At 34.1% G+C, this 57671-nt stretch carries 59 protein-coding genes, 1 tRNA gene and 1 pseudogene (2 of these 61 cut by a window edge); 43 read left to right on the top strand and 18 right to left on the bottom strand.

Translation table 11 applies throughout. The annotated features are described in order from the left end of the window. On the top strand, nucleotides 1-406 hold the 3' end of the coding sequence (locus tag ACTJFD_RS00555) for a M42 family metallopeptidase (RefSeq protein WP_442259091.1). Its footprint begins 680 nt before the window's first position; the window shows 406 of its 1086 coding nt (coding positions 681-1086); its start codon lies off the left edge, out of view; it ends in the stop codon at nucleotides 404-406. A 105-nt stretch (nucleotides 407-511) separates the two neighbouring features. Here ACTJFD_RS00555 and ACTJFD_RS00550 read toward each other — a convergent pair whose 3' ends face one another. Then, nucleotides 512-2023, bottom strand: coding sequence for a thiol-activated cytolysin family protein (locus ACTJFD_RS00550; RefSeq protein ID WP_442259090.1), 1512 nt, complete (start codon nucleotides 2021-2023; stop codon nucleotides 512-514). 517 nt (nucleotides 2024-2540) lie between these two features. Here ACTJFD_RS00550 and ACTJFD_RS00545 point away from each other — a divergent pair. Then, nucleotides 2541-3548, top strand: a complete 1008-nt coding sequence (locus tag ACTJFD_RS00545; RefSeq protein WP_442259089.1) for a lipoate--protein ligase — start codon at nucleotides 2541-2543, stop codon at nucleotides 3546-3548. 97 nt (nucleotides 3549-3645) lie between these two features. On the opposite strand, the gene ACTJFD_RS00540 is transcribed toward ACTJFD_RS00545, so the two are convergent. Further along, nucleotides 3646-4215 (bottom strand): ATP-dependent Clp protease proteolytic subunit, encoded by a 570-nt coding sequence (locus tag ACTJFD_RS00540; RefSeq protein ID WP_442259088.1) that lies wholly within the window; start codon nucleotides 4213-4215, stop codon nucleotides 3646-3648. A 63-nt stretch (nucleotides 4216-4278) separates the two neighbouring features. Then, a complete protein-coding gene (gene trpS, locus ACTJFD_RS00535) occupies nucleotides 4279-5298 on the bottom strand; it encodes a tryptophan--tRNA ligase (protein WP_442259087.1) in 1020 nt (339 codons plus the stop codon). 350 nt (nucleotides 5299-5648) lie between these two features. Here trpS and spxA point away from each other — a divergent pair, with 350 nt between their 5' ends. From spxA to ACTJFD_RS00520, 3 genes are all read left to right on the top strand, one after another. Further along, nucleotides 5649-6047: a transcriptional regulator SpxA gene (gene spxA, locus ACTJFD_RS00530; RefSeq protein WP_442259086.1), complete on the top strand. Its 399-nt coding sequence runs from the start codon at nucleotides 5649-5651 to the stop codon at nucleotides 6045-6047. Nucleotides 6048-6210: 163 nt separating this feature from the next. Then, a complete protein-coding gene (locus ACTJFD_RS00525; protein ID WP_442259085.1) occupies nucleotides 6211-6870 on the top strand; it encodes an adaptor protein MecA in 660 nt (219 codons plus the stop codon). 99 nt (nucleotides 6871-6969) lie between these two features. Further along, entirely contained in the window at nucleotides 6970-7485 is a 516-nt protein-coding gene (locus ACTJFD_RS00520) for a GtrA family protein (protein WP_442259084.1), read from the top strand. Nucleotides 7486-7564: 79 nt separating this feature from the next. Here ACTJFD_RS00520 and nrdF read toward each other — a convergent pair whose 3' ends face one another. From nrdF to nrdH, 4 genes are read right to left on the bottom strand one after another with little or no spacing between them, the layout of a single operon-like run. Continuing rightward, a complete protein-coding gene (nrdF, locus tag ACTJFD_RS00515) occupies nucleotides 7565-8527 on the bottom strand; it encodes a class 1b ribonucleoside-diphosphate reductase subunit beta (protein ID WP_442259083.1) in 963 nt (320 codons plus the stop codon). 18 nt (nucleotides 8528-8545) lie between these two features. Continuing rightward, nucleotides 8546-10705, bottom strand: coding sequence for a class 1b ribonucleoside-diphosphate reductase subunit alpha (gene nrdE, locus ACTJFD_RS00510; protein WP_442259082.1), 2160 nt, complete (start codon nucleotides 10703-10705; stop codon nucleotides 8546-8548). Continuing rightward, nucleotides 10695-11063, bottom strand: coding sequence for a class Ib ribonucleoside-diphosphate reductase assembly flavoprotein NrdI (gene nrdI / locus ACTJFD_RS00505; RefSeq protein ID WP_442259081.1), 369 nt, complete (start codon nucleotides 11061-11063; stop codon nucleotides 10695-10697). Before nrdI ends, nrdE begins: the two co-directional genes overlap by 11 nt. Before the next feature lie 2 nt (nucleotides 11064-11065). Then, nucleotides 11066-11299 (bottom strand): glutaredoxin-like protein NrdH, encoded by a 234-nt coding sequence (gene nrdH, locus ACTJFD_RS00500; RefSeq protein ID WP_442259080.1) that lies wholly within the window; start codon nucleotides 11297-11299, stop codon nucleotides 11066-11068. Nucleotides 11300-11652: 353 nt separating this feature from the next. Here nrdH and ACTJFD_RS00495 point away from each other — a divergent pair, with 353 nt between their 5' ends. The 10 genes from ACTJFD_RS00495 to ACTJFD_RS00450 all read left to right on the top strand — a co-directional run bounded on the left by ACTJFD_RS00495 (nucleotide 11653) and on the right by ACTJFD_RS00450 (nucleotide 22202). Then, nucleotides 11653-12132, top strand: a complete 480-nt coding sequence (locus tag ACTJFD_RS00495) for a FeoA family protein (RefSeq protein WP_442259079.1) — start codon at nucleotides 11653-11655, stop codon at nucleotides 12130-12132. After that, a complete protein-coding gene (gene feoB, locus ACTJFD_RS00490; protein ID WP_442259078.1) occupies nucleotides 12129-14282 on the top strand; it encodes a ferrous iron transport protein B in 2154 nt (717 codons plus the stop codon). The genes ACTJFD_RS00495 and feoB overlap by 4 nt, the downstream gene beginning before the upstream one ends. A gap of 16 nt (nucleotides 14283-14298) precedes the next feature. Then, nucleotides 14299-14460 carry a hypothetical protein gene (locus tag ACTJFD_RS00485; protein WP_442259077.1) on the top strand — a complete coding sequence of 54 codons (162 nt, stop codon included), beginning with the start codon at nucleotides 14299-14301 and terminating at the stop codon, nucleotides 14458-14460. 1069 nt (nucleotides 14461-15529) lie between these two features. Further along, complete coding sequence (locus ACTJFD_RS00480; RefSeq protein WP_442259076.1) at nucleotides 15530-16078, top strand: hypothetical protein; 549 nt, start codon at nucleotides 15530-15532, stop codon at nucleotides 16076-16078. Between the two features lie 52 nt (nucleotides 16079-16130). Beyond that, nucleotides 16131-16203 (top strand) — tRNA-Lys (locus tag ACTJFD_RS00475). A 490-nt stretch (nucleotides 16204-16693) separates the two neighbouring features. Next, nucleotides 16694-17398 (top strand): response regulator YycF, encoded by a 705-nt coding sequence (gene yycF, locus ACTJFD_RS00470; RefSeq protein WP_442259075.1) that lies wholly within the window; start codon nucleotides 16694-16696, stop codon nucleotides 17396-17398. 14 nt (nucleotides 17399-17412) lie between these two features. Next, nucleotides 17413-19236: a cell wall metabolism sensor histidine kinase WalK gene (gene walK, locus ACTJFD_RS00465; protein WP_442259074.1), complete on the top strand. Its 1824-nt coding sequence runs from the start codon at nucleotides 17413-17415 to the stop codon at nucleotides 19234-19236. After that, entirely contained in the window at nucleotides 19233-20513 is a 1281-nt protein-coding gene (locus tag ACTJFD_RS00460) for a YycH family regulatory protein (protein ID WP_442259073.1), read from the top strand. The genes walK and ACTJFD_RS00460 overlap by 4 nt, the downstream gene beginning before the upstream one ends. Further along, the gene (locus ACTJFD_RS00455) at nucleotides 20513-21349 is read left to right on the top strand and encodes a two-component system regulatory protein YycI (protein ID WP_442259072.1); all 837 of its coding nucleotides are present in this window, start codon (nucleotides 20513-20515) and stop codon (nucleotides 21347-21349) included. The genes ACTJFD_RS00460 and ACTJFD_RS00455 overlap by 1 nt, the downstream gene beginning before the upstream one ends. Nucleotides 21350-21398: 49 nt before the next feature. Beyond that, a complete protein-coding gene (locus ACTJFD_RS00450) occupies nucleotides 21399-22202 on the top strand; it encodes an MBL fold metallo-hydrolase (protein WP_442259071.1) in 804 nt (267 codons plus the stop codon). Between the two features lie 53 nt (nucleotides 22203-22255). Here ACTJFD_RS00450 and ACTJFD_RS00445 read toward each other — a convergent pair whose 3' ends face one another. Beyond that, a complete protein-coding gene (locus ACTJFD_RS00445) occupies nucleotides 22256-23593 on the bottom strand; it encodes a S1C family serine protease (protein WP_442259364.1) in 1338 nt (445 codons plus the stop codon). A gap of 347 nt (nucleotides 23594-23940) precedes the next feature. Between ACTJFD_RS00445 and rlmH the strand changes: the two genes are divergently transcribed. Together rlmH and ACTJFD_RS00435 are read left to right on the top strand one after the other, a co-directional pair. Next, the gene (gene rlmH / locus ACTJFD_RS00440; protein WP_442259070.1) at nucleotides 23941-24420 is read left to right on the top strand and encodes a 23S rRNA (pseudouridine(1915)-N(3))-methyltransferase RlmH; all 480 of its coding nucleotides are present in this window, start codon (nucleotides 23941-23943) and stop codon (nucleotides 24418-24420) included. A gap of 151 nt (nucleotides 24421-24571) precedes the next feature. After that, nucleotides 24572-25180, top strand: a complete 609-nt coding sequence (locus tag ACTJFD_RS00435) for a hypothetical protein (RefSeq protein ID WP_442259069.1) — start codon at nucleotides 24572-24574, stop codon at nucleotides 25178-25180. On the opposite strand, the gene ACTJFD_RS00430 is transcribed toward ACTJFD_RS00435, so the two are convergent. Both ACTJFD_RS00430 and ACTJFD_RS00425 read right to left on the bottom strand, forming a co-directional pair. Continuing rightward, the gene (locus ACTJFD_RS00430; RefSeq protein WP_442259068.1) at nucleotides 25139-25273 is read right to left on the bottom strand and encodes a transposase; all 135 of its coding nucleotides are present in this window, start codon (nucleotides 25271-25273) and stop codon (nucleotides 25139-25141) included. The genes ACTJFD_RS00435 and ACTJFD_RS00430 overlap by 42 nt on opposite strands. A 162-nt stretch (nucleotides 25274-25435) precedes the next feature. Then, on the bottom strand, nucleotides 25436-25939 hold the full coding sequence (locus ACTJFD_RS00425) for a transposase family protein (RefSeq protein WP_442259067.1): 504 nt from the start codon (nucleotides 25937-25939) through the stop codon (nucleotides 25436-25438). 193 nt (nucleotides 25940-26132) lie between these two features. On the opposite strand from ACTJFD_RS00425, the gene ACTJFD_RS00420 reads away from it, so the two are divergent. The 6 genes from ACTJFD_RS00420 to ACTJFD_RS00395 all read left to right on the top strand — a co-directional run bounded on the left by ACTJFD_RS00420 (nucleotide 26133) and on the right by ACTJFD_RS00395 (nucleotide 31139). Further along, nucleotides 26133-26873: a lantibiotic protection ABC transporter ATP-binding protein gene (locus tag ACTJFD_RS00420; protein WP_442259066.1), complete on the top strand. Its 741-nt coding sequence runs from the start codon at nucleotides 26133-26135 to the stop codon at nucleotides 26871-26873. Further along, nucleotides 26857-27618, top strand: coding sequence for a lantibiotic immunity ABC transporter MutE/EpiE family permease subunit (locus ACTJFD_RS00415; protein ID WP_442259065.1), 762 nt, complete (start codon nucleotides 26857-26859; stop codon nucleotides 27616-27618). The genes ACTJFD_RS00420 and ACTJFD_RS00415 overlap by 17 nt, the downstream gene beginning before the upstream one ends. Further along, nucleotides 27615-28367: a hypothetical protein gene (locus ACTJFD_RS00410; RefSeq protein WP_442259064.1), complete on the top strand. Its 753-nt coding sequence runs from the start codon at nucleotides 27615-27617 to the stop codon at nucleotides 28365-28367. The genes ACTJFD_RS00415 and ACTJFD_RS00410 overlap by 4 nt, the downstream gene beginning before the upstream one ends. A 1-nt stretch (nucleotide 28368) precedes the next feature. Continuing rightward, entirely contained in the window at nucleotides 28369-29052 is a 684-nt protein-coding gene (locus ACTJFD_RS00405; RefSeq protein WP_442259063.1) for a response regulator transcription factor, read from the top strand. Then, nucleotides 29022-30386 carry a sensor histidine kinase gene (locus tag ACTJFD_RS00400; RefSeq protein ID WP_442259062.1) on the top strand — a complete coding sequence of 455 codons (1365 nt, stop codon included), beginning with the start codon at nucleotides 29022-29024 and terminating at the stop codon, nucleotides 30384-30386. The genes ACTJFD_RS00405 and ACTJFD_RS00400 overlap by 31 nt, the downstream gene beginning before the upstream one ends. 81 nt (nucleotides 30387-30467) lie before the next feature. Then, on the top strand, nucleotides 30468-31139 hold the full coding sequence (locus ACTJFD_RS00395; RefSeq protein WP_442259061.1) for a B3/B4 domain-containing protein: 672 nt from the start codon (nucleotides 30468-30470) through the stop codon (nucleotides 31137-31139). Nucleotides 31140-31189: 50 nt separating this feature from the next. Here the strand turns inward: ACTJFD_RS00395 and ACTJFD_RS00390 are convergent, their stop codons facing one another. The 4 genes from ACTJFD_RS00390 to lacA form a co-directional block, all read right to left on the bottom strand. After that, a complete protein-coding gene (locus ACTJFD_RS00390) occupies nucleotides 31190-32056 on the bottom strand; it encodes an aldo/keto reductase (RefSeq protein ID WP_442259060.1) in 867 nt (288 codons plus the stop codon). 180 nt (nucleotides 32057-32236) lie between these two features. After that, nucleotides 32237-33205: a tagatose-bisphosphate aldolase gene (gene lacD / locus ACTJFD_RS00385; protein ID WP_442259059.1), complete on the bottom strand. Its 969-nt coding sequence runs from the start codon at nucleotides 33203-33205 to the stop codon at nucleotides 32237-32239. A gap of 28 nt (nucleotides 33206-33233) precedes the next feature. Beyond that, on the bottom strand, nucleotides 33234-33749 hold the full coding sequence (lacB, locus tag ACTJFD_RS00380; RefSeq protein WP_442259058.1) for a galactose-6-phosphate isomerase subunit LacB: 516 nt from the start codon (nucleotides 33747-33749) through the stop codon (nucleotides 33234-33236). Between the two features lie 30 nt (nucleotides 33750-33779). Continuing rightward, a complete protein-coding gene (gene lacA / locus ACTJFD_RS00375) occupies nucleotides 33780-34208 on the bottom strand; it encodes a galactose-6-phosphate isomerase subunit LacA (protein ID WP_442259057.1) in 429 nt (142 codons plus the stop codon). 210 nt (nucleotides 34209-34418) lie between these two features. Here lacA and ACTJFD_RS00370 point away from each other — a divergent pair, with 210 nt between their 5' ends. The 13 genes and pseudogenes from ACTJFD_RS00370 to ACTJFD_RS00310 all read left to right on the top strand — a co-directional run bounded on the left by ACTJFD_RS00370 (nucleotide 34419) and on the right by ACTJFD_RS00310 (nucleotide 48785). After that, on the top strand, nucleotides 34419-34904 hold the full coding sequence (locus tag ACTJFD_RS00370) for a PTS sugar transporter subunit IIA (protein WP_442259056.1): 486 nt from the start codon (nucleotides 34419-34421) through the stop codon (nucleotides 34902-34904). After that, the gene (locus ACTJFD_RS00365; RefSeq protein WP_442259055.1) at nucleotides 34905-35204 is read left to right on the top strand and encodes a PTS sugar transporter subunit IIB; all 300 of its coding nucleotides are present in this window, start codon (nucleotides 34905-34907) and stop codon (nucleotides 35202-35204) included. Between the two features lie 35 nt (nucleotides 35205-35239). Then, nucleotides 35240-36643, top strand: a complete 1404-nt coding sequence (locus ACTJFD_RS00360) for a PTS galactitol transporter subunit IIC (RefSeq protein ID WP_442259054.1) — start codon at nucleotides 35240-35242, stop codon at nucleotides 36641-36643. A 125-nt stretch (nucleotides 36644-36768) separates the two neighbouring features. Then, a complete protein-coding gene (locus ACTJFD_RS00355) occupies nucleotides 36769-37533 on the top strand; it encodes a DeoR/GlpR family DNA-binding transcription regulator (protein WP_442259053.1) in 765 nt (254 codons plus the stop codon). 93 nt (nucleotides 37534-37626) lie between these two features. After that, nucleotides 37627-38178, top strand: a complete 552-nt coding sequence (locus ACTJFD_RS00350; protein ID WP_442259052.1) for a hypothetical protein — start codon at nucleotides 37627-37629, stop codon at nucleotides 38176-38178. A 350-nt stretch (nucleotides 38179-38528) separates the two neighbouring features. After that, nucleotides 38529-40391 (top strand): BglG family transcription antiterminator, encoded by a 1863-nt coding sequence (locus ACTJFD_RS00345; RefSeq protein ID WP_442259051.1) that lies wholly within the window; start codon nucleotides 38529-38531, stop codon nucleotides 40389-40391. A gap of 12 nt (nucleotides 40392-40403) precedes the next feature. Then, nucleotides 40404-42317, top strand: coding sequence for a PTS fructose transporter subunit IIABC (locus tag ACTJFD_RS00340; protein ID WP_442259050.1), 1914 nt, complete (start codon nucleotides 40404-40406; stop codon nucleotides 42315-42317). After that, nucleotides 42301-43146: a class II fructose-bisphosphate aldolase gene (locus tag ACTJFD_RS00335; protein ID WP_442259049.1), complete on the top strand. Its 846-nt coding sequence runs from the start codon at nucleotides 42301-42303 to the stop codon at nucleotides 43144-43146. Before ACTJFD_RS00340 ends, ACTJFD_RS00335 begins: the two co-directional genes overlap by 17 nt. Before the next feature lie 36 nt (nucleotides 43147-43182). Beyond that, nucleotides 43183-44344 (top strand): annotated as a pseudogene (locus ACTJFD_RS00330) (iron-containing alcohol dehydrogenase). A gap of 200 nt (nucleotides 44345-44544) precedes the next feature. Further along, nucleotides 44545-45870: a family 4 glycosyl hydrolase gene (locus ACTJFD_RS00325; RefSeq protein WP_442259048.1), complete on the top strand. Its 1326-nt coding sequence runs from the start codon at nucleotides 44545-44547 to the stop codon at nucleotides 45868-45870. A gap of 16 nt (nucleotides 45871-45886) precedes the next feature. Then, a complete protein-coding gene (locus ACTJFD_RS00320; RefSeq protein WP_442259047.1) occupies nucleotides 45887-47443 on the top strand; it encodes a PTS transporter subunit EIIC in 1557 nt (518 codons plus the stop codon). 19 nt (nucleotides 47444-47462) lie between these two features. Further along, complete coding sequence (locus ACTJFD_RS00315) at nucleotides 47463-48266, top strand: MurR/RpiR family transcriptional regulator (RefSeq protein ID WP_442259046.1); 804 nt, start codon at nucleotides 47463-47465, stop codon at nucleotides 48264-48266. Nucleotides 48267-48296: 30 nt separating this feature from the next. Next, nucleotides 48297-48785 carry a PTS sugar transporter subunit IIA gene (locus ACTJFD_RS00310; RefSeq protein WP_442259045.1) on the top strand — a complete coding sequence of 163 codons (489 nt, stop codon included), beginning with the start codon at nucleotides 48297-48299 and terminating at the stop codon, nucleotides 48783-48785. A 62-nt stretch (nucleotides 48786-48847) separates the two neighbouring features. On the opposite strand, the gene ACTJFD_RS00305 is transcribed toward ACTJFD_RS00310, so the two are convergent. The 3 genes from ACTJFD_RS00305 to ACTJFD_RS00295 are packed head-to-tail and all read right to left on the bottom strand — an operon-like array spanning nucleotide 48848 to nucleotide 50674. After that, the gene (locus ACTJFD_RS00305; RefSeq protein WP_442259044.1) at nucleotides 48848-49459 is read right to left on the bottom strand and encodes an ABC-2 transporter permease; all 612 of its coding nucleotides are present in this window, start codon (nucleotides 49457-49459) and stop codon (nucleotides 48848-48850) included. Further along, on the bottom strand, nucleotides 49459-50319 hold the full coding sequence (locus tag ACTJFD_RS00300) for an ABC transporter ATP-binding protein (protein ID WP_442259043.1): 861 nt from the start codon (nucleotides 50317-50319) through the stop codon (nucleotides 49459-49461). The genes ACTJFD_RS00305 and ACTJFD_RS00300 overlap by 1 nt, the downstream gene beginning before the upstream one ends. Next, entirely contained in the window at nucleotides 50300-50674 is a 375-nt protein-coding gene (locus tag ACTJFD_RS00295; RefSeq protein WP_442259042.1) for a GntR family transcriptional regulator, read from the bottom strand. Before ACTJFD_RS00295 ends, ACTJFD_RS00300 begins: the two co-directional genes overlap by 20 nt. 289 nt (nucleotides 50675-50963) lie before the next feature. Between ACTJFD_RS00295 and truA the strand changes: the two genes are divergently transcribed. The 7 genes from truA to ACTJFD_RS00260 all read left to right on the top strand — a co-directional run bounded on the left by truA (nucleotide 50964) and on the right by ACTJFD_RS00260 (nucleotide 57465). Next, nucleotides 50964-51704 (top strand): tRNA pseudouridine(38-40) synthase TruA, encoded by a 741-nt coding sequence (truA, locus tag ACTJFD_RS00290; protein ID WP_442259041.1) that lies wholly within the window; start codon nucleotides 50964-50966, stop codon nucleotides 51702-51704. A gap of 28 nt (nucleotides 51705-51732) precedes the next feature. Beyond that, the gene (locus tag ACTJFD_RS00285) at nucleotides 51733-52110 is read left to right on the top strand and encodes a RidA family protein (RefSeq protein WP_442259040.1); all 378 of its coding nucleotides are present in this window, start codon (nucleotides 51733-51735) and stop codon (nucleotides 52108-52110) included. A 93-nt stretch (nucleotides 52111-52203) separates the two neighbouring features. Then, nucleotides 52204-52887, top strand: coding sequence for a metal-dependent hydrolase (locus ACTJFD_RS00280; RefSeq protein ID WP_442259039.1), 684 nt, complete (start codon nucleotides 52204-52206; stop codon nucleotides 52885-52887). A 123-nt stretch (nucleotides 52888-53010) separates the two neighbouring features. Further along, the gene (locus tag ACTJFD_RS00275) at nucleotides 53011-53931 is read left to right on the top strand and encodes an RluA family pseudouridine synthase (protein WP_442259038.1); all 921 of its coding nucleotides are present in this window, start codon (nucleotides 53011-53013) and stop codon (nucleotides 53929-53931) included. Between the two features lie 138 nt (nucleotides 53932-54069). Further along, nucleotides 54070-54777, top strand: coding sequence for a 23S rRNA pseudouridine(2604) synthase RluF (gene rluF, locus ACTJFD_RS00270; RefSeq protein ID WP_442259037.1), 708 nt, complete (start codon nucleotides 54070-54072; stop codon nucleotides 54775-54777). Between the two features lie 6 nt (nucleotides 54778-54783). Beyond that, nucleotides 54784-55398 (top strand): hypothetical protein, encoded by a 615-nt coding sequence (locus tag ACTJFD_RS00265; RefSeq protein ID WP_442259036.1) that lies wholly within the window; start codon nucleotides 54784-54786, stop codon nucleotides 55396-55398. A 426-nt stretch (nucleotides 55399-55824) separates the two neighbouring features. Continuing rightward, on the top strand, nucleotides 55825-57465 hold the full coding sequence (locus ACTJFD_RS00260) for a hypothetical protein (RefSeq protein WP_442259035.1): 1641 nt from the start codon (nucleotides 55825-55827) through the stop codon (nucleotides 57463-57465). Nucleotides 57466-57515: 50 nt separating this feature from the next. Here the strand turns inward: ACTJFD_RS00260 and ACTJFD_RS00255 are convergent, their stop codons facing one another. Continuing rightward, nucleotides 57516-57671, bottom strand: partial view of an NADPH-dependent FMN reductase gene (locus ACTJFD_RS00255; protein ID WP_442259034.1) — the 3' portion only. Its footprint extends 366 nt past the window's final position; only the last 156 of its 522 coding nucleotides appear in the window; the start codon falls outside the window, past its right edge; the stop codon is at nucleotides 57516-57518.

Raw genomic sequence — 57671 nt, 5'->3', positions numbered from 1 at the left:
AGTGAATCCGGATATTGCGTTTGCTTTGGATACAGGTACGGCAGGAGATACACCAGGTATGACAGCTAAGGAAGCTGATTCAGAACTGGGGAAAGGTCCTCAAATTATAATTTTTGATGCTTCAATGATCCCGCATCGTAAACTACGAGATTTTGTGATTGGAGTAGCAGAAGAATTAGAGATTCCGTTTCAATATACAGTCATTACTGGTGGTGGGACAGATGCTGGAATGCAGCATGTGACACGTGACGGGGTACCCGCGTTAGCCATTACCGTAGCGACTCGCTATTTACATTCACATACTTCAATCATTCATGAAGATGATTATTTAAACACTGTGAAATTAGTAACGGAAGTAGTGAAACGTCTAGATGCTGAAACGGTAGCTAAATTGAAAAATTATTAAACTAAAAAAAAGATTTTCTGTTTTTTGTTATAGAAAATAAAAAGAGGTTCCAAAATAAGAATTTTATTTTGGAACCTTTTTATTATGTGTCTATCCGTTTAGAGGTCAAGATACATCATCTGAAACTTTAGGGTAAAGTGTCGTTCCCCAATTACTAATGGTTCGATGGGGGACTAAAGGAAGATCTGATTTATCATAAATAGTTCGCCACCACTCCCAAGCAAGACCGGTACATTCTTCAACCTTCACTCTGATATTAGTAGCATTTCCTTTTAAAGGAATAGTAGTATTGAAGTGAGCGGTTAAATTCCAACCGTTTTTATCCCACTCTCGTGGTGTTAGGATTTGATTTCCTGTTTGGTCATGGCTAAGTTCATCCCAGTAAATAAAGTAGCGATTAACATAAGCACCAGAATGATCTAAACTTATTGCACCTTGATTGTAGGTTGTTGATTTGGTTTCAATATAGTCAGTTTGGTTTTGAACCGTTGCAAGTGAACCATCTTTTAGAAAAGAAGTAGTATAAGAGATGGGAACACCGGGGTTAGCTTGATTATATAAACAACCTTCTTGTATAATTGATTTTAAATCAGAAATATTTCCACTTACTATTTTAGAAGCAGTATCAGCGCTACCACCAAGCATGAAAGCGGTAAAAGAAGTATCTTTTAATATGTTGGTATATTCAGTATTTTGAGACAAATCGGCTCCTTTAATTAATGCATTAAAGGCGTTTTGAACCTCAGTACTATTATTAGATGTTTCAAGTTTAATATACATTGAACGACCGTATGCAACGTTAGACACATAGACCGGAGGGGTTTCATTGTTTATTCCTCGGTTTTTTAATTGTTTAACTGTAACACTTTTATCAAAGACGTCACCAGCCGTTTCTGGGTCATCCATTGAGATGGTATAATAAATTTGTTTGAAATTGATGATTTGAACTTGTTTCTCACCTGATGTTACTGAAGAGAAATCAATGTTAAGCGGAACGGCAATTTTATCAAAAGCTAAGCCGAATTTTGCTTTTAATTGATCCATACTATAAGCAGTACTTGTACTATATTGAATTTTAGCAGGAATATTTGGATAACTGGTTGAATAATTTTTATTCCATTTATCTAATAATTGATTTGTTGCTGAACGAACGGAGCTATTAGTAGGTGCATCAACTGTTAAGTAACTATCATTGTTAGTGATTCCAGGTAAATCAACACTTAAGGTTAAAGGATTACGTTTGACAGAAAGAATACTAGGATTATTGTTAAGTAGCCCGCTATCCGCTTTTAATAAAGCGCCTGGATAAATACGGTTGCTATTACTATTGATAATAGCAATGTCTGCTGTTGAATTATTTAATTGTTTTTTTTCACGCGTCAAAACAACAAAATTCCCTTTTTTTAAGTTAGATTCTGTTGGGGGGACATTTTCGACCGTTTCTCCCTGATGCGTTAAAATGTCATTATTATTATAGTCTAATGATGATATATATTGATTCGTTTTTTTACTATGATTTTTTTCTGTTTCTGCTGTGACAAGGTGAGGACTAAATAAAATTAAAAAGATTAATAATAGTATACAATTTTTTATTTTTGTTGTTTTTTTATTTCTCATGTTGTTTTTTAACTAACTAAAATTATTTGTTTCTCCTTGCTTTTTATTATCATCATGATGTAATTTAATCATACTTTTTATATTGTATGTAATCAATAGTATTTCGTTATAAAAATAATTTAAATAAAAAAACATCTCGTTTCTTTAATTAAGTATTGCTTGACTTTCAAGATGAAGTGTTATTTCTAGTGATGTGATATTTTTTTGTTGCCATTAGAGCTGAAAAATAATAGAGTCTTTTTTTTATCTTTAAGGAGATAGTGAGGATAAAAAAATTAAAGGGAGATTTGACTTTAGTAAATAGAGATTGAAAAGAGTGAACGAATTTTAAAAGAACAAAAATGTTTGCATATTTGTTTTTTATCAAGTGTTTATCTAAAATTAAAAGAATAAAGTGTTGTTTTGATTGTTAAAAGTTCGAATAAGAAGTAAAGTAGTATTATTATAAAACATTGAGCTAGATACTTTTAATGAATGTTTGTTTCTATTAAAAATTATTTTATAGGAGTGGAATTATATGATTTTCGTATCAAATGAAGAAATAACAGATCCAAGAGTAAATTTGGCGATTGAGACCTATCTTGTTCAGGAAATGCCGATTGATGAGCCCATTTTATTATTTTATATTAATGAACCGTCGATTATTATTGGGCGGAATCAAAACACGATTGAAGAAATTAATAAAGAATATGTTGAAGAAAATGGCATTCATGTCGTTCGCCGCTTAAGTGGTGGAGGTGCGGTTTATCATGATGAAGGAAATTTGAATTTTAGTTTTATCATGCCAGATGATGGTCAATCCTTTAGAAATTTTGCGAAGTTAACGCAACCCATCATTGATGCACTTCATGAAATGGGTGTAGAAGGTGCACAATTAAAAGGGCGTAATGACTTAGTGATTGATGATAAAAAATTCTCTGGAAATGCTATGTATGCAACTAATGGACGAATGTTTGCTCACGGGACATTAATGTTTGATAGTGATATTAATGAAGTTGTAAATGCATTGAAAGTGCGAAAAGATAAAATTGAATCCAAAGGGATTAAGTCGATTCGTTCTCGTGTCACTAATATCAAACCTTATTTAGCAGATGATCATCAAAACATGTCAACTCTCGATTTTAGGAAAGAAATTTTATTAAAAATATTTGAAGTTGCTACTGAGACAGAGGTTAATACTTATCAATTAAATGATGATGATTGGAAAAAAATAAATGCTATCTCAGATAAATTATATCGTAATTGGGATTGGAACTACGGACGATCTCCGGAATTTGATTTAGTTCGTCGTCATCGTTTTCCGATTGGTTCAATTGAAGCAAAAATGAATGTTTCGAATGGAACGATTCAAGAAATTAAAATTTTTGGTGATTTTTTTGGACTAGGAGAAATCACAGATGTTGAAGAAATGTTAACAGGGGTTAAATATGATAAGGAGTCACTTGAAAAAGCGGTAGAAAAAATAAATATAAAAAAATATTTTGGTAATATTGAAGCAGAAGATTTAGTTAATTTAATCTATTAAGAAAAAGCACCTTGCTGTCTTTAAAATTGAAGCGTCCTTAAAAAAGTTAGATTTTTTAGGGGGCGTTTCAAGTGACAGCAAGGTGCTTTTTTAGTTTTTATTTTATTTTACTAGATGAATCGATAATGCTATGAACAATCCCATAATCTTTAGCTTCAGTAGCGGATAACCAGAAATTACGGTCTGTATCTTCAGCAACTTTTTCGTAAGTTTGACCTGTTGCTTTAGCAATTAAACGATTGATACGTTCGCGCATTTTGACAATTTCGTTGGCCTCAATCTGAATTTCGGTACTTTGACCTTGAACCCCGCCAGCAGGTTGGTGAATCATAAAGCGGGTATTCGGTAAAGAATAACGGTGTTTTTTGTCAGCAGCAAGGAAGATAGTAATTCCAGCGCTGGCAACCCAACCCGTTCCGACCACTTTAACGGTTGGTTTTACAAATTTAATCATATCGTGGATAGTATCACCCGCTTCGACATGCCCTCCTTGACTATTAATAAAAATAGTAATGGGTTCATCACTTAATGATGAAAGCAAAAGGAGTTGACTACTGACTTCTTTTGCTAAATCTTGGTCAATGCCACCGTAAATTAAGATAGTACGACTATCAATCATTTTTTGAGTTAGTAAGCTATTAAGATCTTGTTTTTGTGTATCTGCCAAGAAAATTCCTCCTTTAGTATCTATGTATAGGTATATTTTAACACAAAGTAACGCTTAAAACGATTATTTACGTCTTGGTTTACGTCCTAGACCGACAGCATTACGCATGCGTTGTAAGGTTTTATTTGCAACTTTTTTAGCTTTTTCAGCCCCTTCGTCAAGAATCGTTTGTAATTCTTCAGAAACTAGGAGCTCATTGTAACGTTCTTGGATAGGTTCAAGTACGGAAACAACAACTTCGGCTAATTCATTTTTAAAATCAGCATAACCAGAATCTTGATGTTTTTCAACAATTGAGGGAATACTATCACCTGACATCGCTGAATAGATGACAAGTAAATTAGAAATACCAGGTTTATTTGCAGGGTCATATTCGATTTTACCGCTTGAATCAGTGACGGCAGAGCGGATTTTTTTTCGGATGACGTTTGGTTCATCTAGCATTGAAATAAAACCTTTAGAATTACCATCAGACTTACTCATTTTTTTGGTTGGTTCTTGCAGACTCATCACGCGTCCACCGGCATCTTTTTGAGGAATTTTAACTTCAGGTAAAGTTAGTATAGATTGTGAAACTGTACCATAACGAGTGTTAAAACGCTCGACAAAATCACGTGTTAATTCTAAATGTTGCTTTTGGTCTTCACCAACAGGAACTAGATGACTATTATATAAAATAATATCAGCAACCATTAGTGGCGGATAAGTGAGGAGTCCTGCGTTAACTCCTTCCATTCCAAGTTTTTGTGATTTATCTTTGAATTGAGTCATTCTTTGTAATTCGCCAAGAGGAGTATTACATTGAACAATCCAAGCCGCTTCGGCATGAGCAGGGACTTCTGATTGAATAAAGATCGTTGCTCGCTCAGGATCTAATCCAACAGCAAGGTATAAACTTGCTAATTGTAATGTTTGTTGACGTAATTTTAAGCGATCTTGAGGAACTGTGATGGCATGTTCATCAACGATACAGAAAAAGCATTGGTAATTCTCTTGAAGTGTAATGAACTGTTTCATAGCGCCGATATAGTTGCCGATTGTTGGGATACCGCTAGGTTGAATACCTGAAAAAATAGTTTGCATAATTATTTCCACCTTTTATGAATTAACTTAATGTCTCTATTATACAAGAAAAATCGTGGAAACAAAACAAATAAAAAAAGACACTGGTTATAACAAGACTAGTACAATAAAACTAGCTGTTACAATCATTAAGAATTCTTTTATTTTTTTAAAAATAAAGCAAACATACTTTACAAGTACGACTAAAGTCTGATATCATAACGTTTATAAAAGTAGGTTTTTTGAAAAAGCGAATATCTTTTTTTAGATATCGCTAGATATTATTCTATTGTTATAGTATAATTATTATAACGTAGTTAACAGTATAGACGGCTGTAAATCTACAAATGTTATGGAGAGGGAGTGACTGTATGTTGAAACTATATACTTCACCAAGTTGCACGTCTTGTAGGAAAGCACGAGCCTGGTTGCAAGAGCACCAAATTCCCTTTGTTGAACGAAATATTTTTTCAGAGCCACTAACGCAAGATGAATTGAAAGAAATTTTAAGGATGACTGAAAATGGAACGGAAGAGATTATCTCAACGCGTTCAAAAGTATTTCAAAAATTAGATGTAGATCTAGATGAGTTATCACTTCCTAAACTATTAGAGTTAGTGCAACAAAATCCTGGATTATTACGTCGACCGATTATGATTGATGATAAACGTTTACAAGTCGGTTTTAACGAAGATGAAATTCGTCGTTTCCTACCCCGTGAAGTTCGTGCAATTGAGTTAAAACAAGCACAATTAATGGCAGGGATTTAATTTAATTTTGGTTGAAAATGAAGAGTCAGCATGGTAGTCTGTAGCTATACATGCTGTTTTTTTATTTAATTTTATAGAGAAACAAGCAGTTTTGCTTTACTTTTTAGTAGTTTCCGATACAATGATGCTAGGATCAATTTTAATAGAAATGAGGTGTGACGATATGGAAATGGAACGAATTAATGAAAATACAATCCGTGTATCGATTAAAAATTCTGATTTAACAGAACGAGGAATTACATTCTTAGATTTGTTAGGAAATCAAAAACAAATTGAAAGTTTCTTCTATAGTATCTTAGAAGAAGTAGATGAGCAGTTCCAAGAAACTGATTCAGTTACTTTTCAGGTTCTGCCTAATCGTGACGGCCTAGAACTATTTATCAGTAAGAACGTCCCAATGGATGGCGATGAAGAAACATTTGGTGAGTTAATGAGTGGAGATCAAGCAGAAGATTTTGCCGATTTTATCTCCCAACAAATGACAAAAGATACATCTGAACATTCGAATAAGACTCAAAATGAACCAGTAAAAAAAGAAATCTATTCAATCGCTTTTAGGTTGCCTGATTTTGAAGAGCTGATAACTTTAGCCAATCACGTTCAGTTGAGTGGAGCAGAAACTGCGCTTTATCAGTATCGTGAACAACTTTATTTATTGGTTAATTTTTCAACAAGTAAGATAAGTGATCAGCGTTTGACTGCTAGCATTGCACATCTCTATGAGTTTTCATATCAAACGCCAATTACTTCTGATATATTGGAAGAACATGGTCAAGCAATTATGGAAAGTGATGCTCTTGCGCAATTGCGTGAATTCTTTTAATTGGGAAAATAGTCTATGGCAAGCAACAAAACAGTAAGTTAAGTTGAGGTTGGGTATACAATTACCCAACCTTTCTTTTTATCGAGTAGAGGTGTTTTTATGTTAAAACAAAAAGTAATTTTGAAGTACATTGTTTTTGGTTTTTTGGCAACACTTGTCTATTTTGCGACTCGTTTTAGTTTACGAATCGTAACATCGAGTGTCCTCTTACCAGTAATTGGTGGACAATTGCTTGCTTTAATCTTTTCATTTTTGTGTAATAAATATTTTGTCTTCAAGCATATTAAAATAGGATGGATGAAAAGCGTTCGTCAGTTTTTCGATTTTTTCTTAAGTCGTTTACTTGTTTTTTTGTTGGACTTGGGTATTGCGTATGTATTCGTTGACCGTTATGCACAATTTTGGATGGCGATTTTTAAACTGAATGAAATTAACTATCAAACACGTTTTTTTAGTTATCCGATTTTACAACGCTACATCGGGAGTCCTCGTTTGTTGAATGAATTTATATTTACCATTTTTTCACAAATATTATGCGGGATTATTAATTATGTTGTCTCTAAACGCGTTGTCTTTAAAATAAAAAAACAACCAGATATGTTATCTAGTTTCTAGTTCAAATAAGGAGAGGAACTGAATAATGAAAACCCCTCACAAAACAAAAATATTTTTGTTTTGTGAGGGGTTTTTGTCTTTAATTATCTAGGCCGATACGGTAGTCATCATCTTTCATTGCTTCGACCGTTCCTAAAAGGTAACCATTTCCAACTTGTGAAAAGAAATCATGATTGCTAGTTCCTGTTGATAAACCATTCATAACGATGGGGTTAACATCATTAGCGGTATCAGGAAAGAGTGGGTCCATTCCTAAATTCATCAAAGCTTTGTTAGCATTATAGCGTAAAAAAGTTTTAACTTCTTCAGTCCAACCTAATTTATCGTATAAAATTTCAGTGTATTCTTCTTCATTTTCGTAAAGAGTGAAAAGTAAATCGTACATCCAGTCTTTTATTTCTTGTTGTTTATCTTGTTCTAGTTCGTTATAGCCGAGTTGGAATTTATAACCGATATAAGTTCCGTGAACAGATTCATCACGAATAATAAGTTTAATGATTTCGGCAACGTTAGCTAATTTGTTGTTACCAAGGTAATATAAAGGAGCAAAAAAACCAGAATAGAATAGAAAAGTTTCAGCATAAACGCTGGCGACTTTCTTTTGTAATGGCGAACCATTAAGGTAAATATCGTTAATGATTTTTGCTTTTTTTTGTAAATTTTCATTTGTATTCGTCCATTCAAAAATGTCATCAATTTCAGATTTCGTATGGAGAGTACTGAAAATTGAAGAATAACTTTTAGCGTGAACCGATTCCATGAATTGAATGTTATTTAACACTGCTTCTTCATGTTGTGTACGGACATCAGGACGCAAAGCCTCAATGGCACTTTCTGATTGAATGGTATCTAAAAGAGTCAGTCCACCAAAAACCAAACCAATATTTTCTTTTTGTTCAGGTGAAAGAGTACGCCAGTCATCCAAATCATTAGATAGCGGAATTCGTGTATCTAACCAAAATTGTTCTGTTAATTTTTCCCAAGTTGATTTATCAATGATATCTTCAACGGCATTCCAGTTTATTGCTTCATAATAACGCATGTTTGTATCGGTCCTTTCTTAAATAACGCAACTTTCACATTGGTTACTTCCAATTTCTTCAGCATCGTCGGTGAAGGTTCTGACGTAATAGATAGATTTAACGCCTTTATGGAACGCATAGTGGCGTAAAATATTTAAATCACGTGTGGTCTGTTTGTTTGTTTCTTTCCATTCGTAAAGACCTTCAGGAATATCAGAACGCATAAAGAGCGTCAAGCTCATTCCTTGATCGATATGTTGTTGGGCTGTCGCATAAACATCAATTACCTTACGCATATCCATGTCATACGCTGAAACATAATAAGGCAAACTTTCATTTGTTAAATGAGGAGCGGGATAATAAATTTTCCCGATTTTTTTCTCTTGGCGTTCTTCAATTAAACGAGTGATAGGATGTAGACTAGCACTGGTGTCATTAATATAAGAAATGGAACCATTTGGTGCAACTGCTAAACGATTTTGATGATATAAACCATCTTTTTGAATATTTGATTTAAGTTCTTTCCAGTCATCTGCGGTTGGAATAAAGACACCTTCGAAAAGCTCTTGCACCTTTTTGGATAGTGGAGCAATCGGCGTATTAATGTAACGATTAAAGTAAGTTCCAGTTGCATAAGTTGATTTTTCGAAATTAACAAATGTTTCTTGACGTTCTTTTGCGATGGCGTGACTTTCAACAAGTGTCCAATAGTTTAAAAGCATGAAGTAAACATTTGTAAAGTCTAAAGAATCTTCAGAACCATACATCATTTGATTTTTTGCAAAATATGTATGGAGTCCCATGGCACCTAAACCAATAGTATGACTTAAATGATTGCCGTTTTTAATAGAAGGAACAACTTCAATATTTGAAGCATCAGTCACTGAGGTTAATGCTCGAGTCATGGTGCGGACCGATTGACCAAAGTCAGGACTGGCCATTAAATTGACAATATTTGTTGAGCCTAGGTTACAAGAAATATCTGTTCCTAGTTCATCATATTCTTGGCGATCATTAATTAGTGATGGTTGTTGAACTTGCAAAATTTCAGAACAAAGATTACTCATAATGATTTTACCATCAATTGGATTTTCACGATTTGCAGTGTCAATGTTAATAATGTAAGGATAACCTGATTCTTGTTGTAATTTACTAATCTCATTTTCTAAATAGCGTGCGCTAATTTTTTGTTTGCGAATGTTGGGATTAGCGACTAGTTCATCATATTTTTCAGTAATATCAATATAAGAAAAAGGAACACCATATTCACGTTCAATACTATAAGGACTAAATAAATACATGTCTTCATTTTTACGTGTTAACTCATAAAATTTATCAGGTACGATTAAACCTAAAGATAATGTTTTTACTCGAACTTTTTCATCTGCATTTTCTTTTTTTGTTGATAAAAATTGTTCAATATCAGGATGGAACACATTTAAGTAAACAACACCAGCACCCTGGCGTTGACCTAATTGATTACTGTAACTAAAACTATCTTCAAAAAGTTTCATGACAGGTACAACACCACTTGCTGCTCCCTCAAAACCTTTAATAGGAGCACCTGCTTCACGTAGATTGGATAAAGTAATCCCAACCCCACCACCAATTCTAGAGAGTTGTAAAGCGCTATTCACAGAACGACCAATACTATTCATATCATCGGTCACTTGAACTAGAAAACAAGAAACCAGCTCTCCACGACGTTTTCGTCCAGCGTTTAAGAAAGAAGGAGTTGCCGGTTGATAGCGTTGATAAATCATTTCCTCTGCTAAAGAAAGGGCAAGCGCTTCGTCACCATTGGCAAAATAAAGAGCATTAAAAGCTACTCGATCTTCATAACGTTCTAGATACTGAGTACCGTCATTTGTTTTTAACGCATACTGCGAATAAAACTTATAGGCAGCCATGAAAGATTTGAACGTAAATTTTTGTTCTTCCAAGTAAACGTAAAGTTTCTCGATAAAATCTTCTGAATACGCTCTAATAAATTCTTCCTCGAGATAAAAGTGCTCGATTAAGTAGTTTATTTTAGCCATTGCTGTTGGAAAAGTCATTGTATTAGGTTCAACGTTTTCTTTAAAGAAAGCCTCCAAAGCTTCTTTATCTTTAAATAGAGGGATTTGTTCATCAACCGGACGATTTATTTCATTATTTAACTCAAAATAAGTAATATCTTCTAATTCTTTAAGACTCAAATTGATTCACTACTTTCTTAAAATTTTTAACATCTTCATCAGTGCCGCTAAACTCAAATTCAAAAATTAAGGGGATATGATAGTCACGAGCAATATCCTTAGCTGTAAAAATAAAAAGGTCGGCAAAGTTGCGATTACCGCCTCCTGCGACACCAAGTATTTGTTTTTGATTTGTTTTGTACTCAATAAAATCGTTCACTACTTCAGTGACTTCAGCATCATAAGTAGGAACGACTAATATAAAAGGTTCATTCAATTCATAAAAAGGATTATTTGCATCGATTTCGTAAGTTGGAAAATCCAGCTTTTTAATAAATCTACGAGTTTGACCTGTCAATGAAAAATAAACAAGTTTCATAGCTAAACCGCCAAGGCTCTTAATTGATCAGGACGGAAACCAACAATCGTGACACGTTCGTCTGCAGTAGTGATGACAGGCACACTTCTAAAACCTTGTTCTTTTAGTTGGTCAATATAGTGTGGTTCAGTATCAATATTGATTTCTTGGAAATTAACGCCTTTGTCAGCTAGAAATTTTTTAGTCATTTTGCACTGAGGACAGTTATCTTTGGTATATAAGGTAATTAAATTCATGTCAATCCACTCCAATTTCTAATGTGTTCAAAGTTTGTAAGAATCACTCTTTCAAACTAAATATTATAAATATTAGTATATCGTGATTTAGAAAAAAGTCAATGATAAAACACTATATATGGTGTTAAAGTTTTGGTGACACACAATGTTTTGTGATGAAAGCCCTATTAAGGTTAATCTCATCTGTTTTCAAAAACTTTCAAAATGGTGAAAAAGAAAGTGGAAAAATTCACAAATGGCATTGACTTAAAATAAAATAACTCGTAAAATATAAGTAACAATTGAGAATGGTTATCAATATCAATCGGGAGTCAATGTGAATAAATGAATTAGAGGATAGAGGAGATTTTTAAATGCAATCGCTATTATCGTGTGAAGTCAATCAAGTCTATGAATTTGTAGGGTTTCATGGTGCTTTAGAAGAAGAACGTCATCTCCGTCACTTAGGATTAATCGAAGGAACAACGCTTCATATTGTATCAAGACTAGGGCAACAGTCACTCATTATTTTATTTGGTGAAACGAGACTAGGATTGGATGCACAAGTTGCGAGCCAAATGTTAGTAGTAAAAAAAGGAAACGTTGGTTTGTCGCAAACGACAACTTTAGCGTTGTTACCTGTCGGCGCAACGACCAGAGTCGTTAAAGTATTAGGACAAGGCCCGATTAAACGTCGTCTTATGGATATGGGATTAACGAAAGGGACTCCAATAACATTACAAAAGCTTGCACCACTTGGGGATCCTTTAGAAGTGACCCTGCGAAATTATGAATTAACGTTACGAAAAGCTGAGGCTGAATTAATTCTAGTTGAGAAAGAGGCAAATGAATGAAAAATGAAAGAAAGTCAGTTGCTCTAGTTGGAAATCCTAATAGTGGGAAAACAAGCTTGTTTAATGAATTAACAGGTAAAAATCAATCGGTTGGTAATTGGCCCGGTGTCACTGTTGAACGTAAAACAGGGGCTTTAAAAGGTCACCCGACCATCATGATTCAAGACTTACCGGGAATTTATTCTTTGTCGCCTTACTCGCCAGAAGAGAGGGTAGCGCGCGACTATCTTTTAAATGAACAACCAGAAATGATTTTAAATATCTTGGATGCTAGTAATTTGGAACGGAATTTATATTTAACAACGCAACTTTTAGAATTAGGAATTCCTGTTGTTGTGGTATTAAATATGATGGATGTTGTCAAGAAGCAAGGGACGACCATTAATTTAGAAAAATTATCTTATAAATTGGGGGTTCCGGTTTTAGCCTTAAGCGTGGTTAAAAATCTAGGTATTGAAGAAATAAAACACCATTTAGCTGAGCATCTTACCAAAGCTTGTCCTCCTGTTCACCCGATTTATGATGACCGTTTAGAAGTAGCACTGTATGATATTTCAAAAATATTAGAAGGAAGTGTGGAGCCACAAGAAAAACGCTTTTTTACGATTAAATACTTTGAATCAGATGAACTTGTTTTGAAAAAAATGGCGTTATCGGAGACTAAAAATGCTGAAATTAAAGAGATTAGCCGATTAACGGAACAAATATTAGATGATGATGTGGTGAGTTTGATTGTGAATGAACGCTACCGTTGGATTGATGAAGTGGTTCAGTTAAGTGTTTTTAAATCAACGGAACATCGCTTAAGTATGAGTGATAAAATAGATAAGATTGTTACGAATAAATGGTTGTCTTTACCTATTTTTGCTTTTGTGATGTGGTTAGTTTACTTTTTAGCGATTCAAACTATCGGTGCTATCGGGACTGATTGGGTTAATGATGTTTTGTTTGGTGAAATTATTCCTAAAATCGTAGGAAATGGGTTGACAGTTTGGAAAATTGCCCCTTGGTTACAGTCTCTTATTTTAGACGGTATTTTAGCAGGAGTAGGTGCTGTTCTCGGTTTTGTCCCACAGCTTATGGTTTTATTTTTATGTTTATCTTTTTTAGAAGATTGTGGTTACATGAGTCGAATTGCTTTCGTGATGGATCGTTTGTTCCGCCGTTTTGGCTTATCAGGAAAATCTTTTATTCCGATGTTAGTTGCGACTGGTTGTGGTGTACCAGGAATTATGGCAAGTCGCACGATTGAAAATGAAAAAGACCGTCGAATGACAATTATGACAACAACGTTTATGCCTTGTTCCGCGAAATTACCCATCATCGGTTTAGTGTCGGGCGCTTTCTTTCCGCATAGCACTTGGGTTGCCCCATCTGCTTATTTTATTGGCATTGGAACGATTGTTCTATCAGGTATTCTATTGAAAAAGACACAACTATTCAGTGGAGAAACGTCACCTTTTATTATGGAGCTTCCGGCATATCATTTACCACGATTGAAAAATAGTGTCCGCCAAACGTTAAGTCGTTCTGCTTCATTTGTTAAAAAAGCAGGGACGATTATATTTGCTTGTTCGGTTGTTATTTGGTTTTTATCTTCATTTAACTACCGTCTAGAATTAGTAACGGCCGATGTTAGTATCTTAGCTAGATTGGGCCAAGCATTATCTTTTATTTTTGCTCCATTGGGTTGGGGGGATTGGCGTCCCACCGTGGCGACGATTACTGGACTGATTGCTAAAGAGAATGTTGTCGGCACATTTGGTATTTTGTATGGTCATCTTTCAGAGGTTTCAGAGAACGGCCAAGAAGTGTGGTTACAATTAAGTGGAAGCTTAACTGCTGTCGCAGGTTATTCGTTTTTAGTATTTAATTTATTATGTGCCCCTTGTTTTGCAGCTATTGGAGCCATTCGTCGAGAAATGAATGATTGGAAATGGACAACGTTAGCCATTGGTTATCAATGTTTGACAGCATATGTCGTTAGTTTTATTGTCTATCAGCTAGGGAGTGTCTTGGTTGGAGATCATTCATTTGGTGTCCTGGCGTTATTAGCCATTATTTTTATCATTATCATTGGTTATAGTGTCACAAGAGTAGTGAAACCAAATAGGAAAGTAATACCTATTTCAGGTATCGAAGTCCTTTAGAAAAGGAGAAGTAAACATGGGAACTTTAATTTTAAGTATGGTCATCTTTTTTTTCGTTGGGTGGGTCATCTATGAATATGGTGTTAAAAAAAAATCTGCTTGTGATTGTTCGTCCGTCACTTGTCCTGTGAAACAAAAACAAGAACCTAAAAAATTAAAAAATCAAAATAATCATTAATATAAATAAAAAAGACTATTTAATAGTAAAAAACGGATTACTTATCCGCTATCATTTGTTAATAGATTGTATAGCGCTGTCTTGTCGTATAAACAGACGGAAGCTAATGATCAGGTGAACTAAAAAAAGGTAGACTGTAAATAGGGGAAGGCGATGAGCCTTTTAAATAATCTATAGAGTGTATAGATTTGAGAGGGTTTAGTGAGAGAAGCTAAACTCTCTTTTTTATTATATAAAATCACTTACACATTGTTTTGTCTTTTAATCGGACGAAAGAGGATGTTGTATTCGATTAAAACCCTCTATACTATTAATTAGGGGAAGGGCGATGGCTCTTTAAATAATACAATATGATTTAACCACAAAGGCTTTAGTCAGGGGACTAAGGCCTTTCTTCTTTTTATAGGTATCACTTGTTTTGTTAAATGTCGTTTAAACAGACAAAAATAGACGGTTTATTTTATAGAAACTCTCTATACTGTTAATTAGGGGAAGGGCGACGGCTCTTTAAATAATTATACGATTATGATTAGAGGAAGCAGGCTCACCGTAAAGGGAGTCTGTTTTTTTGTAAATAATTTCTTATAAGATATTTTTATTTTCTTAAAAGATGGATAGAGGAATGTATTTTCTTATGGATGCCTAGCACTTATTCTGCGTTTTGGTCTATATGTGCACTTTAGATGGTCGGTATTGTTGTTAATCTGATTTTATAACGAAAGTTGGTATAGTTAACTATCTACTGGGAAGTAATAAAAGATTAATAAGATAAAACATAAAACTAGTTATGTGATATATGGAAAGGAAGGAGGAGTAAACCACTATTAATAGCTTTTAGATAAAAAAGAGGCCTTGTACTTTGAAGAACAAGGTCTTTTATTTTTTTTAAAAGACAAAATTTAAAAAATGGTTAAGAAATAGTTAGAATAATGGTCTAGTTGATTAATAATAACCATATTACTTTTAAAAAAAGTGATTTTGTCGGATAATAAGACACAAGAGTATGAGGGGAGTAAAAATAAACACTTTATACTTTGGAAGAGATAAAAGATGGGGAAGGTGATTGTTGATGTCAAAGATAAAAGAAAACGAAGAAATATTAGAAGTATTGGAAGAAGTCAATCAATGGATTGAGCAATTTCAGAAAACGTTAGGATTTTACCAACTGCCAATGACAAGCCGACAGTCAGCGAAAAGGATTATTTATAAATTTTCAGAACAAATGTTGTATGAACATAATCAAGTAACAGAAGATTGGGAGTATGATGCTTTTTATGATACGGTTATTTGTTTATTACCATTATCAATTATTGCGAATATCGATGTTTTTGAACAAGTTGAGTTAGTTTTAGATAAGTATTTTACTTTTTTAATCTATGAAAAAAACTTAGAACATCTCATTTGTTTAAAAGAATCATTACCTTGTGTTTGCCATTTAATGATGAATGAAGTTTATTTTGTCGCAGAGCAAGAAGAAATGGAAGAGTTAGCACAATTAGCGGACGAGCTAGGTTTGGATTTATCTCATTCGAGAGACATAGAAGTTTTTGATGTCATTGTTGATGAAGCAAAAATAAAAGCAGAAAGCAAAAAAAGTTTTTTAAGAATGATAAAATAAAAATAAAAAACAATTGAAATAAAAAAAAGATGGTGTTATAATTATTTAGTCAGGGTTGTTAGCTCAGTTGGTAGAGCAACGGACTCTTAATCCGTGGGTCGAGGGTTCGAACCCCCCACAGCCCATCTGACTAAATAGTAAGGAATGTTTAAACGTTGGTACATCAATGATGTATGAGTGTTTAAGCATTTTTTTATTTTGTTGAAACTATTCTTGAGCAGAGTTCATTATTTAAAAAAAGACAAACAAAAAAAGTAGAGGGGAACTCTACTTTCTTAGTCGGCACAAGAGAAATTTATAAGGGAAGGGGAAAACTAGTCTTGTGCCTTAATGATTAGCCGAATAAATTAATTTAAATTAATTTATACCTATAGCTTAAAACAAACTAGATAAAATAACAATAGCATTTTATTAAAAATTTTAAACTTTATTAAAGTTTAAGAGACAAACCTTTTAGATACAGTCTTTTCGGATTTCCTATTTTTTACATATAGATACGAAAAAAAGGCTTTTTTGCATTTTTTAGTAGAATCAAACAAAAATTTTTTAAAGAGTCGAGAATCATGTATAATGAAACTGAAGGTAAAAAAATTGTTTAATCCAGGAGGATGACAAATGAAAAAAATATTAGTAGTTGACGATGAGAAACCAATTTCAGATATTGTTAAATTTAATTTGACTAAAGAAGGATACGAGATTTTTACAGCATTTGATGGTGAAGAAGCTGTTGAGCGAGTAGTCGAGATAGAACCAGATCTAATACTGTTAGATTTGATGTTACCTAAAAAAGATGGACTTGAAGTCTGTCGTGAAGTTAGAAAAAATTATGAAATGCCAATTATTATGGTGACAGCAAAAGATTCAGAAATCGATAAAGTTTTAGGTTTAGAATTGGGTGCGGATGATTATGTGACGAAACCATTTTCTAATCGAGAGTTAGTCGCACGTGTGAAAGCCAATCTTCGTCGTCAAGGTAACGCGTCTAATCGGATTGAGGAAGCAGAAAGTAATGAGTTACAGATAGGCGCATTGATTATCCATCCCGATTCTTACACTGTTTCCAAGCGTGGGGAATCAATTGAATTAACCCATCGAGAATTCGAATTATTGCATTATTTAGCTAAACATTTAGGTCAGGTCATGACACGTGAACACTTATTACAAACGGTTTGGGGTTATGATTATTTTGGTGATGTTCGGACAGTAGATGTGACGGTCCGACGTTTACGTGAAAAAATAGAAGACAGTCCTAGTCATCCAACTTGGTTGGTTACACGACGTGGAGTGGGGTATTACTTAAGAAATCCAGAACAAGATTAGGAGTATCAGGCTTTATGAATAAAAAAATTCGTTTTTTCTCCTCTGTTCATTTTAAAATTGCATTAGTTTTCGTATTGCTCTTAATGATTTCGATTGAAATCATTGGAGCGATTTTTATTCGTGAATTAGAATCAACAACGATTCGGAGTTTCGAAGAAAATGTAACCTCACAAGTCGAAACGTTAGCGACAAATATTAGTGGTGAGCTAAGTAAGTATCACGAAGATTCGAAAGAAGGTAATTTAAAGCGAACGTTATCTGAATTTGCCAAGAGTGACATTTTAGAAGCTCGCTTAATTGATGATAAAGGGATTGTGATTGCGACAAGTGATCCTAATTTACAGGGAGATATAGGTAAGAAAAATGATTTTGAACTCTTTAATACGTTAAATCAAAGGCGTGAAGAACAAAGAGACCCAGTGACTGGGCGACGAGTGTATATTAATATCCAACAAGCTTTTTCTCCGACAGGGGATTCGGTCATTGGTTTTCTCTATGTTAAAAGTGATATAGAAAGTAAATATCAAGAAGTCAATGACATCGCGGTTATTTTTTTGACGGCTTCGATGATAGCTTTGACGGTTTCACTAATTATTGCATTATTTGTTTCGCGAACCATTACCAAACCAATTGGAGAGATGCGTCAACAAGCGGTACGTATTGCCAATGGTGACTATTCTCGTAAAGTCGAGGTCTATGGAAAAGATGAATTAGGTCAACTGGGAGAAACAATTAATGAAGTCTCTGCACGAACGGAAGAAGCTCAGGAAACGATGGAAGCTGAACGCCGTCGGTTAGACAGTGTACTTTCCCATATGACTGATGGCGTCATCGGGACGGATCGACGTGGGAATATTATTTTAATCAATGAGACGGCCTTAGATTTATTAGACACTCAAACTGAAACGGTCTTAGGTAAGTCAATCTTAGATTTATTATGTTTAAATGATGACTACTCTTTTCGGAGTTTATTAGAACAACAAGAAGGTATTTTAATCGATTTGACTGAAGAGTATGATGCTGCTTTAATTTTAAGGGCGGAATTTTCAATGATTCGTCGTGAGAGTGGGTTTATTAGTGGTTTGGTGTGTGTGTTACACGATGTCACAGAAAAAGAGCGAGATGAAGAAGAACGTCGTCAGTTTGTTTCAAATGTCTCTCACGAATTAAGAACGCCCTTAACCAGTTTGCGCAGTTATTTAGAGGCGTTAGCAGATGGCGCTTGGAAAGACCCAGAAGTTGCTCCTGAATTTTTGAAAGTCACGCAAGAAGAAACCAATCGGATGATTCGAATGATTAACGATTTACTCCAATTGTCACGGATGGATTCTAATAAGGTCGAATTGAAAAAAGAATTAGTTAATTTAAATGAACTTTTTGATTATGTGTTAAATCGTTTTGATATGGTGGTTAAAGATAGTGATAAAAATTATACGATTAAGCGAGAATATACCCGTCGTACGATTTGGGTAGAAATAGATACTGATCGTATGGTACAAGTGTTAGATAATATTTTAAATAATGCGATTAAGTATTCTCCTTCTGGTGGAACGATAACTTGTCGTTTATTGGAAACACATAAAAATGTTATTTTGAGTATTACCGATGAGGGACTGGGTATACCGAAACAAAATCTAGGTCGTGTCTTTGATCGTTTTTATCGAGTGGACCGTGCCCGTTCGCGAGCAATGGGAGGGTCTGGTTTGGGTTTGGCGATTTCAAAAGAATCAATCCAAGCACATGGAGGTAGTATTTGGGTAGAGAGTGAGGAAGGAAAAGGCTCGACATTCTTTATCACACTACCTTACGAACCGTATGAGGAGGACTTGTGGGAATGAATCAATTCGTAGAAAAATTAGTAAAAATTAGTTTGATCACGATGATTTTATTAAGTTTATTTTTGTCATGGAAAATTTGGACAAAACCAACAAGTCGTTCTGCGGATGAAACACCTAAAAAAACCACTGAAGTTGTCCAAAAAAAAGAAATGAAAGATGTCTATGCGCCAACCAAACTGTTTTATCATAAAGATAAAGAGGAAATACTCTACACTAATCGTGAATCCATCATTTCATCTGTTCAAAAAAAAATAGATAAAATGGAATATAAGAATGCCCATCTTTTATCAAGAAAAGCTAAAACGGATTTTCTTGAGAACGAAGAATATATTGATATGACACTCCCTTATGAATTGCCTTTGTCTTTTTATCTGACTATCAACAATATAAAAACAGATGATTTACCAGAACAAGTTAAACCTCTTTCCATTAATCGTGTGATACTTTCTTTTTCACATAATAAAATATATTTTAGTAATCGAACGCAAACTGATATTTTAGAGTTAGATGCACTCGACAATTTATCTTCGGTTAAAGAAATTGTGACGCAATCAGACATTGACTATTTTAAAGTCACACATCATCCTGAGAATGTTACAAATGTTTATTACATGGAAGAAGAAACAGAGTTACAAATTTATAGCTATATTGTTGCGACACAGTCTTTTACTACTTTCTCACGTTCTTTCTTTAATCAGTCCAATGATTTGTTTTCTAATGAAGGAACGGATAATAATGTTAATTTATCAAATAGTGAAGGTGAATCACTTGTGGTTCAATCTAAAACGGGAGAAGTTAATTATTATGGAAAATTGAAGGCTAAGAAGGAAAATATTTATGAAGAAAGTTTTCAATATATTGAAAACTTAGGAAATGCCTTAGGAACGTTACGTTTCTTTAATGAAATCGATAGTGATATTGTCTATCGAAACTATGTTGAAGGATTTCCTGTCTTTGGTGATCACAGTAAAGGGCAAGTTAGTATTACTATTCGTAATAGCCAAAATGTACAGTTGAAAACGAATCAAGAATCAATCCAGATTCCAATTCCTTCCAACGAAACAAAAATTTTACCCCCTACTCAAAAAGTTTTGGATGAACTTACAGTCTTAGGCATGGATAATACCGAAGTTCAAGATATTCAAATTGGTTATGAGTGGCAAGCCAATGTGGAGACGAAACAAGTCGTGGATTTAATTCCTCGCTGGTATTTGAAATATAAAGAAAAATGGATTTCTTTTGAAGATTTGAAAGATCAGTTAGGAGGGATAAACTAATGGATTTTAGAAGAGTAGAAGGAATCTTTTTAGTGGTTTTCCTTTTTCTGAACATCTTTCTTTATTATATTTACCAAGAGGGAAAAACAGAACAAGAGACAGCGATTTCAGGTACGATTTCTGATCATCTTGAGATGCGTTTGGATGCTGATGAGATTAAACATCCAGAAAAATTTTCAAATGACAAAAAAGAAGGTTATTATTTGTCAGGGCAAGAAGTTAATTTGAAAGAGCAAGCCTCAGCTAAATTGGAAAATCAAGAATGGTACCTGGAAAATTATGTGTTATACAGTAAATTTATGAATAATGCACCTAGTCGAGAGACACTCGTTTTAGATAGCTTTAAGAGTATTGAAAACTTTGTAAAAAAAGAGGAAAATGTCATCAATGGTGAGGATTATCGTTTAAATAAAAATCGAAGTCGGGCAAATAAGGAATATGTTTTTAATCAAGTGTGGGAGGATATCCCGTTTTTAGATGAAACGTCTACATTAACTTTAAAGGCAAAGAAAAATTCAATCAATGAACCGATTATCGAAAGTTTAGAGCAAACCATGTTAGCTGATGATATTGAACCATTGCGTGAAAAACAGCCGTTGATTTCTGAGCGTGAAGCAGTGATTAGTTTATATACGAATAACCGTTTGCCTACCAAATCTGAAATTTATTGGGTTGAATTAGGGTATTCTCGTATTTTTACGGTCCGTGGACGAAGTGTTTTTATCCCGACATGGTTTATAAAAGTCGATATTAATAAAAATAATTCTCAATTGGAACGAGTTAATGCTTTTACTGGCGCAATCATTACTTCGAATGTTTCAGAGGTTAAAAATTAACCGAGTGGTGGTCGACCTCAAAGTGGCAATTTAGGAAGGAAGAGTTGGATTGACTGAAAATCAATTTAAAATTAGTATTTTAGCAAGTGGAAGTTCTGGAAATGCTACTTATATTGAAACCAATAAGCAACGGATACTCGTAGATGCTGGTTTAAGTGGAAAAAAAATAACGGGATTACTGGCACAAATTGATCGTAAACCGGAAGATTTAGATGCCATTTTAGTTACACACGAACACCGAGATCATATCCATGGTGTTGGTGTTTTAGCTAGGAAGTATCATTTGGATGTCTATGCGAATGAAGAAACTTGGCGGGCGATGGACCATGCGTTAGGTAAACTAGAAGTTCATCAAAAGCATCTCTTTAATATGGGAGAAACAATGACCTTAGGCGATGTTGATATTGAAAGCTTTGGTGTTTCTCATGATGCGGCGGCCCCGCAGTTTTATCAATTTCATAAGGATAATAAAGCTTTTGCGATGTTGACAGATACTGGTTATTGTAGTGATCGAATTCGTGGCATTATTAAAAATGCAGATGCTTATCTTTTAGAAAGCAATCATGACATAAATATGTTGCGTGTTGGAAGTTATCCTTGGAGTACCAAGCAACGGATACTAGGCGATAGAGGGCATTTATCCAATGTCGATGGTGCTCTAGCAGCGACTGAGATGATTGGCGAGAAGACGAAACGTATTTATTTGGGTCATTTAAGTCGTGAAAATAATTTAAAAGAGCTAGCCAGTTTGACGATGACACAAACATTATTGCAAAATGATGTCGAAGTCGGCCGTCAGTTACTTGTTTGTGATACAGATCCAGAAGAAGCGTGTCCTTTGTATTCTTTATAAAATAAAAAAACAGTCGTTGAAAACTTAATTTCAACGACTGTTTTTTTGGTTTCTTAAGGTTGAGAATTTTGTGCTTCGTTTAGTTGTTTTTCTAACTTGCTTGTATCTTGATCTAATTTAACAGTGGTTGTTTGTTTTTTACCATTATAGTAATATTCAATCTTCATTGTATCGCCCACTTTTTTGTTATAAAGATGTGTTTGAACATCAGTTACCGTTGTTACCGGCTCACCATCAATCGCGGTCATGACAGCGAATTTTTTCAGTCCAGCTTTTTCAGCAGGGGAACCTTTTTCAACGGAACCAATCACGACACCTCCAGTTATTTTGTCAGGGTCAATTTTTAAAACACTGCTTTGTTCTTCTAAACTCACATTGGTTAAGTCAATCATTGTTACACCAAGCATTGGTCGGATGACCTTACCATCTTTTTCAAGTTGATTAATAATCGAAACAACATCATTACTAGGAATAGCAAAGCCCATTCCTTCGGTTGAAATCCCTGTGCCTGTTGCCGCAATTTTACTTGAGTTAATCCCAATTACTTGTCCAGCAAGGTTGACTAAAGCCCCTCCAGAGTTCCCAGGGTTGATGGCTGCATCGGTTTGGATAGCATTGATATTGATAGTTTGTCCATCTTCTGTTTTATTACTAATCATTCGATCTTTAGCAGAAACAATTCCTTGCGAAACGGAGTTAGCAAAAGTTGACCCTAATGGAGATCCCATCGCTAAAGCGGGTTCGCCTACTTTGACATCGTTTGAATTAGCAAATTCAGCGACTGTTGTGACGTGTTTAGAATCGATTTCTAAGACAGCTAAGTCACTATAGGCATCTGTTCCAATGATTTTTGCAGAAACACTCTCACCGTCATTTAACATGATTTTAACGGCATCAGCACCTTGAACCACGTGGTTATTGGTTACAACATATGCTTTATTACCTTCTTTGCGATAAATGACCCCGCTACCTTCTCCTGATTCAGTTAAATCGCCTTCGTCTACTTTTTCAGAATTATTACCACCTTGGATTTGTCCAAAGAATTGTTCTAATTCAGAAAGTTGTGAATTCTGTTTTTGAAGAGTTGTTACTGAGACAACGGCATTCTCCATTTTTTTTACGGCTTTGGTCACATCAGTATTCACATCCATTTTTACATTGGCTATTTTAGTTTTCCCATTTTCGACTGGCTCAGTCACTTGCTGAGAGCTCCTTGAATTAACGGTTGGATTGATGTAGTCAGTATAAGCAACATAGCCACCAATCATAATTGCTCCGCCGATAACTCCACCAAGTAGGGATAAACCGAATTGCTTCCACGGGCTTTTTTTCTTTTGTGTAGATTGATAAGATGATGTTTGTCTTCTAGGTGTTACGTCTTTTCTCATAATTAGCGGTGAATAAGTCACCTTGCCTCCTTTTAGTGTCAAAATAATATTTATTTAATAATCGATATGAATTACTTAAAAACGTTTATATAAACAGTATAATATGAAAATTTGAAAAAAACATGAAAAAAGACTCCTAAAAATAGATTGTTTTGTTAATTTTTTAGTAAAAGAGGATGACATTGTTCTTTAAAAATGAGAAAATGACACAATGAAAACAAATGAAATCCACAGGGGTTATCCACAACGTTGTGCACAAGTAAAAAGACCTTTGACAAAAGACTCTTTTAGCTGTGTATAAACCTGTGGATGAGTGTGGATAACTTTATTTTATTTGAAAGGGATAGTTTATGAAAATTAAAATTATAGCAGTTGGTAAATTAAAAGAAAAATATTTAAAGCAAGGGATTGCTGAATATCAAAAAAGGTTGGGGTCGTATTGCAAGTTTGAACTCATTGAAGTTGCAGATGAAAAGGCACCAGAAGCCTTAAGTGACGCGGAAATGAGTCAAGTGAAAGATAAAGAAGGGGAACGGATTTTAGCTAAAGTACATGATAGCGATTACGTGTATGCTTTAGCGATTCAAGGGGATGAAATTACTTCGGAATCATTTGCCGAAAGTATCGATAAAATGAGCACGCAAGGCAAGAGCAATTTTACTTTTATTATTGGAGGGTCGTTAGGGCTTTCAAAGGCGGTTTTACGCCGAAGTAATCGCCAAATTTCTTTTGGTCGATTAACTTATCCACATCAATTAATGCGCCTGATTTTAACCGAACAAATCTATCGTTGTTTTCGGATTATTAAGGGAGAACCGTATCATAAATAGATGAGGTTATTTAAAGTAGATTATTTGATTATGCTATAAAAATGAACATGTTATAATTAAAGTAATCAACTAATTTAAGCAAATAACTTTAAATAGAATTAATTAGAGTGAGATACTACATAAAAAAAATTGTTAGACGTTGGAGGAAGAAATGAAGTTAAATGAGTTTCTTAAATTAGGAGAAGAGAAAGCTGTTAAGTATGATTTTTTCAATGAATCTGTGAATCCGGATAATTCGGTATTAATTAAGGAAATATACAAAAAATTATTTCCTTGGTATAAAGAGATGCCTTTAAAATACTCAGGAGATACAATGAATACTTATAAACGTGCAATTTGGTGTAAGGAAAAAGATAGTGGTAATAAAGGTAAACATGATTTTATTTGCTTATCGGAATCAAAGAAAAAAGATTATTTGAATATAGTAAAAAGACATACAAAAGAATTAGAAACATATTGTTTTGGTATCAAAACATATGGCATGTATAAAAATGAGGAAAGAATACTAACTATAGAAATTTTTAATAATCATCAATTAGGTAATTTTTGGCCTCTACCATTAACAAAGGCTAAAAATGGCACAATGAACACTTTGAAAAATTCGGAATGTAATGATTATATGGATGTAGTATTAAAGAAAATAGATAAGTATTTTAATGAAAAGAAAGTTGGACAAGAAAGTGGCTTTATAGTGGATTTTTCTAACTCTAATGATTATTTACCTTTCTTTGACTCTAAACTCATTAAAGGCGGTATTTAAGTGTTTCACAATATGGAAACGATCGATGACTAATTCGGCACAAGGAAACGTTTTTTTAGCTAACTGAAAATAAGCCGCATTCATATCTGTCACGAGAAGTTTAACTTTTCTTCGTTCTTCAATAGGCAACCGATTAAAATAAGTGCTGTAATTGACGACTTGGGAGAATATCAACTAATTTACCAGTTTCTTCATCGGCACAAATGAAGCTCATTTTATGATGTTCTGTTGCGTGAGAGCGAAATTCATCTACCATTAAAACCTTTGGTAAAGAAACTGGTTTTGCAAGGTTAGGAAGTTGGTCTCAACAGAACGAAGAACACGTATTACTGTCTGAATTGAAACCTGACAAAGTTTTGCGATTAAGGTCATTGAGATTTTTTCAGTCAATAAATCTAAAATTTTAATTTTTACATGAGCAGCTATAAAGCAATGTCGTTGGGTTAAATTACTTTCAGACGTCCAGTGTTTCTTACAATTTTTACAATGAAATCGTTGTTTAGAAAAATTAAGGATGGTCGGTAGATGTTGATAGTTCTCTAAACGAATGAGCGAAGATTTAGATCCATTTTTTACAATAATATGGCGACCTTCAGCATCTTTTTGAGAAGATCCACAATTAGGGCAGCCCGTAGGACTGTAGGAAAGCTTTCCATAGATCATTACCATTTTATTATTATTCTTTTTTATTTCTTCCACATCAGATAAAACAATATTTTTATCTACAATTCTTAATAGTTTTTTGATATGATTAGACATGACATATCGTCCTTTCTTTTGTTTGGTTTTGGTTGGTACTTAAATCATAACAGAAAGACGATATGTTTTTTATATCAAAAATAAAAATAGGACTGATGAGAATTTTAAATTCTCATCAGTCCTATTTATTATAAGAATTTTTATCTTCAGTTAGATTTGGTATATATTCTCTTCATCAAGGAGTGATGAGAAGATGACAACAACAATTATCGAAACAAAAAAAATTAGTAAAGCCTTTAAAAAAGAGCAAGTGCTGAAAGATATCTCTATCAAGGTTAGAAAAGGAACGGTGTATGGACTACTTGGTGCTAACGGTGTTGGGAAGTCGACCTTTTTAAAAATTATCACGGGTATTTTAAAAGCAGATAGTGGCGAAATCTATTTTGATGGCAAGTTATGGGAGCGAGATCAATTACTGAGGATCGGTTCTATGATTGAAGGACCGGCAATTTATGAAAATTTATCGGCTTATGATAATCTGAAAGTTTTGATATTACAATTAAATTTACCGGAACAGCGGATTAATGAAGTCTTGAAGTTGGTTAATTTGACAGGGACAGGAAAAAAGAAATCAGGTCAGTTTTCATTGGGGATGAAGCAACGACTGGGCATCGCGATGGCGCTAATTAATCATCCCAAACTTTTAATTTTAGATGAACCAACAAATGGATTAGACCCACTAGGAATTCGTGAATTAAGAGAATTAATACATGAATTAACCGAACGAGGAGTATCGGTCTTATTATCTAGCCATATTTTAAGTGAGGTTCAGTTAATAGCTGATGATATTGGGATTTTACATGATGGTGTGATTGGTTTTGAAGGACCAAATGACCAAGAAAAACATGACTTAGAACAAATTTTTATGAGTATTGTTTCAGGTGTCGCGTATTGTGACAAAAGGGAGGCCAAGACAGATGCTAGCGGTAATTAAAGCAGAATGGTTGAAAGAAAAGAACAGTAGTAATCGTAAGATGTTACTGATTATCCCAATTGTTTTTACCTTGTTTTGTTTACTTTTTGTGCGAATGATGGGAAGTCATGATGGCCCGGTGAGTTATTTTGTCGCCGTTGCTTATAATTGGTACCCATTATTAATTGGTCCAATTGTTTCAGCGTTGATTGTGAGTCGTTCAATCATCAGAGAGAAAAAAGGTCGAAATAGTGATTTTCAAAGAAGTTTAGGCATTTTACCGCAAAAGACCTGGTTGGCGAAGATAGTCGTAAATGGGGTTGATCTTGGTTTGATTAGTCTTTTTAATTTAATTATTTTATTAGTGATTGAAACGATGAGATATGGTAATACCGAGCGAATAGGTGAAATTATCTTGGCGAGTGCTTTATTATTGTTGATTAATTTAGCGTTGATTCCAGTATTGATGGTCATAACGTTTAAGACAAATCAATTTGTGACGATCATGTTGAGTTTTATTTTGAATTTTAGCGGCGTTTTCCCAATGGCGACGTCAGTCTATTGGTATGTTTATCCATGGTCATATGGGTTTCGTGTCGTTGCGACTTTATTGGGAATTCACCCCAATGGTACTTTCCTTGCAGCAAACGATCCCTTACAGCAGTTGACCGTTTTGCCTTTGGTCTTAGTTTTAAGTCTTTTTATTTTAGTTTTCAGTAGTTGGTTTTCAACACGTTACTATCAAAAGAAGGTGAAAAAAGGATGAAAAAACTAGCGAGTCAGTGGTTAAAAACTAAGGGCAGTCCCCTACGTTGGTTACTAGTTATTTTGCCCCTTATTTTTTCAATAGGGTTGGGTAGTTATTTAGGATTTAGGAAAGGAGAATTCGCTAAGGGGGAAGTGGAACTAATGGTTATCACACTTTTAACGATTAGTGGATTATTTTTTTCAGCTATTTTTATCTATCTGATTGTTGATATCGAAAAAAGCAATCACCATTTTTTTCAGGAAAAACGGCAGGATGTGAAGCGTAACTCTGTTTTTATGAGTAAACTCGTTTTAATTTGTGCCGTGGCCATATGGTTTTATTTAGCCACGCTTATTATTTTTGTGTTTTTTTGGAAATTAATGACGGGCGAATGGTTGGCTTTATGCTTATTATTAAAGATGGGGTTGATTAGTTATTTATTTTTATTGCCTATGCTTAGTTTATACATTTGGTTAAGTTATTTGTTTTCCATTAATGTAACGGTGATTGTTGCAGCCTTTACGATGCTGAGTGGTATTTTATTAGGGACAACCGGGCTCGGAGCCACGCTTTGGAAATACGTCCCGTTGACTTGGTCACTACGCTTTACTGAATTATACCTTTTAGAAAGAGTCCCAAGTATCATTACTTTTATGAGTGAATACCGTTTGTTTTTTGCGAGTTCATTATTATTAACCTTCGTTATTTTTGTTTTACAACTTATTTGGTATAATCAAGGAGAAGAAAAGAAAAGTTTAGGAGATTAAAATGGCAAAAATATTGGTAATTGATGATGAAAAAGATTTACTCTTACTTATAAAGAAAGCATTAGAAAAAGAGGACCATCAAGTGAGTATTATGGAAAATGTGTCAGATGTGTCAGTTGAAATTATCAATCGTTATGAATTACTTATTTTAGATGTGATGATGCCAGGAACGAATGGTTTTGAATTTCTTAAAGAAGTCCGCGCTTTAATCGATATTCCCGTCTTGTTTTTAACCGCTAAAGTCACAGAAGCTGAGATGTTAGAAGGTTTTGCTTACGGAGCGGATGATTACATCACCAAACCGTTTTCGATTAAAGAGTTAAGAGCTCGGGTGATGGCTCATCTCCGTCGGGAAACACGTGAGAAGACACAACGATTAGCTAGTGGCTTAGTCAGTGTTGATTTAATGAAACAACAATTTTATGTCGTAGAAAACAAGGTCAATTTAACTCCATCAGAATACGAACTATTACTTTTATTAATGAAAAATAAACAACAAATCTTTTCGAAGGAAGCTATCTATGTGTCTTTGTATGGGTATGACGGTGAGGGAGATAGCGCAACATCCATTACGGAACGAGTCAAAAAAATACGTCATCAATTTGCGAAATATCAGGTGAATCCGATTGCAACGGTTTGGGGGATTGGTTATAAATGGCAAGACGCTCCATTAAAAGAGTCTTAGTTAAGTTTATTTTAGTTGAATTTTCATTTAGCCTTATGAGTTCATTGCTTTTATTTTTTTTATTTAATTTAGCGTTGAATAGAGATGTTATCTATATGGCAAGTTATCCACAACAAGTGGCTCAAGAATTTACTGATGCTTTTAAAGAGGGAAAAAAAGAGGTTGATTCACTTCCAGATTTTGTTGATTATCTTTTGGTAGATAATCAAGGTAACGTTGTAGAGAAGTCTTTGGAAAATCAAACGGAGCTAGAAGCACTGCTTGAAACTGGAAAATTACCCCAAAAATTTAGTCCCTTCCATCAACGTCAATTAATAAAAGTTCAGCGAGGTGAGCAAACCCTTTTTTTACTTTATCAAGTCACAGCTGATTTTAAAAACCCGTGGTTAAGAGCACATTTACCATCGGCTGAAGCTTCTTTATTCATCCTGCTCTTGTTGATAATCATCATTGGTTTTCTCGTCATTTTATCAGGATTTGCTAAACAAATTAATCGAGAATTACAGAAGATCTTAACTGTTAAAGACCAGTTGTTAGTTGAAGATTTATCCGATAAAACGCAAGAGGCGAGCCCTATTAAGGAAATTCAAGATATTTTAAGCTCTTTATATAAAATGAAGGGAGCTTTGACTGAAAGTTTGTCAAAAGAGTGGCAACAAAAACGTCAAAGTGACGCTCAATTACGTGCGTTAACCCATGATATTAAAACGCCGGTAACTTTAGTTTCAGGCAATTTGGAATTATTAGAAGAAACAGATTTAAACGAAGAACAAACAAGTTATGTTGGTTTTTCACAAAAAGGCATCCAACAGATTAACGCTTATCTTGATGACTTAAGACATTTTTCAGGGTTATCAGAACACCAACCCTCAGCGCTCAGAGCACTGGACACAGGGTTAGTTCAAGAATTTATTGATTTTGCTGGTCAACAAGGACAGTTAAAAAAATTAAGTATCCAAGTCACTAAACAAGAAGCTTGTCCAGAGGTACAGCTTAATGTCAATTCGTTTCAAAAAGCATATCAAAATATTTTAGTTAATGCGGTTCAATATTCAAAAGAAGGAGAATGTATTGAGTTATCGTTTGAAGATTTCACAGATTACTTTGAAATAATCGTCAGCGATCAAGGTGCTGGTTTTTCGGAGCTGAGTTTAAAACAGGCAACGAATGAATTTTATACAGAAATGACTTCCCGAAGTGATGCACATTATGGTTTGGGATTATCGATTGCTAATAGGATAGTGCAGGAGCATCAGGGTGAATTGATTTTAGAAAATTTAAAAGAGCATGGGGAAATCAGTGGTGCACGTGTTATTATTCGTTTGAGAAAGTGATTAAGAACATGTAGAATCAGAGATAAAATAGTGGACAACGATTCGTTCCACCACTATATAAAATACAAAGGACGTGGAAGGATGACATTTAAATTAGATGATAGTTTGAAAGCGTTGGGAATAGAAAAAATTGTGGTCGCCATAGTGAAAGGAATAGATACAACCGTTGCCCTGAATGAAGAACTTGAGCATGAACTACAAATAGCCGAAGAAAAAGCATTGAAAGTATCGGCTGACTCCTTGGCTGAAAACCGAGTGATTCAAGGCTATATCGAGCTGATTCAAAAGATTAAGCGGAGCAAGAAAAAATATCCGCCAACGGTAGAAGCCTTGATAAAAAATAGTCAACGCCGTCAAAGCTTTCCACGTATCAATAGTGTCGTTGATTTATACAATGTAGAAGCATTAAATACTTATTTCTCAATCGGGGCACATGATTTGAAAAAAATAACGTTTCCAATTGAGTTTACCGTTTCAAAAGAAGAAACAGTATTTCAACCGATTTTATCTTCTGAGAAAAAAGTGATGCCCTTTGATTATGTCTATCGCGATCAAAAAGGCGTGATGGCTTATCTTGACTGTCGTGATTCAGAAGACTATAAATTAGACGAGACGACGACAGAAGCTTTATTTGTCATCCAGGGAAATGAAGCGACTCCGGTTTCTGATCGGATGGCTTCACTGGAACATTTGGTGCAGCAATTAAAAAAAGTGATGCCTGATTTAACGTATACCATTCAAGTTATTTCATAAAGATAAAAACATCTCATGCTAAATAAGCGTTTTTAACATGAGATGTTTTTTTATTTTGTCCCTTGACTGAAGACTTTATAGACATTCGCATCACCATAGTCAGTGATTTCGCCAATTCTTTTTAGCTCATCTAAATCTTTTTTTTCAATGTTAAAATCTAACATTGCATTTTCAGTTATATGTTTGGGATTTCCTGATTTTGGTAAAGGCAATAGCCCTAACTCTAAACAATATTTAATGCTCAACTGAGGAACGGAGACATCATATTTTTCAGCCATTTTTTTAATTTCGGGATGTTGAAGGATTTGCCCATGTGCGATTGGCGAGTAGGCTTCAACTAGAATATCCTGTTCCTTACAATAAGTAATGATATCAGTTGGTGTATTACTGATATGAGCTAGGAATTGGTTGACAACTGGTTTAATTTTAGCGTGTGTGAGTAGGTTATCTAAGTCAGCTATTTTAAAATTAGAGACACCAATGGAGCGAACAAGGCCGTCTATTTGTGCTTGTTCTAAAGCACGCCAAACCTCTAGATTTTCTTTATCATAATTTTTATCGGTTCTAAAATCATCCCAAGGTTGTGGACTGTGAATTAAAATTAAATCAAGATAGTTTAATTTCATTCGTTTAAGTGATTGCTTAATAGAGGTAAACGCATCATCATAATTTTTGATTTCAGCTTCGACTTTTGTTGTGACAAAGAGCTTTTCACGCGCAATCAAACTATTTTTAATTCCTTCACCTACGCCACGTTCGTTGCCATAAGCTTGCGCCGTATCGATATGACGATACCCAATTTCAATCGCAGCTTCGACCACTTTATTAACTTTATCATCATCAATTTCCCAAGTCCCTAAACCTAATTTTGGAATGGTTAAACCGTTCGCTAATTGATAGTTTTCTTGTAGAATCATTTGCTATTCTCTCCTTTAAAATAACTTTCGTCTTACTAAATAAAGTGTAAAAGAAAAAGTGAAGAGAAGCAAATAAATTCTTTATATAAGTTGATAACATAATAAAAACAACTGACTAAAACATTCAGTCAGTTGTTTTTAAGAATTTATTTTATTTAGCTGAGTCTTTAAGTTTTTTTATTAGAAAAGAGGGGTAGCGGTTTCTTGAAGGACAATCTTTAATTCTTCAATATTTTTACGACCTTGAGTTTGCATCCATTGACGAGTAGCGGCTTCGCCTTCTTTGACAAAAATATCGATACCATTGGCCCAAGTTGCACGACCACAAAGAACACCGTTAAAATTAGAACCTGCTTGTTTTGCAAATCGTAAAGTTTGTTGAAAAAGTTCAGGACTAACTCCGGCACTTAAGAAAATGAAAGGTAAGTTTGTTGCTTTATCCTGATTTTTAAAATGTTTTTTAGCTTCTTCTTGTGAATAAAGAACATCTCCATCACCATAGCCTTCAACAAAATTCATATTAACTGGAACTTCAACTTTTAAAACATCAACGTTAAAGCGAGGTTCAGAAAATAAACGCATCATTTTATTGACTTTGTGTGGTTTTTTATGAGCAAACTCTTTTGATTGGTTATCTGGATTTGTTGCATCATAAGAAAGTAATTCTAAAAAGAAAGGGAGTTCTTCTGCGAGACATTCGGAACCAATTCTTTCAACAAAAGCTTGTTTTTGATTATTGATGTTCTCCTCTTCATCGGCATCATAATATAAAAGAAATTTACAAGCATTACTGCCCAGCTCTTTTAATCGTTTAACAGACCAGATGGGTAACAAATCAGGTAAGCGACCAGGTGTAGAAGCATCATATCCCGTTTTTTCATAAGCTATTAAAAGTCCAGCACTTGTGTCACGTTCTTTAGCTGCGGGTAAACCATATTCAGGATCCAAAAGAATAGAAGAGGCAAAAGGAGTTAATTCTGATGAAACGATTTTTTTGAATAAAATAATCTCATCTTCGGTTGCTTCAGCCCCTTTACTTTTTGTAATCATCTTTTTTAAAGCTCCACGTTGATCGATTGCTAAAGCATTAATCATCTGTTTTTCGTCACTTAAGGCTTTTAATTGTTCTTTTTTACTAATTGTTGACATTACACGTCTCCTTTCTATACTTGATCTTTTAATCGTGGTATTCCTTACGATTCCATTTTTCGATAAATTCATTAAAGAAATCACCTGAAAATTGTTCAGTATGACTTTCTTCAATCGTATCTATCTTTTTAATTAATTGTTTGTTTTCTTCTGTTTCATGATATTCTGCTTTAACAAAGGCTTCGATAATATCACAAATTAAAAATTCACCTGTGATTTTTCCACCGAAACCGATAACATTGGCATTCAAATTTTCTTTTGCATATAAAGCAGTCGTCATGTCACGAACCAAAGCCCCACGAATACCAGGAACTTTATTAACCGCATTATTAATCCCAACACCTGTACCACAAATACAAACGCCTAAATCAGCTTTGTTACTAACAATAGCTTCCCCAACCTTTTTCCCGAAGATAGGATAGTGCGTTCTAGTAAAGTCGTAAGTTCCAACATCAATGACTTCATAACCTTTTCCTTTTAAAAAATCTGACACAGCTATTTTTACATCTGTAACAATATGGTCACATCCGATTGCTATTTTCATATTAAAAACCCTTTCTTTGTTTGCCTTTCTTTAGGCCATTTTATTTAACATATCAACACGTACTTGGTGGCGACCGCCATCATAACTGGCAGCTAAGAATTCGGTCACAATATTCTTAGCAAGTTCAGGTCCAACAATTTCAGCACCTAAAGTAATCATGCGTGCATTATTATGTTCTCGTGTCATATAGGCTGAGCGTTCATCTGATACTTCGGCAGCAATCATTCCTTTTAATTTGGTCGCTACCATAAAACTACCTGCGCCATAACCATCAAACGCAATCCCTAAGCTTGTTGGGTTAGCCAATAAATCTTGGCCAATCGCTAGGGTAGACTCTATAAAATCTTCTGAAGCAACCTCAGTTTTATCAACAACTTCATGCCCGTTCGCTACTAAATCTTCCTTGATAACTTCTTTTAAAGCCATTCCATATTTATCTGAACCAATAACTACTCTCATTTTGAAATCCTCCTTTAATAGTAAAATAATAAAATAGATATTTGTATAAAAATCACTTACAAACATATATTAAAACAAATTCAAACATTAATCAACAGTTAAAACGAACAAAAACAAAAATAAAGCGTTGACATTTTAGTTTTAAGTCCCTATAATAAGGGTGTAAAGAACGAAAACAACATTTTTAAACAATTTATTGGAGGTTTTTGTATGAAAGAATTGCTTCATGAAGACACAGTGTTTGTTTCTGATGATCAATCGCAAGAAGAAGTCTTTAAAAATATTGGGAATCAATTGTATGAGAGGGGGTTAGTTACAGCTGATTTTGTTCAAAATATTTTAATTAGAGAGCGTGAGTATCCAACAGGCCTTGATTTAACACCAGTTAATCCAAAGTTAAAAAATATTGCAATTCCACATACGGAAAGTAAATATGTCAAGACAACACGTATTGTTCCAGTAAAACTTATTCATCCAGTAAAATTTCATAATATGATTAATCCAGAAGAAGTTTTATCTGTTTCTTTCTTATTTATGATTTTAAACGAAAACGGATCGGAACAATCAGGATTATTAGCTGAAATTATGGATTTTATTAATGCAACCGGTTACCAAGAGTTACTTGAGCTATTTGATAGTATCGATGGACATGAAATTTATAACCTTATCAATAAAAATATAAAGGAGACGATTTAAATGATTAAAATTTTAGCAGCGTGTGGAGCAGGAGTAAATTCTAGCCACCAAATTAAAAATGCATTGGAAACAGAAATGAAAGAGAGAGGGTACACTATTACTTGTGATGCAGTGATGGTTAAAGATATTAATGAAGATATGTTAAGTCACTATGATATTTTTGCTCAAATTGCTAATACTGATCTAGGATTTGAAATAAAAATACCTGTGATTGATGCCGGTCCTATCCTTTACCGAATTCCAGCTATGGCAGAACCAGTGTATGAAAAAGTAGCAGAAGCGATTGATGCATTAAAATAAAAGGTTTCTTTTAGAAAAAGGAGGAAGACATAGTAATGAGTATGATAATAGAGTTTGCTAATAAGGTGTTTACGCCCTTGATTGATTTAGGTGCAGCTCCTTTGATGACGATTATTTTGACGATTATTGCATTATGTTTTAAGGTTAAATTTTCTAAAGCTTTGGAAGGTGGTATAAAATTAGGGATTGCTTTAACAGGTATTGGTGCTATTATTGGGATTTTAACAACAGCTTTCTCAGGAGCAATGACATCATTTGTAGAACGGACGGGGATTGCATTAAATGTTACTGATGTAGGTTGGGCTCCATTAGCAACGATTACTTGGGGATCACCATATACGCTCTATTTCTTATTAATTATGGTAATTGTTAATGTTGTTATGTTGTTTTTAAACAAAACAGATACATTAGATGTTGATATTTTTGATATTTGGCATCTTTCAATCGTCGGTTTATTTGCCATCTTTTGTGGTGCTAATTTAATTGTTGCTACTTTATTGGTTGTTTTCATAGGCGTTTTAAAAATTATCAATTCAGATTTAATGAAACCGACATTTAGTGATTTATTGAATACACCAGATGATAAAAATCCGATGACAACCACACATATGAACTATATGATGAATCCAATTATTATGTTGTTTGATAAGATTTTTGATAAAATTTTTCCATGGTTAGATAAATATGATTTTGACGCAGCCAAGTTAAATAGTAAAATTGGCTTTTGGGGTTCAAAATTTGCGATTGGGATTTACTTAGGAATTTTTGTTGGCATGTTAGCCGGTCAGACACCAACACAAATATTCGCATTAGCTTTTACTGCAGCAGTCTGTTTGGAACTGTTTTCGTTAATTGGTTCATGGTTTATTGCAGCAGTTGAGCCATTATCACAAGGAATTACAAACTTTGCTAATGCAAAATTAAAAGGTCGTACTTTAAACATTGGTTTAGACTGGCCGTTTATTGCTGGTCGTGCTGAAATTTGGGCAGCGGCAAATATCTTAGCACCAATTATGTTACTAGAAGCAATTATTTTACCAGGGAATAAACTATTACCTTTAGGTGGTATTATTGCTATGGGAGTTACTCCAGCATTATTAGTGGTAACAAGAGGTAAATTAATTCGAATGATCGTTATCGGAGCTATTGAATTACCTTTATTTTTATGGTCAGGTACACTTATTGCAGGATTTGTAACCAAGACAGCAAAAGCAGTAGGTGCGTTTCCAGCAGGGCTAGATAAAAGTGCTTTAATTTCACATACCACTATGGAAGGTCCTGTTGAGAAATTCTTAGGTTATCTTGTTGGGAATGCTTCACAAGGAGAAATTAAATTTATTCTGTATGCTTTAGTAGCTTTAGTTATCTACTTGTTAATTTTTGTTTGGTATGCACATGAAATGAAAAAACGTAATGCTGTTTATGCTGAAAATAAATAAAGATAAAAAAGACACGCTATATGCATTCTGTGTATAGAGTGTTTTTGCTGTTAAGGATATAAAATCTATCTTTTTATGATAGATTAAAGTAAAATAAAGGAACGTTAGGAAGGATGGGATGGTCTGTGTTAAAGGATGAACGATTTAATAGAATTTTAGCTTTAGTTGAAAAAAAAGGAACAGTTAAAGTTAATGATATTGTACAAGCATTAAATGTTTCCGACATGACGGTTCGGCGCGATTTATCAGAATTAGAAGAGCAGGGGAAGCTAAAGCGAGTCCACGGTGGTGCTACAGGGGTATCCTTTAATAAAAAAGAGCTATCACATAATGCTAAATTAATCATTAATAAAGATAAAAAACAGTTAGTTGCTCAAAATGCGCTATCTTTAATAGAAGAAGATGAAACCATTTTCTTAGGTCCGGGAACAACAATTGAACTATTAGCTGAGTTGATAGAATTTAAGTCGCTCCGTGTAGTAACTAATTGTTTACCTGTTTTTAAAGCACTTGATAAAAAGCAAGCCAATTATAAACTTTATTTATTAGGTGGCGAATTACGTCAGAAAACCCAAGCTTTTTTTGGTGAAATTACAAATCATGCTTTAGAAGATATGCATTTCAATAAAGCTTTTTTTAGTTGTAATGCATTAAAAGGAAACAGTGTGATGACAGCGACGATTGAAGAAGGTCGGACTCAAGCAATAGCATTAGATAATGCAGTTGAAAAATATTTATTAATTGATTCGACAAAAATAGGGAAAGAAGATTTTTATTCTTATTATAATTTACAAGATATTACCGCAGTTGTTATGGATCGGGATGAACGTGAAACTTTTCATAAAATAGAAAAAACAGTATCAGTGATAGTTGATTCCGAAAAAGATTAAAAAATTATAAAAATACGATTTTAAGTGGGTGTCATCTTCTTATTTTGTGATTTAATTAAATCAATAAAAAAGTGAACAAGAAAGGGCGACAACGTGAAAATTAAATTAGTAATGATTGGCTTATTTAGTCTTTTCCTATTTTCAGCGTGCACTGCTAATCATAAATTAGGAAATGAGAGGCAAATAGATAAAAAAACTTTAAAGAGTCAAAGCTCAGAAAAGTCTGGGGAATATGATGAAGAAGTTCAAAAAGCACTCGATGAAGCAAATAAAGAAGTCGCACGAGCAGAAATAGAAAAAAAGGCTCGAAAAGAAAAGCGAATAGCTAGTGGAGAGCCTGTGATTGAACTAGAGGGGAAAGTCACCGATGTTTTAACAAAACCTGATAGTGGCCTTGATTTGTATCGAATTACTTTGAAAATTACGAGTATTAAGCAAGATAAAAACAACCTATATCATGACAAGGTCGGGATTGATTATCAGTATTTTTTATCGGCTCATGACTATCCAGATTTTGCTTTTGATAAGTTAAACAAAGGAGATTCTCTTAAAATCGAAACGTTTCAGGATGCTTATATGACCGAGTCACCACCAAAGCAAATCAGTGAGGAAGATATTACTAGGGTTAGTTTGTTAAAAGATTAAAAATTAATTTGTTAAGAATCGATTAAACATAAATTTACATATAAAATGCTCTGTTTATTTAGTTCTACTATCTCAATATTTTTTTGAGAATAGTAGTGAATTGAAAGACAGGGTTTTTTTGTTTTTTAAAAGGTAATAAATCAGCATTTAAAATAACTTTCGGTTTCTAATTGATTTATTTGAGTTGTCATCTTTCCTTGATATACTTACGTTTAATTATAAAAATAAATCAATTGCTTCTATTAAATAAAGATACACTTAAAAAAAGTTTCCGCTTACATAGGAAGAGTTTCATTCTAGCGAGAATGGAGTGCTTCGACTAAGATGAATTCATAGGAGATGTGATAAGGATGAGGGATAAGTATGTAAGGTTAATAGTGACTTTGCAAGAAAAAGGGGGATTTGTAAAAGGGAATGATCTTGCACGCAAATTAAATGTTTCTGATCGAACGATAAGAAGTTACATCAAAGATTTAAACGAGAACTATTTGATTGATGCTAAAATAAAAAACAATAAAAATAAAGGTTACATTCTTACGGGGGAAATTAATGAAATCAAGCGATCTCATCAAATTGAGTTTGAAGAGCGAGCATTTTTTATTGTTAAATATTTAATGGATAAAAACGATTGGGTAACTTATGAAGAAATAGCCGAAGAATTATTTTTTTCAAGTCAAACCATTCGAAATGATGTTTTAAAAATTCATCAATTAGTCACTGAACAACTGAGAGATATTAAAGTTGAGAGTATTATTTTTCAAGGAATCAGACTTGTAGGTAGTGAAATTGATAAACGTTTGTTCTTAGATAGTTTATCCAAACCGCCAGCTTTAACTCATTCAAACTTTATAAAATCATTATCTTACTATTTTAAAAACTGGACAACTGTAGAAGAATTAGAAGCCTATGTTACATATCTTGAAAAAAACATGGATAAATTGAAAATACCACTGAGTAATGACAACTTATTGCCTATCATCTCTTATTTAGTCATTTGTTTTAAGAGGATTGAGGACAAGCATGTACTTGAAGATGCTTCACATTTATTGGATAAGTACGATATCACACAAATGCAAGAGTATGCAATTTCAAAAAAATTGATGTTTGAAATATCAAAACAAAAACAAATTGAAATACCGGAAGCAGAGATGATTTATTTAAGTTTTTACTTAATGAGTCAACGTTTACTTTTTGAAGCAAATGAGGAAAATGAACATCAGATACCTGAACGTATTAGAGTTAGTATTAACGAAGCACTTGTACAGTTAGAAAATGAGTACCATATGGATTTTTCAAAAGATAGTCAGCTGTCATCTGGCTTAATTCTTCACTTATCACGTGATATCTATCCACTTTTATTTAATTTTTATATTGAAAATGCTTTTGTGACAACTATAAAAAAAGAATACATCCAGGCTTATTATATTGCGATTAGCTTTTCCCATCTGCTCAGTAAAAAACTAGAGTTAAATATTCCAGAAGCAGAAATCGGCTATTTTGCCTTACACTTTGCATCATTTATTGAAAGAGAAAATAAAGATGTGGTACGTGCTTTGATAGTTTCTGGGAGAAATAAGCCAGCTTCATTTTTATTGAAAAATGAACTTGAACAAAAAATACCAGGTTTACTGATTAAGGAAATTATAGATTATAGTCAATTATCGACGTTGTCAGAGGAAATCCAACTGTTAATCTCTCCGTTTAAATTACCAGATACGTTACCTATGCCGACAATTCAAGTCAATGAGTTAGCGACAGAAAAAGATATTATTCGTTTAAAAGCAAAGGTTAACAAGCTGTTTTCTAAAAAGAATTTAAATGTGGATTACTTCAATCGTTCGAATTTAATGACTAAAGAAAAAATTCTAAAATTTATGATGGAAGAGATGGAGTTAGATTACTTATACGAAAGTTTGATTGAACGGGAAAAATTATCAACAACAGATGTTGGTAAAGGAGTTGCTATTCCCCACCCTTTAAAACCGGGTGAATTTAATCATGTGAGTATTGGCGTCCTTGTTTTAGAAAAGCCAGTTTGCTGGGGCGCTGAAGAGGTAAGAATTGTTTTTTTAGTGGTTCCTGGAAAAGATCGCCAAGCTGAGACAGGACAATTGATGGAGGAACTCTACCGAATTGTGAATAATAAGAAGATATTGCATTCTATTTTAGAAGCACAAACAAAAGAAGAATTTGACGCTATATTAGAAATTTGAGGAGATGATAAAATGAAAGTTTCAGATATGTTAGTAAAAGAAACCATTGAACTAGGATTAAAGTCAACCGATAAAGCAGGAGCGATCGATGAACTCTCTTTGTTGTTGGAAGAAAATGGTTGTTTATCAAATTTAGAAAAATATCGTGAAGATATCTGGGAACGTGAAAATTTGATTTCTACGGAAGTTGGCTCAGGAATAGCTATTCCACATGCGAAATCGGCGGCAGTTGTTAAGCCAGGAATTGCTTTTGGTCGAAGTTTAGAAGGATTTACATATGATAAAGAACATTGTAATTTATTCTTCATGATTGCTGCTGGAGAAAAAGCATCAAACGAACATTTGCAAACGCTGTCAAAATTATCGACATTTTTAATGGATGAGGTTTTTAGAGCGAAGTTAATTTTAGCAACATCGGCAGAGGATGTTTTACAAGCCATTAATGAAAAAGAACAAGAAGAGATCGAAGATAAATTTATTTCCAATGAAGATAATGATGGAAAGACTTTTTTAGTTGGTGTGACAGCATGTACAGCTGGAATTGCGCATACGTATATGTCAGCTCAATCTTTACGTGATGCTGCGGCTAAAAAAGGCATTGAAATGAAAGTTCAAACAGATGGTTCAAGTGGTACAGAAAACATGTTAACAGCGGAAGAAATCTCTCGAGCGGCGGGAGTAATTATTGCTGCTGACCGAGGATTAGATTTATCAAGGTTTGACGGGAAAAAATTAGTTAAAACATCGACAAAAAAAGGCATTAACGAACCAGAAAAATTAATTGAAGAAGTTCTGAATAAAAATGAAGTATTTAGAGCAGAGGGAGCTGACAAACAAGTATCTGAAACGAAAAGTGATGCAAAAAGTAATACATTTGATATTTATAAACATCTAATGAATGGTGTTTCCTTCATGTTACCATTTGTAGTTGCCGGTGGTATCTTGATTGCTATTTCGTTTATGTTTGGTGTGAATTCATCTAATCCAGATTCGAGTCAATACAATGCATTTGCAGCTTTTTTAAATGAAGTCGGCGGGCAAGCGGCATTTGGTTTGATGGTCCCTATCTTTGCTGGTTACGTGGCATATAGTATAGCTGATCGTCCTGGTTTAGCACCAGGAGCAATTGGCGGAATGATTGCCTCACTGGGTGGGTCAGGTTTCTTGGGTGGTTTAATTGCTGGTTTCTTAGCAGGTTACATCGTTGTGTTATTGAAGAAAGTTTTAGTTAAATTACCTAAATCACTTCATGGTTTAAATCCAGTGTTGTTGTATCCCGTATTAGGGACGTTAGGAACGACTTTAATTATTCAATATGTAGTCAATACGCCTGTGAGTAATATGAACAATGTCTTAACTAGTTGGCTAACAGGTATGAGCGGCTCTAATGCTATTTTAGTCGGTGCATTACTTGGTGGTATTTTAGTAAGTGACATGGGTGGACCGTTGAACAAAATAGCTTATGCGTTTGGTATTCAAATGATTACAAGCGGTGTTTATGGGCCAATGGCAGCATTGATGTGTGGGGAAATGATTCCACCAATTGGAATTGGTTTAGCAACAACATTATTTAGAAATAAATTTACAGCACAAGAGCACGAAACAGGTAAGGTAGCTTATGTTTTAGGAGCATGTTTTATTACAGAAGGTGTGATTCCGTTTGCAGCAGCTGACCCATTAAGAGTTATTCCGGCAAATATTATCAGTGCTGCTGTTGGTGGCGGGTTATCGATGGCTTTTGGAATTGAATTAACAGCTCCACATGGTGGTTTGTTTGTTATTCCAATTGCAGTCAATCACCCAATTATTTACATCGGTTGTATTTTAGCAGGTAGCTTAGTAATGGCTTTAATCGTTGGGTTTACTAAAAAGCCAATCACAGCGAATGAAAATTTAGGAGGAAATGTTAATGTTAGTAACGTCTAAAGAATTATTCAAACAAGCGAAAGAAAATGGGTATGCTATTCCAGCACCTAATTTTATCGATTTAGATTCAATGAGAACATATGTTGAAGTGGCAGAGGAACTGGGATTGCCAGTTTTGATCGCTCTTGCAGAAACACATTTAAATTTAATATCATTAGAAGAAGCAGCGCTGAATGCTAAGTACTTAGCTGAAAAAGTATCTGTTCCAGTTATTCTTCATTTGGACCATGGTATGACTCCAAGTGTTATCAAAAAAGCGGTTGACCTAGGTTTTACTTCCGTAATGATTGATGCATCTCAAGATGACTTTGAGACAAATGTTCGCAAAACAAAAGAAATTATTGAATATGCACATCCAAGAGGTGTTGTGGTTGAAGCTGAAATCGGTCATGTTGGTTCAGGAGTTAACTATGAAAATCATGAGCATACAGACTCAAAATATACAACAATTGAAGATGCGGTTAAATTTATTGAAGCAACTAATGTCGATTCATTAGCCATTTCAATTGGGACAGCTCACGGGATGTATAAAGGTGTTCCAGAAATTAACTTTGAGCGTCTAAGTGAGATTGCCACAGCTGTTGATACACCTTTGGTTCTTCACGGAGGTTCATCTTCAGGCGATGCTAATTTGAAACATTGTGCAACGAGTGGCATTAGTAAGATTAATATTTTCTCTGACCTAGTGAATGCGGCGATGACTGAAATAAATGAAGGTCAGCCAGAGAATTATCTTGATGTGAAAGAACAAGCTAACAAAGGGATGAAAGAGTGTTTGAAACATTATTATGCTGTGTTTGAAACAGCTAAATATTTAGAAATTAAATAAAATTACATTCATTTTGTAAGAAAGGGAGAGGTTAAAATGTCAGTTACCGATTTTTTAATGCCAAGTTTAAATTATTTTGGACAAGGTTCAGTTAAGTTAGTTGGAGAAAAGGCTCAAATGTTAGGTGTGAAAAAGCCATTAATCGTGACCGATTCTTTTTTAAGAACGTTAGAAGGCGGTCCTGTTGCACAAGTTATATCTGCATTAGAAGAACAAGGACTACCCTATGCGATTTTCGATCAAGTCGCACCCAATCCTAAAATAAAAAATTGTCTGGACGGTTTAAAGATTTATGAGGGAGAAAGGTGTGATGGTGTAATTACAGTCGGTGGTGGCTCTGCTCATGATTGTGGTAAAGGAGTTGCGATTGCTGTTAGTCATGGAACAGACTTGAAAAGCTTTGCTGGAATTGAATGTTTAACGGACAGTTTACCTCCAATTCTTGCAGTTAATACAACTGCTGGGACAGCAAGTGAAATTACTAAACACTGTGTGTTGACGGATGAAGAGACACATCTAAAGTTCGTTATCGTGAGTTGGCGTAATGTTCCGCTTGTTTCAATCAACGACCCTTATTTAAATGGTGAGTGTCCCCAAAGGGCTAACCGCAGCGACGGGGATGGATGCTTTAACTCATGCGATTGAATGTTATGTTTCAGTCAATGCAACACCAATGACTGATGCGTGTGCTATTCAAGCAATGAAACTTATTTCAGATAACCTAAGGAAAGTTGTCGCTAATGGTGAAGATATTAAAGCACGCGAACAGATGGCCTATGCTTCTGTTTTAGCAGGAATGGCTTTTAATAATGGGGATTTAGGTTATGTTCACGCTATGGCACATCAGTTAGGTGGTCAATATGATATGGCACATGGTGTGGCGAATTCTATTTTACTTCCAGTTGTTGAACGTTATAATTTAATTTCCAATCCAAAGAAATTTGCGAATATTGCAACATTTCTTGGTGAAGAAACAACAGGTTTGGCGACACTTGAAGCAGCTGATAAAGCGATTGAAGCAATTGAGCGATTAGCACAAGATGTTGGGATACCAGCTAACTTAAAAGTGATGGGAGTCAAACGTGAAGATTTTGAACTGATGGCAGAAAATGCTTTGAAAGATGGCAATGCTTTTAGTAATCCAAGAAAAGGAACTAAAAAAGAAATTATCGAATTGTTTGAAGAAGCTTTTGAATAAAAATAAATAAGTAAACCATCGAAACGTAGTGAATTTAGCGTTTCGATGGTTTTTTTGAATCGAAAGAACGTTAATGCTTGAAAGGTACGATTTAAAAAAAATAAAATAAAAAATTTCAAATTATGAAAGTTTTAAGCGTTTCCATCCCTTTGGTGATACATTACTGGTGTACTAAACAAATGGATGGAAGGAAGATAAAAATGAAAAAACAAGCAGTCGTTATCGTTGGAGCGGGGAGTACACACACACCTGGAATTATTCAAAGTTTATTACAAAAGAAAAATGAGTTTCCGCTTAGAAAATTAGTAATGTATGATATTGACAGTGAAAGAATGCATTTAGTTTATGATATAATGAAACAATTTATCTATCAAGAATGCCCAGACTTAGAGGTTATCGTTACAACAGATAAAGAAAAAGCGTATACAGACATTGATTTTGTTTTTGCTCAAATCCGTCAAGGTGGATTAAGCATGCGTTCAACAGATGAAAAAATCCCATTGAAATATGGCGTAGTTGGTCAAGAAACATGTGGACCAGGAGGATCTATTTCATATGGTGTTCGTTCAATTACTGGGGTAGTTGAGTTGATAAAAGATGCTCGTCGTTATTCACCAAAATGTTGGGTTTTAAACTACTCAAATCCAGCTGCAGTTGTTGCAGAAGCAACACGTCGCGAATTTAACAATGAACGTATTTTAAATATTTGTGATATGCCAACAGCTATTCTTTTATCTTTTACTAAGATGTTAGGCTTAAAAAATTGGCAAGAATTAGATCCTTGTTACTTTGGATTGAACCATTTTGGTTGGTTCACAGAGCTATATGATAAAGAAGGCGTTGACCGTCTACCAGAATTGCGTGAAATGATTTTAGAAAAAGGGATGGCAGTTAGTGACAAACATCACCAAGATCCAGATTGGAACAAGACTTGGAAACAATATGTTGAAATCGTAAAAGATTATCCTGAGTTCTTACCAAATAGTTATTTACAATATTATTTATATTCTAAAGAAATGGCTGAACATATGGATCCAAACTGGACACGTGCGGATATGGTTATTAATGGCCGTGAAAAAGAAATGTTTGCTGAACATACTAAATATTTAGAAAACCCTGATAGTTACCAAAGTCCAATCCAAGACTTCACTGTTTTTGGAGACTTTATCGTAGACGCAGCGTCTTCAATCGCTTATAACAAAGGAGAACGTTTCTTAGTGATTGTTGAAAATAATGGTGCAATTCCAAACTTACCAGCAGATGCGATGGTTGAAGTTCCAGCTTATATTCGTTCATGGGGACCAGAACCAATCTCACGTCCAGCTATCTCAACATTCTATAAAGGATTGATTGAAAACCAAGTGGCGTCAGAAAAATTAGCAGTAGATGCTTATTATGAAAAATCATATGAAAAAGCACTTCAAGCGATTTCAATTAATAAAACAGTTCCATCTACCAAAGTCGCTAAACAAATTTTAGACGATTTAATCGAAGCAAATGGTGATTTCTGGCCAGAGCTAAACTAATGAAGAGGAGTATGACATGAAGAATAATAAAGTATATAATGCTTTTCAAAAATTAGGAAAAGTATTGATGACCCCAGTTTTATTACTACCGATTTCAGGTATTTTAGTTGGTCTAGGCAGTGCACTTTCGAACCCAAGTTTACAAAATGTAGCTCCCTTCTTAAAAAGTACACCCGTTGTCTTTTTTAGCATGCTAATTAAAGATGCTGGGAATGTCATTAATAACAATATTCCTATTCTTTTTGCCATGTGTATTGCTTATGGTTTTGCCAAATCAGAGAAAGCCACCGCTTGTTTATCGGGATTTATTGGCTATATGACAATGAATACGATTTTAGGTAGTTTCTTAGTTTTCACAGGAACGATTGATCCGGAAAACTTATTGACTGGACAAAAAACAATTTTAGGTGTTTTGACTCTAGACACAGGTGTTTTTGGCGGGATTATTATAGGGTTGGTAGTTGCTTATCTTCACAATAAATTCTATAAAATTCAATTGCCAGCTGTTCTCTCTATCTTTAATGGAACACGATTTGTACCTGCAATTACTGTTATTGCGGCAAGTGTTGTTGGGATTATGTTAGCTTTTATTTTCCCTCCAATTCAAGGCGTGTTGAATAATGCAGCAGATTTAATTGATCGGACGGGTGTTTTTGGAGCCTTCATTTACGGAACGTCAGAACGCTTGTTGCTACCATTTGGCTTGCATCACTTTATTTACTTACCATTCTTCTTTACTTCTCTAGGTGGAAGTATGGAAGTTGGTGGTGAAGTCGTTGAGGGGGCTGTCAATATTTACAATCAGATTTTAAATACACCAGGTATGATGTTTGATATTGATGTTAGTAAATATGTGATGAATGGTAAAGTTTTATTTGCGATGTTTGGTTTGACTGGAGCTGCATTAGCGATTTATAAATCAGCTTTACCAGAAAACCGTAAAAAAGTTGGTTCTTTGATGATTGCAGCAGTTATCCCTTGTGCGATTATGGGGATTACAGAACCATTAGAGTATGCGTTCCTATTTGTTGCTCCTGTTTTATTTGGAATTCATGCTTTATTATCTGGTGTTGCTTATGTATTGACGTATCTTTTCCAATTCAACGTAGCAGGTCCATCTGCTTTTGGTGGTCCATTTTTATCTTTGATATTTAATGGAGTATTCAATGCAGATAAAGGTTCAAACTGGTGGGTTATTCTACCACTTGGAGTTATCTATTTTATCATGTACTACCTGTTATTTAGTTTTTGTATTAAGCGTTTTAATTTGAAAACACCAGGTCGAGAGGTTATAGTAGAAGAAAATCCACAAGAGACTGGGGCTGTTGATGAGTTAATTCCGCTTATTGTAAAAGCGGTAGGAGGCAAAGAAAATATTGTCAGTGTTGATGCTTGTTTTACGCGTTTACGTATAAAATTAGTCGATGCGAAAGAATTGACAGAAGATGACTACTTTACTAATCAATTAGGCGCAAGTGGAATTGTTCATGTTGGTGATGGGGTTCAGATTACTTATGGAAACAAAGCTGCTGTTTATAAATCTGAAATGCGTGAATTTCTAGAGTTTGAATAACTAATTGAAGGAAAAGGGGATGGGAGCAATGTTTGCCGTTTATTCTAATTTAAAAACATGTGTTGAAAATTTGGATAAGTCAGGATCGATTGACAGCTACATTGCTCACTATATCTTAGAAAATCATGACTTGATTCCTGGGATGTCAATCAGTGAGCTAAGCTTGGCTTGTAGTACATCTCAGGCATCGATTAGTCGTTTTTGCCGCCGAATAAATAATTCTAGCTTTAAAGAGTTAAAGGAAGAAATGATGGAATATAATTCCTATTTAAAACGAGAAGTCAAAGGTGATTTAACCACGAAAGTTATTAATTCTGATGATTATTTCTCTGTTTTATATCCATCAATTAAAGAAACAAGAGAATTATTAACGCCAAGTATTTTAAATAAAGTCATTCACTGGTTGGATTCTTCTAAAAATATTTACTTTTTTGGAAGTTCTTTTTCTAATAATGTCGCAAAAGATGCGTGTGAAAAATTTACACGTATTAACCAATTGTGCTTTTCATTTTCATCAGTAAAATCACAATTAAATGCGATTGAATTAATAACAGCAAATGATTTAGTCGTGTTTGTCACTTTTTCAGGGACGACGAAGCATATCAAACGTTTATATCGAAAGTTAAAAAAGAAAAACTGTCGAATAATTTGGATTACAGCTAATCAAGAACGAGGACTGAATCAACAAAATGAAATGATTTTACCTGTCAGTTCTTTAGCATTAAATCAATATGAAACCTCTCTGATTGAAGGGATTAACTTGAGGATTGCTGTTGATTTAGTCTATTTATATTATACGGATTACTTACGTCAACAACTTTAAGCTTTATAAATTTAATAGAGGGGTGAAACAATGTTTAATTTATTTAAGAAAAAAGCTAAAAAAAATTCTTTATATGCCATTGCGAAGGGAACATTAATTTCAATCGATCAGGTAAAAGACCCAGTGTTTTCTCAAAAAATGATGGGTGATGGCTTTGCGATTATCCCAACAGATGGTCAGGTGACATCACCGATTGAAGGAACAGTGACCTCAGTTTTTCCAACGAAACATGCGATTGGCTTGAAAACAGAAGATGGATTGGAATGCTTAGTTCACATGGGGATTGATACAGTGGAACTAGACGGGGAACATTTTCAAGTTCATGTGACAGAAGGTAGTCAGGTAAAGCAGGGGACAAAGCTTGCAACCATTGATCTCGACGGATTAAATAGTGCTAACAAAGAAAATGATTTGATTGTTGTCTTCCCACCAAATAGTGACCATTCTTTTGAAATTCAGCTGAATAAAAGTAGTCAAGTTGAACAGAATGAAGTCATTGGACAATTGAAACAATCATAAATTAATAAAAAACTCATACATGATGGCTCTACTAAGAAGTCCATCATGTATGAGTTTTTTGTTTAGTTAAATTTATTTTTAAAAATAGTTAATGATATAAAGTAGGAGGCACTCATTAATCCTAAAATCATAAGAACCAGCACAAGAATTAGTTGTGAGAAACTAATTTGGGGTAAAGTAATTTTACTTGCAACGAAAGAGCCACCAAAACTTAGGATTAAAATAAAAGCAATAAAATAAGTGCGCGCGATTTCGACAGGCAACTTGAAAAAGAGCGGTAGTGAAAGAGTCAATAGTACCAGACTAATTAACATACCAAGTAGAGGAGCTTGCCAAATAAATTCGCTTTCCAGTGGGAAGATGAGCCCTTTGGTAAAAAGGAGTCCCACTGCAATACAAGTGGCAATAAAACTTAAGGCAAGACCAAAAACAAATTTTTCTAAGACATAGGTCGCAGGTGAAATGGGAAGCGTCATCGCATAGGTTTCAAAATGAGCGCTTTGATCATAATTAAAAAGACTAATGGTCAGTAGGGTAAAAATTGGAATAATCGCAATCATCATTTGGCTTGTTTTATCTTGCCACCCCATAAAAGCGAAAAGAATAATAATCAGAGCCATTGCTTTGAGTGTTTTTTTCATTAAATAAAAATCTTTTAATAATAGAGCTTTCATTAAGGTTGCACTCCTTTTTTAAACATTAACAAAATTTCTTCGATATTTGGGGTGATAATTTCAAAATCTGGATATTCTTGTCGAATTTTTTGCTTTTCATTGGTTAAGCATTCAATACTGTGTTCTTTCTTTAACACAGTTAAAAAGGTAACATCTGTTAGTTCTTTGAAATCATCAAGTGAAATTTTTAAAATGCCATAATTTTCATCAAGTGAAATTTGATTTTCAATTAATTTGATTTTTCCTTGATGAATCAAAATAATTTGGTCGGCAATCTTATCTAAATCACTTGTGATATGTGAGGAAAATAGAATCGCTTTTTCATCATTCATGAATTCTCTAAAAATATCTAAAATATCATTTCGTGAGACGGGATCCAGTCCTGTAGTGGGCTCATCTAAAAGAAGGATAGTCGGATGATGAGCTAAGGCTAGAAAAATTCGAACTTTGGACTGCATTCCTTTTGAACATTGTTTAAATGTTTTTTCGGGATCAATAGTATGTTTCTTTAATAAATCATAAAAATAAGTTTGGTCCCAATTTTGATAAAGATGTCGCATTATTTTTTCGATTTCTTTAATTTTAAAATCTTCATGAAAGAAAGTATCATCTAAAACAACACCAACTTTTTCTTTAATTTGACTGGCACTTTTGTGACTGTCAAGCCCAAGTAATGTGATGTTACCATCATCTAAGCGAAGCAAATTTAAGATGGCTTTTATTGTGGTTGTTTTTCCAGCTCCGTTCTCACCAACAAAGCCAATAATTTCACCTTTAGGAATAGAAAAAGTGAGAGAGTCAAGTTTGAAATGATCATAAGTAACCGTAACATTATTAAGATTAATCGCATTCGTTGTCATTTTTATTTCTCCTTTTGAAAATCGTTTGAAGTGACAGGTCATAAGAGTCGGCTATTTTTTCTAACTTGTCCAATTCATTACAGAGGTACTTCGTTATTTCAGTCTGTCTAAAAGCCAAGTCAATCGTCGATACGTAGTGACCTTTTCCAGGAATACTGTATGCGAGCCCGTCTGTGACTAGCAATTCATACGCTTTTTTGATAGTAATCACACTAATATTTAATTCTTTAGCTAAACCACGAATAGAAGGTAATTCAGTATTCTCTTTCAAACTACTATTCATAATTTGTTTTTTTATCTGTTGATAAACTTGCTCATAAATAGGTAGTGTTCCATTTTTTAAAATGATTTCCATAGTATCCTCTTTCTTTGAAAACTGATTATATACAGTATATACAGTTTGTTTAAAAAAAGCAATGGAGAGTATTTGAAGTGTGCCCTTTTTAGGTGATGAATAAAGTCGGCTTCACTAAATTTTAACAAAACTTGAAGGGAATGAACTATTTTTCATTGTCAGCCTTTCCAAAACTTGTTACAATGAACTAGAATAAACGGGTTAAAGATCTTATAGACAGATTGTTTATAGGTTTTTTTACTTTGTGCCCTAAAAGGCGACTAAAATAGTGAGAACTAGAGGAGAAAAAATGAGAAACATAAAAATGACAATTGAATATGATGGTAAAAGATATCAAGGTTGGCAAAGACTAGGTGATTCTGACAAAACGATTCAAGGGAAAATTGAAAATATTTTAAAACAAATGACGGAAGAAACGATTGAAATTATCGGATCAGGTCGTACAGATGCAGGTGCACATGCCAGAGGGCAAGTTGCTAATTTTAAAACAGAATCAACATTAGGTTTGGCTGAAATGGTTGAATTTTTAAATCGTTACCTACCACGTGATATTGTGGTTAAAGAATTAAAGGAAGTCGCAGAACGCTTCCACGCTCGCTACAATAGTAATGGAAAAAAATATAGTTACTATGTTCGGACAGCGACGATTCCATCTGCCTTTGATTATCACTACAGCTATCACTATCCACAGACGTTAGATCTTGAAAAAATGAATCAAGCGTGTCAAAAATTAATTGGAACTCACGACTTTCTAGGTTTTTCATCACTTAAAAAGACTAAGAAATCAAGCACACGTACGATTAAAGAATTATCTGTTCAAAGAGAAGGTGATAATCTTCACTTTACATTTGTTGGTGATGGTTTCTTGTATAATATGGTTCGTATCATTATGGGTACACTTTTAGAAATTGGTGATGGGACAAGGAAATTGTCTTCCATTGACGAAGTTTTTGAGAAAAAAATCCGCCAAGATGCTGGAATAACGGTTCCTGCCCAAGGACTATTTTTAGATGAGGTTTATTACAACTAACATTTAATTTAGAAACGAGGCAACGTAAATGAAAAAAACAATCAATTCAGAAAAACTAAATGCTTTAGGACCTTATTCACATGTGGTGGAAGCTCAGGGTAAGACGTATTATTTTTCAGGGCAATTGGGAATTAATGCTGAAACCAAAGAAATGGGTCGAACAATTGAGGAACAAACCCAAAATTCATTGCAAAATATTGATTTATTGCTAAAAAAATGTGATTTAACAAAAGAGAATGTTGTAAAAACAACGGTCTTATTAGCAGATATTCAAGATTTTGAAGCGATGAATCAAGTGTACGGGAGTTACTTTACAACAGACTGTCCAGCAAGAAGTGCTTTTGAAGTTGCTAATTTGCCAGCTAAGGGTTTAGTTGAAATTGAAGTTATTGCTGTTAAAAATTAAATAGCCCGAATAAAATCTCTTTTTATTTTTGTATTGTTTCTTTAAAAAGGTTAGACTTAAAGTGACAACACAAAGATAGAGGGAGGTTTTTTTATGAAATTAAGCTATCATGGACATTCGATTATTTCAATAGAAACTAATAATGGGGTTCGTTTGATGTTTGATCCTTTTATAACCGGTAATGAGTTAACTGATTTGAAACTATCAGAAGTAGAGACGGATTATTTATTGATTACTCATGGACACAATGATCATGTGGGTGACATGCTTCCGATTGCTAAAAAAACAGGAGCAACGGTAATCGCAATTCCGGAAATTATTCATTTTGCTACTAAAAATGGCGTTGAAAATGTTCATCCGATGAATATTGGTGGTACCTATTCGTTTCCTTTTGGGCGTGTAAAGATGGTCCATGCTCAACATAGCTCGGGTTATGAATTAGGTGATGAGATGATTTATATGGGGTCGCCAGCGGGCTTTATCTTAGAAATTGAAGGTCAAACGATTTATCATGCGGGGGATACCTCTGAATTTGGCGACATGGGTCTTTTAGGCGAGCTTTTTGGGATTGATATCGCTTTTTTACCAATTGGGGATAATTTTACAATGGGCCCTGAGGAAGCTGTGCGCGCAAGTCAACGTCTGAAGGCAAAAAAAGTAATACCTATTCATTACAATACGTTCCCAGTGATACAACAAGAGCCAATGGATTTTATAAACTTATTGCCTAATGGAGTTGGACAAGTATTAGCGATAGGCGAAACAATTGAATTGTAAAAAAACGAGTTTAAAAAGAGCAATAAAATGAAAAGAAGACTTTTATTTTTTGGAGAGAATATGTTAAAGTGAAGCGAATAAGATTGATTTATTAAAAGGTGAAACAGAAAAGATGAGGATAAAATGAGTAAAAAAAATAAACAGAGACAGAAACCAATAAAGCAAGATATAAACAGAGAACGGGTTTATCCTATCAACGAAGAAGTGGAGCTACTCCCTTTTTTATTAGATGTGATGAAACAAAGCAGTCGTAATTCGGTTAAATCTATTTTAAAAAGAGGACAGGTTACCGTTGATGGTAAAGTGATAACCCAACATAATCACCTATTATTACCTGGTCAAAAGCTTTCGATTCAAACGAATCAAACAGCAATCAAAGAAGTCGCATTAGAAGGGCTCGAGATTATTTATGAGGATAAAGATTTATTTGTTATTATTAAAGACGCAGGCTTACTTTCGGTTGCCGGACAAAATAAATTTGAATTAACGGTTTTTAACCAGCTAATGCATTATGTCAGACAAGATCATCCGAAAAACCGTGTCTACGTTGTTCACCGGTTAGACCGTGATACTTCCGGGGTCATGCTTGTTGCTAAAAGTGAAGAGATTAAAAAGAAATTACAAGAGACTTGGACAGAAAGTGTAACCTCAAGAATGTATACAGCCTTGGTTGAAGGCCAAGTAAGAAGACCAAGTGGGACGATTACGTCATGGTTGACTGAAAGTAAGACGTTCAAAGTTTATTCGAGCTCATTTGATAATGGAGGCAAAAAAGCAATTACGCATTATAAAAAAATCCGTTCGAATGAAGAAATGAGTTTATTAGAGGTGAATCTTGAAACAGGTCGTAAAAATCAAATTCGAGTTCACATGGAAGAAATAGGCCATCCAATTGTGGGGGATAAAAAATATGGAGCACAATCCAATCCGCTTAAGCGTTTAGGCTTACATGCAACCACCTTAAGTTTTATTCATCCAACAACAGGTAAACAGATGGAGTTCCGGGCTAAAGTACCTAAGAAATTTTTAAAAGCAGCAAATTAAATCATAAAATCAAGAGTTAATACAAACAGTCTCCGTTTGTTTTAACTCTTGATTTTTTATGGAGAAAGACTTGATTTAGTAACGATATAAAGTATAGTTAATAGAAGATAAATGAATTCAAATAAAGGAAGTGTTACGATGCGTATTAATAAATATATCAGTGAGGCGGGAACGACATCACGCCGAGGTGCAGATAAATTAATTACAGAAGGAAAGGTAACGATTAACGGTAAGAAAGCGAAAATAGGAAGTCAAGTTGAGCCTGGAGACGATGTGCGAGTAAGTGGTAATCAAATTTATGTTGCAAGAAATAATGTTTATATTGCTTTAAACAAACCGGTAGGGATAACCAGCACAACTGAAAAAAATGTTAAAGGGAATATTGTTGATTTAGTTAACCATCCCTTTCGAGTCTTTCATATTGGACGTTTGGACAAAGATTCAGAAGGGTTAATTTTACTAACAAACGATGGCGATATTGTGAATGAAATCCTCCGATCAGAAAATAAACATGAAAAAGAGTATATTGTATCTGTTGACCGTCCGATTACACCGGAATTTTTAAAAGGGATGTCTGAGGGAGTAAAAATATTAGGAACAACGACACTCCCATGTAAGGTGGAACAATTGTCTAAATATGATTTTAAAATTATTTTAATGCAGGGGTTAAACCGTCAAATCCGTCGAATGTGTGAAGCGTTAGGTTATAATGTTTATCGATTACAACGCCTTCGAATTATGAATATTGAATTAGGTAATTTACCAGTTGGACAATGGCGCTACTTATCCAAAAAAGAAAAAAACCGTTTGTTTGATGAATTGAATTACGAACCAAAAGAGTGGTAAGCAAAAATGCGAAAAGTAAAAATACAAGATAAAGTGAAATGGCTGATACTAATTTCACTTCTTATTGTAGGAATTTATGGTGGCTATCGTTTAGGTAAACATGGTTTTTTTACTGAAAAAAAGACAACGCAAGAGACACAAATTATTAAAACTTTATCGAAAGAAAAGCAAATTGTACTCGTTAATCTCGGGATTTCTGAAATCTATAGTCGAGAAAAAAGTTTAAAATTATTTGAAGCAGATGTGGTGGGAACGGGTAAAAATAAATACATGCAAGCTCATTTTGACGCCAAGTTAGGAATCGATGGCAAGAAAGTTAAGATTGAAAATATGGGAAATCAGCATTTTAAAATCAAAGTTCCAGAGTTTATTTTTATTGGTCATGATAATGAAAAGTTTGAAGTGATTGTTGAAGATGGTGGTATTTTGAGTTGGCTGACTCCTGAAATAGATGAAACAGAGATGGTAAACCAAATTTTGAATCGTAAATCACAATTGAAATATATTAAAAAATATGAGTCATTATTAAAGGAATCAAGTCAAGAGTTTTATGGAAATTTAATCAAATCAATTGATCCCGATGCAAAAATAACGGTTGAATTTCCTGAAGAAATAAAATAAAGTCATCGAAATTTATCATTACCTAGAAAAGTTGGAACTCGTCTTTATAGATTTTGATGGACAAAATTATAGGTTAGAAACGTTTGATCGTAAGTAGGGTGTTATTTCTTTTTTAGTGAATCGTGACGGTAATGTGTTGTTTAATGAAACGAACGAAACGGGTGAGGTCGAGTACCTTCCTTTTTTAATAAACTAATTAAATTTTAGATAACTGGTCTAGTGAATAGAGGATAGGATAACTATCGTCTTTTCATTAGGCTTTTTTATTTATGGCTGTAACCTTCTTTTTATAAAAAAACACCATAATGTTTTAAATGTTTATTAAATAGCTATTGATATTGCTTTATCTTATAATTTTTATTGTTTTTATGTTATAATTAAATTATTATTACCATGATGCATAAGTCTTAAGAAAGGGGGAAACCATTGAAATTTTTGAATTCGGCAAAGAAAAGGCTCCTTTTTGTTTTAGCTTGCCTTCTGTTAATTATGGGGACATCAGGAACTTATGCTTGGTTTTCTTATACAGATTGGCGTAAAAACCATATGCAATCCTTACCTTTTGACATGGGCTATGTGACAATTATTGAAGATTATGATGGTGATAAGCAGCCGATTACACCAGGGGTAAATATAAAAAAAGAGGTTAATGTAATTAATACAACACCTGTCTCGGTATTTGTACGAGTCTCTTTCGAAGAAGAACTTCAAAGGCTAAGAGAAATACAATACCCTTTAGAAGCTGTGCCAACAAGGATGTCAATGTTTGAAGCAGCATCTAGAAAACAAGCCGTCCAATCCTCAAGTATAGATGAACGGAGGAAAGGTACGGTTGGTATAAAGGACCAAATTAGGCGACCTGCATATGAAAGCGATGAGCTCCCAATTATGATTAGTCCTGAAGAATATTACAAAGAGACCACAAGATGGAAAGATGAAACGGAAAATTTAACGGTTACTGGTGAAAATGTACCGGAAGATAAGCATTTAAAACTGTTTGTTAAAGGAGCAGATAAAGTCTTATTAAGAGAAACAAAGCTTAATAAACAAATGTTCCCTGAAAATTATAATTTTAATTCAGATGCTGATACTTTTTCATTTGTTGTTAAAGATCTTCATCCTGGTCAAAACTACAAGGAAGCGGAAAAAGAAGAATTTGAAAAATTGGTGTCTGGAGAAGATGTTGTTGTTGCTCAAAAAGTGACCGGGGTTGTAAAGGATGTAGACGAAAAACATACAATTTCAAGTGCGGGACGACTCCCCGATAGTAAAGATAGTTTTCGATATCATTTGTGGAATGATATTGGTTACCATAGTTATGGTGCTGGCGTTGGTAGTAGTCAAACGATGAATTGGGCTGGACAAGCGCAATGGGTTCCAGAGTTTCCTAAATTGTCTGTTGGCTCAAATGATAACGAGAATAAAAATAGCCGTTTATTTTCAGTTCCTATTACTCAAACTAACCCTAGTGAGGTTCGTCGGCCCCAGTTATTGTATTCAGGAATCGAAGTTGATGAACTAGATCACTATAAAATTAAACCTGAGGATCGGGATAAGGAAGAAAACAAAAAATTTGAAAAAGATAATTGGTATAATTATTCACCGGGCTATGCCAATCTATTTGATTGGCCAGAAGAGTTAAGCAAAAGTATAATTCAGTTTAACTTTGGCAATGAACTTTTAGTGATTAATAGTGGAATAGACAATTTTGGTGAAGCTCCTCCTTACTGGTTATTTAACGAAAAAGATAATTATTTTTATTATTCGCAACCCTTAGAACCAGGACAAACAACGAAAGTCCCCGTGATTACTGGGCTTACTTTTCCTAGTGAGCTACGTTATTATATTGCCGGGTATGATTTACATGTGAGTTCTGAGGCAATCCCAACAGCACAACTTGATTTATTAACAGCCGAATCCCTTCAAGGGAAGGTGACCAATCAAGAAGAAATAAGTAAATATGAAGAAACAGGAAAAATCACAGTTAAGGATGGCTCTGGATTTGGTTTAGATAGTGCAGAAGACAAAGCGCTCATTGAATATTATCAGGGGTTAATCAAAGAATAAAAAAAGTAATGAACGATGATTAATTTCTCACGTTCCATTACTTTTTTTGGTTATCTGATTGTTTTTAAAGCTTCTGACCAAAGAATTAATTCATCTAACATATCATTGACACCGGCATGCATGTGATCACCTGGTGTGAAGAGTGACATGTTTTCAAAGTCTGTAAAGAGGTTGAAAGCAGGGTTTGTTCTAACATCAGCAACTTT

This window comes from Vagococcus sp. (assembly GCF_052102835.1).
Classification (GTDB): domain Bacteria; phylum Bacillota; class Bacilli; order Lactobacillales; family Vagococcaceae; genus Vagococcus.
This window is presented reverse-complemented; position numbering and strand designations above follow the sequence as displayed.

Excerpts from the sequence above, each read along its gene's own strand:
- ACTJFD_RS00480 (WP_442259076.1), top strand. The coding sequence starts at position 15,530 with ATGTCAAAGATAAAAGAAAACGAAGAAATATTAGAAGTATTGGAAGAA.
- ACTJFD_RS00545 (WP_442259089.1), top strand. The coding sequence starts at position 2,541 with ATGATTTTCGTATCAAATGAAGAAATAACAGATCCAAGAGTAAATTTG.
- feoB (WP_442259078.1), top strand. The coding sequence starts at position 12,129 with ATGAAAAATGAAAGAAAGTCAGTTGCTCTAGTTGGAAATCCTAATAGT.
- lacD (WP_442259059.1), bottom strand. The coding sequence starts at position 33,205 with ATGTCAACAATTAGTAAAAAAGAACAATTAAAAGCCTTAAGTGACGAA.
- ACTJFD_RS00295 (WP_442259042.1), bottom strand. The coding sequence starts at position 50,674 with ATGGAAATCATTTTAAAAAATGGAACACTACCTATTTATGAGCAAGTT.
- ACTJFD_RS00320 (WP_442259047.1), top strand. The coding sequence starts at position 45,887 with ATGAAGAATAATAAAGTATATAATGCTTTTCAAAAATTAGGAAAAGTA.
- ACTJFD_RS00405 (WP_442259063.1), top strand. The coding sequence starts at position 28,369 with ATGGCAAAAATATTGGTAATTGATGATGAAAAAGATTTACTCTTACTT.
- ACTJFD_RS00485 (WP_442259077.1), top strand. The coding sequence starts at position 14,299 with ATGGGAACTTTAATTTTAAGTATGGTCATCTTTTTTTTCGTTGGGTGG.
- lacB (WP_442259058.1), bottom strand. The coding sequence starts at position 33,749 with ATGAAAATAGCAATCGGATGTGACCATATTGTTACAGATGTAAAAATA.
- rlmH (WP_442259070.1), top strand. The coding sequence starts at position 23,941 with ATGAAAATTAAAATTATAGCAGTTGGTAAATTAAAAGAAAAATATTTA.
- ACTJFD_RS00310 (WP_442259045.1), top strand. The coding sequence starts at position 48,297 with ATGTTTAATTTATTTAAGAAAAAAGCTAAAAAAAATTCTTTATATGCC.
- walK (WP_442259074.1), top strand. The coding sequence starts at position 17,413 with ATGAATAAAAAAATTCGTTTTTTCTCCTCTGTTCATTTTAAAATTGCA.
- lacA (WP_442259057.1), bottom strand. The coding sequence starts at position 34,208 with ATGAGAGTAGTTATTGGTTCAGATAAATATGGAATGGCTTTAAAAGAA.
- ACTJFD_RS00280 (WP_442259039.1), top strand. The coding sequence starts at position 52,204 with ATGAAATTAAGCTATCATGGACATTCGATTATTTCAATAGAAACTAAT.
- ACTJFD_RS00340 (WP_442259050.1), top strand. The coding sequence starts at position 40,404 with ATGAAAGTTTCAGATATGTTAGTAAAAGAAACCATTGAACTAGGATTA.
- ACTJFD_RS00455 (WP_442259072.1), top strand. The coding sequence starts at position 20,513 with ATGGATTTTAGAAGAGTAGAAGGAATCTTTTTAGTGGTTTTCCTTTTT.
- ACTJFD_RS00400 (WP_442259062.1), top strand. The coding sequence starts at position 29,022 with ATGGCAAGACGCTCCATTAAAAGAGTCTTAGTTAAGTTTATTTTAGTT.
- ACTJFD_RS00395 (WP_442259061.1), top strand. The coding sequence starts at position 30,468 with ATGACATTTAAATTAGATGATAGTTTGAAAGCGTTGGGAATAGAAAAA.
- ACTJFD_RS00325 (WP_442259048.1), top strand. The coding sequence starts at position 44,545 with ATGAAAAAACAAGCAGTCGTTATCGTTGGAGCGGGGAGTACACACACA.
- ACTJFD_RS00495 (WP_442259079.1), top strand. The coding sequence starts at position 11,653 with ATGCAATCGCTATTATCGTGTGAAGTCAATCAAGTCTATGAATTTGTA.
- nrdH (WP_442259080.1), bottom strand. The coding sequence starts at position 11,299 with ATGAATTTAATTACCTTATATACCAAAGATAACTGTCCTCAGTGCAAA.
- ACTJFD_RS00390 (WP_442259060.1), bottom strand. The coding sequence starts at position 32,056 with ATGATTCTACAAGAAAACTATCAATTAGCGAACGGTTTAACCATTCCA.
- ACTJFD_RS00370 (WP_442259056.1), top strand. The coding sequence starts at position 34,419 with ATGAAAGAATTGCTTCATGAAGACACAGTGTTTGTTTCTGATGATCAA.
- ACTJFD_RS00300 (WP_442259043.1), bottom strand. The coding sequence starts at position 50,319 with ATGACAACGAATGCGATTAATCTTAATAATGTTACGGTTACTTATGAT.
- ACTJFD_RS00520 (WP_442259084.1), top strand. The coding sequence starts at position 6,970 with ATGTTAAAACAAAAAGTAATTTTGAAGTACATTGTTTTTGGTTTTTTG.
- ACTJFD_RS00415 (WP_442259065.1), top strand. The coding sequence starts at position 26,857 with ATGCTAGCGGTAATTAAAGCAGAATGGTTGAAAGAAAAGAACAGTAGT.
- nrdF (WP_442259083.1), bottom strand. The coding sequence starts at position 8,527 with ATGCGTTATTATGAAGCAATAAACTGGAATGCCGTTGAAGATATCATT.
- ACTJFD_RS00550 (WP_442259090.1), bottom strand. The coding sequence starts at position 2,023 with ATGAGAAATAAAAAAACAACAAAAATAAAAAATTGTATACTATTATTA.
- ACTJFD_RS00410 (WP_442259064.1), top strand. The coding sequence starts at position 27,615 with ATGAAAAAACTAGCGAGTCAGTGGTTAAAAACTAAGGGCAGTCCCCTA.
- spxA (WP_442259086.1), top strand. The coding sequence starts at position 5,649 with ATGTTGAAACTATATACTTCACCAAGTTGCACGTCTTGTAGGAAAGCA.
- ACTJFD_RS00525 (WP_442259085.1), top strand. The coding sequence starts at position 6,211 with ATGGAAATGGAACGAATTAATGAAAATACAATCCGTGTATCGATTAAA.
- trpS (WP_442259087.1), bottom strand. The coding sequence starts at position 5,298 with ATGCAAACTATTTTTTCAGGTATTCAACCTAGCGGTATCCCAACAATC.
- ACTJFD_RS00460 (WP_442259073.1), top strand. The coding sequence starts at position 19,233 with ATGAATCAATTCGTAGAAAAATTAGTAAAAATTAGTTTGATCACGATG.
- ACTJFD_RS00425 (WP_442259067.1), bottom strand. The coding sequence starts at position 25,939 with ATGTCTAATCATATCAAAAAACTATTAAGAATTGTAGATAAAAATATT.
- rluF (WP_442259037.1), top strand. The coding sequence starts at position 54,070 with ATGCGTATTAATAAATATATCAGTGAGGCGGGAACGACATCACGCCGA.
- ACTJFD_RS00305 (WP_442259044.1), bottom strand. The coding sequence starts at position 49,459 with ATGAAAGCTCTATTATTAAAAGATTTTTATTTAATGAAAAAAACACTC.
- ACTJFD_RS00420 (WP_442259066.1), top strand. The coding sequence starts at position 26,133 with ATGACAACAACAATTATCGAAACAAAAAAAATTAGTAAAGCCTTTAAA.
- nrdI (WP_442259081.1), bottom strand. The coding sequence starts at position 11,063 with ATGAAACTTGTTTATTTTTCATTGACAGGTCAAACTCGTAGATTTATT.
- ACTJFD_RS00315 (WP_442259046.1), top strand. The coding sequence starts at position 47,463 with ATGGGAGCAATGTTTGCCGTTTATTCTAATTTAAAAACATGTGTTGAA.
- ACTJFD_RS00360 (WP_442259054.1), top strand. The coding sequence starts at position 35,240 with ATGAGTATGATAATAGAGTTTGCTAATAAGGTGTTTACGCCCTTGATT.
- ACTJFD_RS00365 (WP_442259055.1), top strand. The coding sequence starts at position 34,905 with ATGATTAAAATTTTAGCAGCGTGTGGAGCAGGAGTAAATTCTAGCCAC.
- ACTJFD_RS00285 (WP_442259040.1), top strand. The coding sequence starts at position 51,733 with ATGAAAAAAACAATCAATTCAGAAAAACTAAATGCTTTAGGACCTTAT.
- yycF (WP_442259075.1), top strand. The coding sequence starts at position 16,694 with ATGAAAAAAATATTAGTAGTTGACGATGAGAAACCAATTTCAGATATT.
- ACTJFD_RS00275 (WP_442259038.1), top strand. The coding sequence starts at position 53,011 with ATGAGTAAAAAAAATAAACAGAGACAGAAACCAATAAAGCAAGATATA.
- ACTJFD_RS00435 (WP_442259069.1), top strand. The coding sequence starts at position 24,572 with ATGAAGTTAAATGAGTTTCTTAAATTAGGAGAAGAGAAAGCTGTTAAG.
- truA (WP_442259041.1), top strand. The coding sequence starts at position 50,964 with ATGAGAAACATAAAAATGACAATTGAATATGATGGTAAAAGATATCAA.
- ACTJFD_RS00265 (WP_442259036.1), top strand. The coding sequence starts at position 54,784 with ATGCGAAAAGTAAAAATACAAGATAAAGTGAAATGGCTGATACTAATT.
- ACTJFD_RS00335 (WP_442259049.1), top strand. The coding sequence starts at position 42,301 with ATGTTAGTAACGTCTAAAGAATTATTCAAACAAGCGAAAGAAAATGGG.
- ACTJFD_RS00345 (WP_442259051.1), top strand. The coding sequence starts at position 38,529 with ATGAGGGATAAGTATGTAAGGTTAATAGTGACTTTGCAAGAAAAAGGG.